We start from the raw sequence: 54287 nt of genomic DNA, 5'->3' as shown, positions 1-54287 counted from the left end.
ATTCACGACCCCGAAGGCCACCAGTTGGGCCTCGGCCTCAGCCGTTACACCGCCGAAGAGGCGCGCACCATCAAGGGCCATCAAAGCCAGGAGATCGAAAACTTGCTGGGCTATCCGGGCCGTGCTGCGCTGATCCACCGCGATGACATGGCGCTGTGATCTTCTTCTGACTATAAATACCACCGCCGGAGGCCTAAAATCCGCGGCGCACCAGATGCAAAGGACACCACGCCATGAAAGATTTCGCTGACATCCCAAGCCTCATGGCCGACATCGGCGCGCGCGCGAAAGCCGCTGCCACAACGCTCGCCACCGCCAACGCCGAGCGCAAACATGCGGCCCTGATCGGGGCGGCTGATCATGTCTGGGCGGGTCGCAAGGCGATCATCGAGGCCAACGCCAAGGACATGGCCTTTGGTGCCGACAAGGGGCTGTCGGACGCAATGCTGGACCGTCTGCGGCTGGACGAGGACCGCATCCGCGGCATCGTCGACGGGTTGCGCGCCGTGGCCGAACAGGCCGATCCGGTGGGCGAAGTGCTGGCCGACTGGACCCAGCCCACGGGGTTGCACATCCAGCGGGTGCGCACGCCCCTTGGCGTGATCGGTGTGATCTATGAGAGCCGCCCCAACGTGACGGCGGATGCGGGCGCGCTGTGCCTCAAAGCGGGCAATGCGGTCGTCCTGCGCGGCGGCTCCGAAAGCTTTCATTCGTCATCTGCGATCCATGCCTGCATGGTGCAGGGCCTGCGCGATGCCAACCTGCCCGAGGATGCGATCCAGCTTGTGCCGACCCGCGACCGGGCTGCTGTGAGCGAAATGCTGACCATGACCGACACGTTTGACGTGATCGTGCCGAGGGGCGGCAAGGGCCTTGTGGGACTTGTGCAGCGCGAGGCCCGCGTGCCCGTCTTTGCCCACCTCGAGGGCATCGTGCACATCTATATCGACAAGGACGCGGACCCTGAAAAGGTGCTCAAGGTTGTGCTGAACGCCAAGACACGGCGCACGGGCATTTGCGGCGCGGCGGAGTGCCTGCTGATCCACGAGGATGTGGCCAGCAGCATCGGGCGCGGTGTGGTGGGCGCGTTGTTGAATGCCGGTGTGCGGGTGCATGCCGATGTGGCACTGCAATCGATCGAAGGCGTACTGGCAGCCAGCGACGCCGATTGGGGGCACGAATACCTCGACATGGATATCGCCGCGCGCGTCGTGCCCGATATCGGGGCAGCGATGGATCATATTCGCACCTATGGGTCAAACCACACCGACTGCATCCTGACCGAAGATGCCGACACGGCGGCCGTGTTCCTCAATGATCTGGACAGCGCCATCCTGATGCACAATGCCTCGACCCAGTTTGCGGATGGCGGTGAGTTCGGGATGGGGGCCGAGATCGGGATCGCGACCGGCAAGATGCATGCGCGCGGCCCTGTGGGTGCGGCACAGTTGACCAGTTTCAAATACCTGGTGCGCGGGGACGGGACGGTGCGGGCCTAGAACCGGATCGTCAGCCGCTCATCCCCGATCTCGCTGGTGATGGAACGTTTGACGTCACCCGCCACCGCCGGAAGCAGCGCAAATTGCACATGCGCAGGCGCAAGCGTTTCCAGCTCGCCGCCCGTCAGCACGGCCCACAGATCACCGTCCACATTGGTCTTGGGCGAATGGCCCGTGATCGTCCATTGACCGGAATCGCAACTGGCCTCGACCCGACCACCATAGGGCATGCAGGTCTCAAGGCACTGGATCGCCAGAAAAGCCATGCGCACGGCCCAACGGGGCTGGTCGTCCATCGGCCCATATGCCACCTTGAGACGCCCGCCACCGGTCATGTCGCGCAGGATGGTGATCACTTCGGACCGGCCCATGGGCTGATCAGAGGCCGCCCCGTAGGCAATGCGAAAGAACCGGATGCGGGCGGATGCGTTTTCAACACTTTCCGTGATCAGGTCGAGTTCCGGCCCCTCACGGTCTTCGGACATGCCAAGCAGTTCTAGCCCGTTGTTGATCGCGCCAATCGGCGATATCAGATCGTGACAGATGCGGCTGCCGATCAGCGCCGCAAGGTTTACATTACTCTGGCCCATACGCGACCCCGCAAAAATACCCGCATGAAAGGCAGGTCATGGAAAATTTGAACGCCATTCTGGCTCCCGGCATGTTGGTGCGCCATCCCGATTTCGCGGAATGGGGAATTGGTCAGGTCCAAAGCAATATCGCAGGTCGCATCACCGTCAACTTCCCCGAAACGGGAAAAGTGGTGATCGACGGCGCGCGCATTGCGCTTGAACCCGTGTTTGATGCCTGAACATCCTTTCTGAAACCTTAACGACACACAACCACAGGTGGCAACACTTGCCTCTCTTTGCCTTTATGCGCGTCGGGCGCTAAACCGCGCGCGATGACATTGACCCACGAGCCTGAATTTCGCGTTTCCGTGGCCCGCAGTTCCGAGGATCTGCGCGCCGCGCAGCGCTTGCGTTATGACGTATTTGTCGCTGAATTGGGCGGCGGCGGGGCGCTGGTCGATCACGATGAACGGCTGGAGCGTGACCGGTTTGATCCGTTCTTTGACCATCTGATCCTGTTTGATGATGCCGCAGAGGGGCGTGTTGTCGGGGTCTACCGGATGTTGCAGGCAGATCAGGCGGCCGCTGCGGGCGGGTATTATTCCGAAGATGAGTACGACCTTGCCCCGCTCAAGGCCACGGGGCGTCGCCTGCTGGAGCTGGGGCGGTCCTGTGTCCATGTCGATTATCGCGGCGGGCCGGCGATGTATCACCTCTGGAACGGGTTGGCGGGCTACGTGGCCGAGCACGGCATCGACATCCTGTTTGGCGTCGCCTCGTTCCACGGCACGGATGTGGATGCGCTGGCCGAACCGCTGTCGCTGCTGCATCACCGCCATCTGGCCCCCGAGGTCCTGCGGGTCACAGCCCGTCCGCCTCATGCCGCAGCGATGGACCTCATCCCCGAACCTGAAATCGACCGCCGTGCTGCGATGCTGCGCATGCCTGCGCTGATCAAGGCCTACCTGCGTCTCGGCGGCGTTGTGGGGCAGGGTGCGTTTGTCGATCATGGCTTTAACACCACGGATGTCTGTCTGGTGATGGACACCGGCGCGATGTCTGACCGGCAACGGCGCATTTACGGGGTCGGTGCATGAGCGTGACCTGGGACGCGGATGAGCCGCCACATGGGCAGCGCCCCGGCCTGCTGGGCTGGCTGCGTGTCCTCGTGCGCGGCTCGGCCATCCTGCTGACCATCACCCTTGGCCTTGCCATCCTCATCCCGCTGCGCCTGATCGAGCGGCCCGTGCATGGCATGTTCCGCCCCTGGACGCCGCATATCACGCGGGTGGTGTGCCGCCTTTCGCTGATCTGGATGGGAATTGGGTATGAGCGGCGCGGCACGCCCATGACCGGGCAGGGGGCCATCGTGGCCAACCATTCGAGTTGGCTTGATATCTTTGCCCTCAACGCCGGGGACCGGGTCTATTTCGTGTCGAAATCCGAAGTGGCGGGCTGGCCCGGGATCGGCTTTCTGGCCCGCGTCACCGGCACCCTGTTCATCGCGCGCGACCGCAAGGAGGCCCGCATCCACACCCAACTGTTCGAAACCCGACTGCTGGCCGGGCAGCGGCTGCTGTTCTTTCCCGAAGGGACCAGCACGGATGGGCTGCGGGTGCTGCCGTTCAAGTCGACGTTGTTTCAGGCGTTTCTGGCCGAAGATTTGCGCGATGTGCTGTCTGTGCAGCCGGTGTCGGTGACCTATCACGCGCCCACAGGCGGGGACGCGCGCGCCTATGGCTGGTGGGGGGATATGGAGTTTGGACCGCACCTGCTGCACACGCTTGCCTTACCGCGGCAGGGGCGGGTTGTGGTGGTCTATCATGATCCCATCCGGGTCTCCGATATCGGTGATCGCAAGGCACTGGCGGCTGCGGCCGAGGCCGCGGTGCGGGGCGGGCATGAGCTGGTCTGAGAGGCCGCCTGCGGCACTGTCCCACGCAGGGATAAAAGCGTGGGTGTGTAAAATCAAAGGGTTACAGAGGCATTTTAACCTTTTGTTCAGACATGCAGCGGTGCTCACGGTCATGGGCTGGCGTCCTGATGGGCCGGTGAGGCAGTCCTTTGTTCCGGCTGAACATGTGCATGGTGGTGCCTTGACGCAAAGGCCGGATGCCGGTCATCCGCGCAAAGGGTCGACGGGCATCGGTTTGGGATAGAGCGCGTGTCCAGCACATGGTGAAGGACGGGGCGTTGCTGTCGCACCTTGACGTGGCGGTGTACCGGATAGGGGGGCGTGGCGTTGCAGTAAAGGGCGGCATGAGGTCAACCGGTCATTGGCAATTTGTGCTGCGCATGCACACAGTATGGTTTCTGGTGCGGACGCAAACTACAAACCAAGTCGGCTCGGTTGAACAAACCGGTGCTTCGGGCGGGCCATTGGTTTATGTCTCAGTTATTTCGTTTGTTTTACTATTCTATTAGGCGAACAACCCGAAAGCCGATCGACGTCGAGCTTACTTTTTCTCCGACCCTTCCCCTAAAGGCAGGGCGCGCATAATCCGCAGAAGCGTTTAGCCACCCGCCTTTCCCAACCCGGTCACAGCTTTCAACAGCGGTAGACGCCGCAAGATACTCAGACGTAGAAACAAGCGGCAGGTGCCGCTCGTAAAAGCATGATGACGTTAGCTCCAAAACATTGCCAGACATATGCCTCAAACCCCATGCGTTTTGAGCAGCGAGGTCGTCAACCGAAACAACATGATACCTGGTGCTCGATGCCGGAACCTGGCGCCCGTCAATTATATCAATAACCGCGATATTTGCAGTCTCTTGTGTTGGAACCTGATCTGCCGGAAAAGTCGTGTCAGACCACGCCCGCGCTGCGTATTCCCACTCGGCTTCAGTGGGTAGTCGATAGGCCTCTGTACCGGTCGCATCGTTCAACCAGTCAATATATTGCAAAGCCTCGTGGTAATTCACTCCAATGATTGGGTGCCTGCGATCGTCCGCTACAAAATACGTTCCGTCGGGTTGCAAAATACGAACATCATCAATTTGCGGACAGCCGCCACCATCGACGCATGCTTGCCATTCTCCGTATGTAACCTCATTGACGCCCATAGCTATTGGGATATCCACGACAACTTTGTGCACTGGCCCTTCATGTGCGAATCCCGGCTCAACATCATCTTCTACTTTGTACCAAAGAGAGTAGATGAAAGCGGATTCACTCAATTCAGCACCCATCAAAAACTGTTCGGTTGGCAGGACGACCATTTCGGGGCAAACAGGACACTCTTTGAAATGCTCAAAGTCATTCAATCCAAGCGAATTCTTCACTTCTTCGGCGTGCGAGCTGTCAACCACAGTTATGGCAATGAGCATCACTCCACAGAAACGAATGCTATTCATGAAATGCAGGCCTCGTCTGTTGCTCGTGAATTCATACTTATCGGTCAGTTTACTTGGATCGGCAACTTGCGGCTCAACAACATGGCTACACAACATAATTAGGCCTGCCGCAATCACGAAAGGATGCCGCATAAGTGAAGTGCCAAAACTCATGATCAGCTTTGTCCTGCAAAGCCGACTGTCACTCGATCCCGCGCCGATCCATTGCCAGTCCGCGGGATGGCGAGGCCACGCACCTTCCCGGGCGCTTTATCGATCAAGGATATCTCTCCGCTGCCCTGTCGCACCAAGACCAGCCAAATCGCCAGCCCGGTCGGGCGGACTGGCCCCTCTCGGCAGATTTGGCTTTGCCAAATCGCCTGCGGGGCAGTGGATGGATCGGCGCCTTCGGCTTGATTCCGATCCGGGTGCTGAGTGGGTGCGATGCAGCAAAAGTCGGCTCCGTCCCACAAAGCCGACCGTCATCCGGTCCCCCGCTGATCCATTGCCACCCGGGGGAGGCGTGCTGGTCCCTCTCGGCAGATTTGGCTGCCGGGCAGTGGATGGATCGGCGCCTTCGGCCCTGCGTTCACACCGGCATCCCTCGTTCTCCGCTTTACCCCCTTGCCATCCCGCGCGCCTTCGCCTAAAGCCCGCCCATCAATCCGCAGTCCGGGGCGGGCATATGGGGGAGACATCCCCATGGGTCCACCGGTTGGCGCATCCGCGCTGCACCCCCGGACGAGGCGAAAACCGGAAAAGGAAATGCACATGGCTCTTCCCGAGTTCACCATGCGCCAGCTGCTTGAGGCAGGCGTTCACTTTGGTCACCAGACACAGCGCTGGAACCCCCGCATGGGCCCGTTCATCTACGGCGCGCGCAACGGCATCCACATCATGGACCTGACGCAGACTGTTCCCATGCTGGACCAGGCCCTGCAGGCGATCCGCGACACTGTCGCAAAGAATGGCCGCGTGCTGTTTGTCGGCACCAAGCGTCAGGCTGCTCAGCCCATCGCCGAAGCCGCTGAAAAATGCGCACAGTACTACATGAACCACCGCTGGCTTGGCGGCACGCTGACCAACTGGCAGACCGTGTCCCAGTCGATCAACCGCCTGAAGTCCATCGACGAGCAGGCCGAGATCGGCTTTGAGGGCCTGACCAAGAAAGAGCGTCTGGGCATGGAACGTGACCAGGGCAAATTGCAGGCCTCGCTTGGCGGCATTCGCGAAATGGGCGGCCGCCCTGACCTGATCTTTGTCATCGACGTGAAAAAAGAAGCCCTCGCCGTGGCCGAAGCCAACAAGCTGGGCATTCCGGTTGTGGCCGTGGTCGACACCAACTGCTCGCCTGATGGTGTGGATTACATCATTCCCGGCAACGACGACGCAGCCCGCGCCATCTCGCTTTATTGCGATCTGGCCTCGCGTGCGGCGCTGGACGGCATGAGCGCCCAACTGGGTGCGGCTGGCGTGGACCTTGGCGCAATGGAAGAGGCCCCAGTGGAAGAGGCTGTCGCCGAAGCCCCGGCTGAAGAGGCCGCTGCCGAAGCTCCTGCTGCGGAAACACCCGCCGCAGGCTGAGGCCCGCGACACCAAGCTGATATGTGCGGCGGTCATGAGCACCGCCGCATCCCCTATCCATTTTGAGGAGAGCCAAAGATGGCAATCACAGCAGCAATGGTCAAAGAACTGCGCGATTCGACGGGCGCAGGCATGATGGACGCCAAGAAGGCGCTGACCGAGAATGATGGCGACATGGAAGCGGCAGTCGACTGGCTGCGCACCAAGGGTCTGGCCAAGGCCGCCAAGAAATCGGGCCGCACCGCCGCCGAGGGCCTAGTGGCCGTCGTCGTGGACGGGGGCACCGGCGTGGCTGTCGAAGTGAACTCGGAAACCGATTTCGTTGGCAAGAACGCTGAATTCCAGCAAATGGTTGCTGGCATCGCCGCTGTCGCGCTGGGTGCGGATGATGTCGACGGTCTGAAAGCGGCTGACATGGGCGGCAAGACTGTCGCGGATGTCGTCACCGACAAGATCGCCACCATCGGCGAAAACATGAGCGTGCGCCGCATGGCCAAGCTGACAGGCGGCACTGTTGTGTCCTACGTCCACAACGCAGCCGCGCCCGGCATGGGCAAGATCGGCGTGCTGGTGGCCATGGATGGCGGTGATGAGGCGTTCGGCAAGCAGGTTGCGATGCACATCGCCGCTGTGAACCCCGCCTCGCTGTCCGAAGCTGATCTGGACGCGGCCGTCGTCGAGAAGGAAAAGCAGGTCCAGATGGACATCGCGCGCGAAAGCGGCAAGCCCGAAGCGGTGATCGAAAAGATGATCGTGGGCCGGATGAAAAAGTACATGTCCGAAGTGACCCTGCTGAACCAGTCCTTTGTGGTGAACCCTGACCTGACCGTGGCCAAGGCCGCCGAAGAAGCCGGTGCCACCATCACAGGCTTTGCCCGTCTCGAAGTGGGCGAAGGCATCGAAGTGGAAAAGGAAGACTTTGCCGCTGAAGTGGCCAAGGTCGGCAAGTCGTAAGACACCCCCTTGCTTTTTGAGTGAAACGGCGTGCCCTTGGGGGTGCGCCGTTTTTCATTTCAGGGAGGTCTTATGCTGGACGTTGGCCACGGGCATCACATCTATACCGAGCAGCGAGGGCAGGGGATCGACGCCCTTGTGCTGCATGGCGGTCCCGGTTCGGGCTGTCTGCCCGGTCATTTCGATCTGTTCGATCTGACCCGTTTTCGTGTGACATGCATGGATCAGCGCGGCTGCGGACGCAGCACGCCGCTGGCCTCTGACACGCTGGCGGGTCTTGATCACAACACGACCGCCGATCTGATTGGCGATATCGAGGCGGTGCGGGTTCATTACGGGGTCGAAGCCTGGGTGCTCTTTGGTGGCTCGTGGGGCTCGACCCTTGCGATGGCCTATGCCCAGACCCATCCGACCCGCGTGCGCGCCATGGTGCTGGCGGGGGTGGCGACAACGGCAGCGCGTGATCTGCAATGGCTGTATGGCGATGTGGGCGCGATGTTTCCCGAAGCCTATGCGGACTTCTGCGCCCATGTGCCGGACGTGGACCCGGATCCGGCCCAGACCCCGAAACGGATCGCGGCCTATCGGGCGCTGTTGCGCGAGGCTGCAACCGCTCAGGCGGCGGCGGATGCGTGGTGTGCGTGGGAGTGCGGGATTTTTGGCGGCTCGATCCATGATCCGGGGTCGCGCTTTGGCGATCCTGCTTTCCGGTTGGGCTTTGCCCGCATTGTCACGCATTATTTCGCCCATGGGGCGTGGTTCGAAGAGGATGAGCTGCTGCGGGTGGTCTATAGAATCGCGCATATCCCCTGTACGATGATTCACAGCCGCTTTGATCCCAGCTGCCCGCTGCGTGGCCCGTGGGAACTGGCGCAGGACTGGCCCGCGGCGAAGGTGCAGATTCTGGGGGGTACAACCCATTCCGCACTGGCAGAAGAAATGCGTCGCCACATTCGGGCGGCGACAGATGCGTTGGAGATGTGACTGGCAGAGAGTCGGGCGGGGTTCAACTTTGGGACAAGAACCCCGCCCTCTCTGTACACGCCCGGTAGCCACGGGGATGAGACATCGGGCGCTTAGAAGTCCGACCCACCTGCGGATCAATACGCAGGTGAGCCGGGTCCGGTCAGACCGGTCGGAAACGAGGGCCTCTGAAATCCCAGAGGATCACTCCCGTTGCTCCCTGGCTAAAGCCACCACTCACGGAACATCTGTAGAATGGCTCATTTACTACTATTTTAGAAAGTCCGGGATTCCTTACCTAAGGGTCAAAAATTACTTTTGACGCTACGGCGGACGAAATTTAGTGTCGAATTTCTCGCATAACGAGTTGATTTCAGGGCGGGACAACTGATGGGTGAGTGTCGCGCTGAATTAATGGGCGGCGTTCAGACCGTGATCTGTACCCTATGCGTGTAGGAGGCTTTCCATCGCTGCCCAGCCACCCTCGGGAATCAGGGTTTTGCGGTCAAAACGGATCACATTGCCCCCGCCGCCGGGGCCCTGATCGTGGCGGCGTGAGATCTTTTGACCGGCCAGATGACAGTAAAGCAGCGTACCCACCGCGCCGTGTCCGACCATCAGCACATCGCCCTGCGGAGCCGTGTTCAAAGCCTCGTGCATACAGGCGGTGATGCGGGCCTGCGCGTCCACGGCGCGTTCCCAGCCACGGGTCGAGACATCGGGCTGGCCAAAGAACGCATCGGCCATCGCCTCGAATGTGGGGCCGGGCAGGTAGCCCGTGGCGCTGCGGTCGTTTTCATGGCTGTTCTCGATCACGGTGCAGGCGCAGTCCAAGGCCTGCGCCAAAGGCGCGGCGGTCTCGCGGGCCTTGCGTTCGGGGCTGGTGAAAACGGATGTGACCCCCGCCAGCGCGCTGTGTGCAATTGCATCGGCCAGCGCGGCCACACGGGCGGCGCCGATCTCGTTCAGGCCCCAATCGGGCACCGGCACGGCCGGGTCGATCCGCACCTGCGGGTGGCTGAGATAGTACAGATGGTGCGCGCGCGTCACGCTTCGAGGATGAACATCTGGTTGGCAAAGGCTGCCTTGAGCACGGCCTGCGCGGTGGTTTCAACCGCCAGCGCCTCGCGGGCAAGGCGCAAATGCTTTTCCACTGTGGCCGAGGTCAGGCCCATGATGATGGCAATATCCTGCATGGTCTTGCCATCGCCCACCCATTCCAGCGCCTCGCGCTGCCGTTTGGTCAGCGAGCGGTTGGGGGCGGTGTAGGGCAGGGTGAGAATCTTGAGATGTGCCACATTGTTGAGCAGGTGGATGTCCGAGCCATGCTCTTTCCAAACCGCGTCGATATCGGCCTGCGTCATGCCCTTGCGCGCGGTCAGCGCAATCGCGCCCTTGGAGCGGGCGGAGACGGATTTGAAGCTGATCGTGTAGCCTGCGGTCACGCCCATCGAATAGTTGAACTCCAGCACGCGCTGCTCGGCCGGAGTCAGCGTTTTGGAGGACTGCATCTGCGCCAGAATCCCCCAGCTGCATGCGCCCTCGTTGTGCAGGGCCCAGTTGACCATGGGAGCGTGGACATAGTGCTGCTCGCCCATGAACACGTCCGAATAGGCGCGGTCATGGTTGGTCAGGATGATGAAATCTTCGGGATCGCCCAGCGAGTTGCCGGAGCGGTAGCGGGTAAAGCCATAGATCAGGCGATCAAAGCCATACTCCTCCATCTTGCGCGTGTGCAGTCCCCACAGCTCTTCGATGGACTGGCAGTTCGACATGCGGTGCAGAAAACTTTTCACGACGGCCCCCCCAGATGTCCGATCATAGCGTCCAGAGCCAGACTATACCCGAGCGCACCAAAGCCGCAAATCATACCCACGGCGACCGGCGCAATGTAGCTGGTGTGGCGAAAGGATTCGCGGGCGTGGATGTTGGACAGATGCAGTTCGATCACCGGCATCTCGGTCCCCGCAATCGCGTCATGCAGCGCAATCGAGCTGTGCGTGTAGGCCCCGGCATTCAGCACCACCCCGTCGAACGTGCCCTTGGCGGCGTGAATCGCATCGACCAGCGCCCCCTCGTGGTTGGACTGGCGGCAGGTCACGTGGATGCCGCGCGCCTCGGCGTGGGCGACGCACATCGCCTCGACATCCGCAAGCGTGGTGTGGCCGTAGATCTCTGGTTGCCGGGTGCCAAGAAGGTTCAGGTTGGGCCCGTTCAGGACAAGGACAGAAGTCATGGGAATTACCTTTGAATTGCCATGGTGTTAGCGGGTCTGCACATGCTCTGTCCAGTCTGCTGGTCAGGCGGGCGGCGCAAAGACGACCAACCCAAGCCAATCTGCCACAAGCGCGGGCCTGTCTTTTCCGTCGATTTCGATGGTCATTTCGGTGCGCCTGAGCAGTTCGGTCGGCTTGCGCATCTGGACATCGCGCAGCACAAACCGCCCCCGCAAGCGCGCGCCGGGACGGACGGGCGACAAAAAGCGCAAGCGTTCGAAGCCGTAATTGATCCCCATCACCTGACCCGGCAGCATCGGGAAACAATCATAGGCAAAGCGGCTGGCAAGGCTGAGCGTCAGAAACCCATGCGCGATGGTGCCGCCAAAAGGGGTGTCCCGCGCGGCCCGGTCCGGGTCGATATGGATCCACTGATCGTCATGGGTGGTTTCAGCAAACTGGTCGATCATCGCCTGATCGACGGTGATCCAGTTCGACACGCCGACCTCTTGATCGATGTCCTTGCGGATGTGGGCAAGGGCCTCGTCGATGCTCATTGCGGATCAGGCCCCACACGGACCATGCGTTTGCCTTTGTTGTCCCCGTTCAAGAGGCCGATGAGGGCAGATGGCGCATTTTCGAGGCCGTCGACCACGTCCTCGAAAACCTTGATCTGGCCTGCCTGCACCCAGGCCTGCAGCGCGCGGGTGGCCTTGGCGTCGTCGCGGGCAAAGTCCATGACGATAAACCCTTCCATCCGCAGCCGCTTGACCACCACGACGCCCGGCAGGTTGCGCGGGCCGGTGGGGGTTTCGGTGTCGTACTGGCTGATCGCGCCGCAGCAGGCGATGCGCCCACGTTCGTTCATCAGGCCCAGCACGGTCTCCAGTACGGCGCCGCCGACATTGTCGAAATAGACGTCGACCCCGTCCGGGCAGGCCGCGCGCAGGGCTTTGAAGAGGCCACCCGCGCGGTAGTCGACGCAGTCATCGAATCCCAATTCATCACGTACAAAGCTGCATTTTTCTGCACCCCCGGCGATGCCGACGACGCGGCAGCCAAGCGCCTTGCCGATCTGGCCCACATATCCCCCGACCGAGCCGGCGGCGGCAGACACAACAATGGTTTCTCCTGCCAAGGGCTTGCCGATTTGCAAAAGACCGTGAAAGGCGGTTTTTCCAGCGATGCCGTAGACACTAAGCAAGTGGGTGAGGGGCCGGACGGGCGGCAGTTTCTGCACCTTGTGGGCGGGGCGCACCACGTGATCGGCCCAGATGGATTCGGCGGCGACGATGTCGCCGGCTTTGAGGCGCGGTGAGCGGCTGTTGATCACTTCGCAGATCGCGTAGGTCGGCATCGCGTCCCCGGCCTGTACGGCATCGCGGTAGGTCGCGCCCTGCATCCACGACCGATTTGCGGCGTCGATGCTCATCAGGATGGTGCGCAGCAGCACGTCGCCCTCGCCGGGCTCTGGCATCGGCGCCTCACCCAGTTCGAAATGCTGCGGGCCAAGCGCCCCTTGGGGCAAGGCGGTGAGGGTGATCTGGCGGTTGGTCACGGGTGGGCTCCGACATATAGAGGGGGTATGAGCACAGAATACCGCCAACCCCGCTATGCGCCACCCCCCGGGGCGGCAGACCTGTTCCTGATCCGCCATGGCGAAAGCGCGCCTGCGCGGCCCGGCATCGATTTCCCGATGAAGGATGGGCATGGCGACCCCGCGCTGCATCCGGCGGGTGAAGCGCAGGCCGTGGCCGTAGGTGAGAGATTGAAAAGAGAAGCGTTTGCAGCGCTTTATGTGACAAAGCTGATACGAACGCAGCAGACCGCCGCACCACTGGCGCGGCATCTGGGTTTGGAGCTGCGTGAAAACCCGGACCTGCACGAGGTGCATCTGGGCGACTGGGATGGCGGGCTATATCGTATCAAGGCAGCCGCGCAGGATCCGGTTTACATGCAAGTTGTTGCCGAACAGGATTGGGCGGCCATTCCCGGCGCCGAGTCGCGTGAGGCGTTCTTTGGCCGGGTACGGCGCGGGCTGATGGACATCGCGCGCGCCCATGCGGACGAATCCGTCGCCGTCTTTGTGCATGGCGGTGTGATCGGCGCGGCCCTTGCCATGGCCACCGGGTCAGAGCCCTTTGCCTTTCTGGGTGCCGCCAACGGGTCGATCAGCCGCCTTGTGATCAAGGACGAACGCATGGTGGTGCGCGGATTCAACGAGGTGCAACACCTTGACCACCTTTAGGGGGCGGTCAGGACCACCTTGCCCAGCACGCGGCGGTCGGACATGAGGGCCAGCGCCTGTGCCGCGTCCTGCATGGGAAAACTAGCCGAGATGCGCGGTTTGACCTGGCCTTTGCTATACATATCAAAGAGCTCTGACATGTTTTTCATGTGCTCTGCAGGTTCGCGGTAGATCGATGCGCCCCAGAATACACCCACAATCTGGCAGGATTTCAGCAGGGCAAGGTTGAGCGGGATGGCTGGGATGCCTGCGGGAAAGCCCACAACCAGAAACCGCCCGCCCCAGGCCATGGAACGGATCACAGGCTCGGCGTAATCCCCGCCCACAGCGTCATAGGCCACATCGACACCGTTCGGACCGGCGGCATTTTTGATCTCAGCCGACAGCGCCTTTTGCGCGGCGCGGTCCATTGTGCGGGGGTAGATGATCGTGGCATCCGCGCCGAGGTCGGTGCAGAAATCTGCCTTGTCCTGCGAACTGACCGCCGCAATCACCCGCGCGCCTGCGGCCTTGCCGAGTTCGATGGCCGCAGCCCCCACGCCGCCAGCCGCCCCGAGGATCAGAAGCGTCTCACCTGATTTCAATTCTGCGCGGTTTTTCAATGCGTAATGGGACGTTCCATAAGTGAAAACGAAACAGGCGGCCTCGTCAAACGGCATGCCTTCGGGCATCTTGAGGCAGGCTGCAGCGGGCACACAGAGATGGGTCGCAAAACCGCCAAAGCCAGTCATGGCGATGACTGGATCGCCGATGCTGAGGTGGGTCACCCCGTCGCCCAACGCATCCACCACACCCGACACTTCGCCGCCCGGCGCAAAGGGGCGGGGCGGTTTGATCTGGTAGAGATCATTGATGATCAGCGTGTCGGGAAAGTTCACACCTGCCGCCTTGACCGCGATCCGCACCTCGCCCTTTTTCGGCTCTGGATCGGGCAGCGTGCTCCATTCCAATGTGTCGGGGCCGCCGGGTGACTTGCTGAGCATTGCGTGCATGTGCTGATCTCTTTCGTGACGTGACGGCAAGGGTACACTACACCTGCCTTTGCGGGCAGCGTGGCCGCAGCCAGCGCAACTGTAAAGCGGTGCGCGGGGCGACGTTGCGACAAGACCAAAGCCAGAGGAGACACGACATGGACCCTAACACACTGTTTTCATTGTCAGGAAAGGTGGCCTTGGTCACGGGCGGTGCCACCGGAATCGGGCGGATGGCCGCCACGGGGCTGATGATGGCAGGTGCGCGTGTGCTGATCGCGAGCCGTAAGGGTGATGCCTGCGTCGCCGTGGCGGAGGAGTTGAATGCCATGGACGGGCCCGGCAGTGTCGAGGGCTTTGCCGGTGATGTCGGATCAGAAGCGGGGATTGACGCGCTGGTCAAAGAGGTGACGGGCCGCGCGGACGCCCTGCACATCCTGATGAACAATTCGGGCGTCACATGGGGCGCGCCCATGGGCCAGTTCCCGCATGCGGCCTGGGAAAAAGTGATGAATGTGAACGTGGCGGGCCTGTTTCATCTGACCCAGTTGCTGCTGCCTATGCTCATCAAGTCCAGCACCGCCGACGATCCGGCGCGCGTGGTCAATGTCGGTTCGGTCATGGGTGACGCACCGCTTGGGGACGGCGCCTATTCCTATGCGGCCTCGAAGGCGGCAGTGCTGCATATGACCAAGATCATGGCCAAGGAACTGGCCGGACATCATGTCACCGTGAACGCGCTGGCGCCGGGCCCGTTTGTGAGCAAGATGACCGCTTTTGCCACGGCCGATGAGGGCATGCGCGCCAAGGTGGGCGAAGATGTGCCGCTGGGCCGTGTGGGTCGGGACGAGGACATCGCGGGTTGCCTGCAGTTCCTGTGCGGCAAGGGCGGGTCCTACATCACCGGTGCGGTGTTGCCGGTCTCGGGTGGCATTCAGGTGATGAGCGGGCCGAACCTGTTTCGCGCCGCCCTTGAGGGCTAGGGCGTGATCTCGTTTCAGGATCGTGTGGCCATCGTGACGGGCGCCGGGGCTGGCCTTGGGCGCTGTCATGCACTGGGGCTGGCGGCGCGTGGGGCGCGGGTTGTCGTCAATGACTTGGGGCAGGGGGCCGGGGCCGTGGTGGCCGAGATCGAGGCCGCAGGTGGGCAGGCCATGACCCACAATGCCGATGTGTCTGACGGTGCGGCAGTGGCCGATATGGTTGCCCAAACCATGGCGCGCTGGGGACGCATCGACGTGCTGATCAACAATGCAGGCATTCTGCGCGACAAGACATTTGCCAAGATGGATATGGCCGATTTTCGCAAAGTCATCGACGTCCATCTGATGGGCAGCGCCGAATGCTGCCACGCGGTCTGGCCGATCATGCGGGCGCAGGGCTATGGGCGGATTGTGCTGACGGCATCGGGGTCGGGGCTGTACGGGAACTTCGGCCAGGCGAATTATGGGGCCGCCAAGGCGGCGATGGTGGGGTTGATGAATGTGCTGCACCTCGAAGGGGCGCGGGACGATATCCGCGTGAACACTTTGGCCCCAACGGCTGCGACGGCCATGACCGAAGGGTTGTTGCCCGAAGCCGCCCTTGCCCTGTTGGCCCCGGAGACCATCACGCCGGGTGTGCTGTTTCTGGCGAGCGACGACGCGCCCAGCCGCACAATCCTGTCGGCGGGGGGTGGCACCTTTGCCGTCACTCAAATCCGCGAGACCATTGGCACGCTGATCGAGGGAGAGATCACTCCCGAATCGGTGGCTGCAAATTGGAGTGCGATCACGGACGCAGAAGGGGCCGAGGCCCTTGAAAACGCCTTTGCCCAGACCCGCAAATATGCCCTGCGTGCCGCCAAGGCCAAGGGGGTCGCCCTTGACTGGTAGGCTGCGTTTCCCGTTCACTTCGCAAGACATTCCGCGTGGTCCGGGGCAGCGCCCGGGCCGTGCATCCTCAACCCAAAAGGACACCTGATCCATGCGCGACGCCGTCATCGTCTCTACCGCCCGCACCCCTATCGGCAAGGCCTATCGCGGGGCGTTCAACGCCACGCCGCCGCAGACGCTGGCCGGTCACGCCATATCGCAAGCCGTTGCGCGGGCAGGGCTTGAGGGCGGAGAGGTGCAGGACGTGGTGCTGGGGGCAGCACTGCAACAGGGCCATCAGGCGGGCAATATCGCGCGTCAGGCGGCGATCCGGGCAGGGCTGCCCGTGAGTGTTGCGGGTATGTCGCTGGACCGGCAATGCGCCAGCGGGATGATGGCGATCGCGGCGGCCAGCAAACAGGTCGCGCAGGACGGTATGGACGTGGTGGTCGGCGGCGGCGTTGAATCGGTGTCGATGGTGCAAACGCATGAGATGCGCGCCCATGGTGATCCTTGGCTGAAGGCGAACAAGCCCGAAATCTACATGACCATGCTGGAAACCGCCGAGACGGTGGCCGCGCGCTACGGCGTCACCCGCGAGGCGCAGGATCACTATGCGGTGCAATCGCAAGACCGCACGGCCGCAGCGCAAGACGCGAACAAGTTCGACGACGAGATTGTGCCACTGACCACTGTGATGAAAGTGCAGGACCGCGAGACCAAGGAGATTTCGGATCACGAGGTGACGCTGGCCAAGGACGAGGGCAATCGACCCGGCACGGCTTATGAAAACGTCGCGGGTCTGAAGCCTGTGTTCCGGGACGGCATTCACATCAAGGAGGGCGGTTTCATCACCGCAGGCAACGCCTCGCAACTCAGCGACGGGGCCTCGGCCGCCGTGGTAATGGAGGCGACGCTGGCCGAGAAAAAGGGGCTGACACCTCTGGGACGTTGCATGGGTGTCTGGGCGGCGGGGTGTGAACCGGATGAGATGGGCATTGGCCCTGTCTTTGCCGTGCCACCCTTGCTGGCGGCCCACGGGCTGAAGATGGATGACATCGGCCTTTGGGAACTCAATGAGGCCTTTGCGGTGCAGGTGATCTATTCCCGCGACAGGCTCGGCATTCCCGATGAGTTATTGAACGTGAACGGTGGCGCGATATCCATTGGCCACCCTTATGGCATGTCCGGCGCGCGCATGGCCGGGCACGCGTTGATCGAGGGCAAACGGCGCGGGGTGCGATACGTGGTTTGCACCATGTGTGTGGGTGGCGGCATGGGCGCGGCTGGCCTGTTCGAGGTGCTGTGAGCGTGGTGCCTGTGGCGGATGTCGGAGCCTCCGGCGGGGATTTTTTCAAATCAGAGAAGGATGGACTGTGGCACGAGACATGACGGAACAGAGCCACTTGCCTGCCGCATTGCAGGGCCTGCGCATTCCGATGATCGCAGCGCCTTTGTTCATCATTTCGGTGCCGGAACTGGTCATTGCCCAATGCAAGGCGGGGATTGTGGGCTCGTTTCCGGCCCTCAATGCGCGCGAGGGCGAAGGCGAGCCGCCGTTGCTGGAGGCGTGGCTGACGCAGATAACCGATGAACTGGACCGCCACAATCAGGACCATCCGGATCGCCCGGCGGCCCCTTTTGCGGTGAACCAGATCGTGCATCGGTCCAACACGCGGCTGGAGCGTGATCTGGAGATTTGTGCCCGCCACAAGGTGCCGATCTGGATTACTTCACTAGGGGCGCGCGTCGAGGTGAACGAGGCCGCCCATTCCTGTGGCGGCGTTGTGCTGCATGACATTATCAACAACACATTTGCCAGGAAGGCGATTGCCAAAGGGGCCGACGGGTTGGTGGCGGTGGCTGCGGGCGCTGGCGGCCATGCGGGCCAGCAATCGCCTTTTGCGTTGGTTGCGGAGATACGCGAGTGGTTTGACGGGCCTGTGGCCTTGTCAGGCGCCATTGCCACGGGGCAGGCCCTGCTGGCCGCGCGGACGATGGGGGCGGATTTCGGCTATGTCGGATCACCCTTTATTGCCACGGACGAGGCCAATGCCCAAGTAGGCTACAAAGAGATGATCGTGGAGTCGGGGGCGGAGGATATCGTCTATTCCTCATTGTTTACGGGCGTTTGGGGGAACTACCTGCGCGGCTCGGTTGAAAACGCAGGGATGGATCCGGACAACCTGCCTGAGGCAGACAGCAGTTCCATGAATTTTGCATCCGGGTCCTCAAAGCCCAAGGCGTGGAAGACGATCTGGGGATCGGGGCAGGGGATCGGGGCGGTCAAGTCTGTCGGTCCGGCGGGCGCCATTGTGGACCGTATGGCAGAAGAATACGCGGCCGCAGGGGCGCTGCTGGTACGCGATTTCGGAGGTGCCGATGACTGAGACACAGACCCTCGATACCGGGGCCGTTGCCACCTATCTGCGTGACCATTTGCCGGGGTTTGACGGCCCCATCACGGCGCAAAAGTTCGAAGGGGGGCAGTCCAATCCCACGTTCCTGCTGAAAACCGGCGCGGGCAATTACGTGCTGCGACGCAAGCCGCCGGGGCAGTTGCTCAAATCCGCCCATGCGGTGGATCGCGAGTTTCGCGTGCAGCGCGCCCTCTTTGGCAGCGAAGTGCCGGTCGCGCGGGTACATGTGCTGTGTGAAGATGCGGACGTGATCGGCTCGGATTTCTACGTGATGGACCACGTGGAGGGGCGCAATTTCAACGAACCGCTGATGCAAGGGGTCGCAGCACCCGAGCGGACGGCTGTGATCGACGACATGAACCGGGTGCTCGCGGCGCTGCACGATGTGGATATCGACGCAGTGGGCCTGTCTGATTACGGATCGCCCGGGCACTATCTGGAACGCCAGGTCGGGCGCTGGTCCAAGCAATACCGCGCCTCGGAAACGCAGGACCTGCCGGACATGAACACCCTGATGGACCGCCTTGTCGACGAGATGCCGGACGACGACGGGCAGCGCACGCTGGTGCATGGTGACTACCGGATCGACAACATGATTTTCGAGGCTGAAGGCACGCGCTGTCTGGCCGTGCTCGATTGGGAGCTGAGCACCATCGGCCACCCGTTTGCTGATCTGGCGTCCGTCATAATGCAATGGCAACTGCCGCCGGGCAATCAGGGGCGCGGGTTGATGGGCGTTGATCGTGAGCCTCTTGGTCTACCGTCGGATGCCGAATTTATCGCCGCCTATTGTGAGCGGCGCGGGCTGCCGCGCATCGACAATTTTGGCTATTACCTCGGCTTTTGCTTTTTCCGCATGGCGGCGATCATTCAGGGGGTGCTGCGCCGGGCGCAGGACGGCAATGCCTCCAACCCCGCCAAGGCGCGGCAGTTGGGTACGCTGGTGCCGGTCTTTGCGGCCAACGGGCTGAAGGCGCTGGACCGGGGGTGAGGCGATGAAACTCGAACCTGCGCGGCTGGAGCGTATCCGGACATGGGCGGCGCGTTACGTGGACGCGCGCATCTTTGCCGGGCTGTCGGTGCTGATCCTTCAGGACGGGCGCGAGGTGTTCTTTGACGCGCAGGGCCTGCGCGATATCGACAGCGGTGCGCCCTTTGTGCGCGATACGGTGGCGCGGATTTACTCGATGACGAAACCGGTGACCTCGCTTGCGCTCATGACGCTGGTGGAAGAAGGCGCGCTGCATCTGGATGCGCCTCTTTCGCGGTTTCTGCCGGAGTTCGGCGATGCGCATGCCTTGATCGACGGGGCCAGCCGCCTTGATCAGGTCACACCTTGCGCGCCGCCAACGCTGCACCAGTTGCTGACGCACCGGTCGGGGTTGAGCTATGCGTTCAATCCCGGTCTGGTCCCGGTGGCAATGGCGGAACGCGATCTGACCTTTGCGCCGCGCGCAGGCACGCTGGCGCAAAGCTGCGCCGCGCTGGCAGCGCTGCCGCTGGCCTTTGAGCCCGGCGCGCGGTGGGAGTACTCGGTGGGCATCGACGTGATCGGGCGGGTGATCGAAGTGGTGACCGGGCAGTCGCTGAACACGGTGTTGCGTCAGCGCATCCTTGAACCGCTGGGCATGAGCGAGACCGGGTTCGCGGTCGCCGCGTCCCAAGCGGACCGCTTTGCCACACTTTACACCCGCCTGTCGGGCGATGCGATGGATCTGGGGGCCGGGGCGCAGGCCGAGGGCGATTTGCGGGTTGTCGATGATGCGAATGGCTCGCCCTTTTTCGCGCCCACTTGCCTCAGCGGCGGCGGCGGTCTGGTGGGCACAATCGACGACTACGCGAGCTTTGCCGAAGCGATGCGCACAGGCGGGCAGGGGATTGTTTCGCCAGCAACTGCGGCGTTCATGATGCGCAACCATCTGACAGCCGATATCGCAAGCCTTGGTCCTGCGAGTTTTGCCGAACAGCCCATGCGCGGCATGGGATTTGGCATCGGCGGGGCGGTGGTGCTGGACCCGGCGCAAAGCGGTGTGCCGGGCTCGGTGGGTGATTTCAGCTGGGGCGGTATGGCCTCGACGTTTTTCTGGATCGACCCGGTGCACGACATCACCGCGGTGCTGTTCACGCAACTCAGCCCCTCGTCAGCAACACCTGCGCGCGCCGAACTCAAGGCGCTGGTGCAGGGCGCGCTGATGTGACAGGCAAGGGGCAGACCCGAACGAACGAGGCCACGCCATGACCGACGCCCATGACACATTGCTGGATCTTTTGCGGGTTGAGCCACTGGAGGTTGACCTGTTTCGCGGCACCGGGCAGGGGGGTGAGACCTCGACCCGCATCTTTGGCGGGCAGGTGATCGGGCAGGCACTGGCCTCGGCCTATCAAACGGTGACGGACCGGTTGTGCCATTCGCTGCACGCCTATTTCATCCGTCCGGGTGATCCGGAAATTCCGGTGATTTATCAGGTGGATCGCGCACGGGACGGGGGCAGCTTTACCACCCGCCGCGTGGTGGCGATCCAGCACGGGCGGCAGATTTTGAACATGTCCGCCTCGTTTCACGTGGACGAAGAGGGGTGGGGCCACCAGCACCCGATGCCCGATGTGCCGGGACCCGATGGGCTGGCGGATCGCGACACGCTGCGCGCCGCCGTGGTCGACCAGATCCCCGAAAAACACCACCAAGAATTCCTGCGCCCGCGCCCGATTGACATCCGCGAGGTGGCGCCGCGCGATTTTTTCGCGCCCGAACCGGCAGATGACGTGAATCACCTGTGGTTCCGCATGGCTGCAGCACAAGGGATCAGCCCGGCGCTGCAACACTGCCTGCTGGCCTATGCGTCCGACATGAACCTGCTGGGCTCGTCCCTGCGCCCGCATGGGCAGACCTGGTTCACCGGAAAAGTGATGTCGGCGAGCCTTGATCACGCGATCTGGTTTCACGGCCCCGCCCAGTTCAGCGACTGGCATCTCTACACCATGGACAGCCCATGGTCGGGTGGCGGGCGCGGGTTCAACCGGGGCATGATCTACAACCGGGATGGCACCCTGATCGCCTCGGTCGCGCAAGAAGGGCTGATCCGCCCGATCAGGCCCAAGGCCTAGCGTTTCTTCTGACCAAAAATACCACGGGGTCTGGGGCAGCGCCCCAGTGTCACGACCCTTTGGCCCCGTATACCCGGTTCAACTTGCGCATGCCGCCGATCCAGCGATCATAGTCAGCGGTCTTGTGGCGCATGTAATCCAGCACGCCGGCATGGGGCAACACGAGGAACGTCTCGTCGTGAATGGCAGTGACGCAAGCGGCGGCAATATCCTCGGGTTCAAGCAGACCGTCGATAGCCGCGACGCCGTCCTCGAACCCGTCGATCATCGCGGTGCGCACGGCCTGGGGGCAAAGCACGGACACCTTGATCCCGTCATCGCCATGGGTCATCGCAAGCCACTCGGCCAGACCGACGGCGGCGTGTTTGGTGACGCCATAAGGGGCCGATCCGATCTGGTTAAGCAGCCCGGCCGCCGACGCCGTATTGAGCAGATATCCACCACCCCGCGCGATCATGCGCGGCACCACGTGACGGGCGGCCCAGACATGGGCCATGACGTTGATGTCCCACAGGCGCTGCCAGTCGTCATTCGGGGCCTCCGCACCGCCGGGCACAAAGACACCCGCGTTTGAACAGAACAGATCGATGGGGCCAATGCGCTCTTCGACCTCGGCGATCATTGCGGCGATTTGGTCCTCGGAAGATACATCAACTGTGAATGGTAAACCATTGACTTCGCTCGCAACCAGTTGAGCACCTTCTGTGTCGCGATCGACACAGGCGATGGCCTTGGCGCCTTGCGCTGTAAAGGCATGACACAAGGCGCGCCCAATTCCATGTGCGGCGCCGGTGACGATGATGATCTTGCCTGCGAGGTCCATCCGGCCCCTCCGAAATGAGTGCTGCGCGATTGTAGCCTCGCAATAAAGAGACGCAAAGGATACATCTCGAAATGACTCGCACTGCGGCCAGAAAACGAGGAACGCGATGACCGGCACGGCCTATGATCCCGAACGCGACGGGGCGAAGATGCACTTCAAGGACGCGATGTCTTACGGGGATTATCTGTCGCTGGATGGTTTGTTGGACAAGCAGCATCCGATCAGCACGGCCCATGACGAGCTGCTGTTTATCATTCAGCACCAGACCAGCGAATTGTGGATGAAGCTGGCGATCCACGAAATGAACGCGGCGCGCTCTGCGCTGATCGCGGGCGACATGAGCCACATGTTCAAGATGCTGGCGCGGGTGGCGCGCATTTTCGAGCAGCTCAACAGCGCATGGGACGTGCTGCGCACCATGACGCCCGCCGATTACACCACCTTTCGCGAGACGTTGGGGCCGTCTTCGGGCTTTCAATCGCACCAGTACCGGATGATCGAATACATCCTCGGAAACCGGAACCCCAACATGCTCAAACCTCATGCGCATGTTCCCGAATTTCATGATCTGCTGGCGCAGGAACTGGCCCGGCCGAGCCTTTATGACGAGGTGGTGCGCCATCTCTTTGTCACCATCGACGGGACCGGGGCGGGGGCCCCCGAGGCGCAGCTGAACACGCCACACGCCACCAATCCGGACATTCAGGCCAAATGGAAGCTGGTTTACGAGAACGTGGACACCTATTGGTCGCTGTATGAGTTGGGGGAAAAGCTGGTGGATCTTGAGGATTATTTTCGCCGCTGGCGGTTCAATCACGTAACCACGGTTGAACGGATCATCGGGTTCAAGCGCGGCACGGGCGGCACATCGGGCGTGAGTTACCTGCGCCGCATGCTAGAGGTCGAGCTGTTTCCGGAGTTGTGGCATGTGCGAGGGGAGTTGTGAGCATGGGTGTATCGCTGCCGAGAAAAGAGATGTTCGACATCCCCGAAGGGGTCATTTACCTCGACGGAAATTCGCTGGGCGTGTTGCCCAAGGGCGCGGCAGAACGCGCCACCGAAGTGATCCGGGACGAGTGGGGCGGCCAGCTGATCAAGGCGTGGAACACCGCCGGATGGATGGCGCTGCCTGCCGAGGTTGGGGATACGATTGCCGGTCTGATCGGTGCGTCCGCAGGTTCTGTCGCCACAGGCGATACGTTGTCGATCAAGGTCTATCAGGCCCTGGCTGCGGCGCTTAAAATGCGCCCGGATCGCCGGGTGATCCTGTCCGACAGCGGCAATTTCCCCAGCGATCTCTACATGGCCGAGGGTCTGATCAAGACGATCGACAAGGACTATGCGCTGCGCACGCCGGCGGCTGAGGATGTGTTGGGAGCGATCAGTGAGGAGGTCGCCGTCGTGATGCTGACCCAGGTCGATTACCGCACGGGCCGCATGCACGATATGGAGACGATCACCAAGGCGGCCCATGCGGCGGGTGCAGTGATGATCTGGGATCTGGCCCACAGTGCCGGTGCGGTGCCGGTCGATGTGACGGCCTGCAACGCCGAATTTGCCGTGGGCTGCACCTATAAATACCTGAACGGTGGACCCGGCGCGCCTGCCTTCATCTATGCGCGCCCCGATATCACGCTTGGTCTGGAACCGGCCTTGTCCGGCTGGCTCGGTCATGCCGCGCCCTTTGCAATGGAACAGGCCTATCGGCCCGCCATGTCCACCGAACGCCTGCGCGTCGGCACGCCGTCCGTGGTGCAACTGTCGATTCTGCAGGAAGCGCTGAAGGTGTGGGAGGGGGTTGATATGGCTGATTTGCGCGCAGCCTCGATCGCGCTGTCCGAAACGTTCATCGCCGAGGTTGAAAAACGCTGTCCGGCGCTGACGCTGGCCTCACCACGTGATGCCGAGGTGCGCGGCTCGCAAGTGTCGTTTGCCTTTGAAAACGGATACCCCGCGATGCAAGCACTGATTGAGCGCGGCGTGATCGGCGATTTTCGCGCACCGAACATCATGCGGTTCGGGTTCACGCCGCTGTATCTGGATCAGGCAGAGATCGTGCGTGCCGCCGAGATTATCGAAGAGGTGATCAACACGGACGTCTGGCGCGAACCGAAATATCAAACGAAGTCGCGCGTGACATGAAGAGCGACCAGTAGAGTGTTGATATTAAATGGAGAAGACAGTTTTAACGTTGTTTTACTTTGGGGGCTCTGACCGGGTAAGCAACCAGTGGCGCGGTGAAAACCTTGAAAACAAGGCATCTGTAGTGGCCAGAATCCTGTGCAAAAAAATCCTATAATCCACATTATGTTCAAATTACTTTACGCTGCATTGCTTGCTGAGGCAGCGCGCTCCGACACTTGAAAGCGGCGTGTAAGGTCCCTGAGCACTTCGGCGGCCTGCGCCAGGTTCGAGCATGCGGCGTTGGTTTCTTCGAACATGCTGGCATTGCGTTGTGTGACCGTGCCGATCTCGGCGACCGAGGCGTTGATCCGAGAAATGCCTTCGCTTTGCGTCTGAGTGCTTTCCGACACCATCGCCATCTTTGAACTGATCGCGACAATACCTGTTTCCACGGTCTCTAGGGATTTCACGGTCTCGGAAATCTTTTCGGAGCCGTTGTTCACCAGCTGCTTTGAGCGCTCGATCAGTTCGCGGATGCTGGTGACGCTGTCAGAGGATCGTTGCGCCAGGGCGCGGACTTCTGATGCAACAACCGCAAACCCACGACCTGCTTCACCGGCGCGCGCCGCTTCGACGCCGGCGTTCAGTGCCAGCAGATTTGTCTGGAACGAAATATCCTCGATCAGTCCGACGATCGTCGTGATCTCTTCTGCGCCGGTCTGGATCGCTGTCATGGCCGTTGAGGCTTCGGAAACAACTGTTCCGCTTTGCAATGCGTTGGATCTGGCATCACGCGATGACATATTGGCGTGATCCACGTTTTTGGAATTCTGCATTACGCTATTGGTAAGCTCACTCAAAAACTGCGAGGCCTCGCGCAGGTCGCCCGCCTGCCCTTCGGACCGGCGCGCCAGATCATCTGTTGCGGCGGAAATTTCGCGGATCTCGGTGTCCATTTGCACGCAATGGCGAGAGACGTCAGACACCAGATCATCCAGCGTTTGAATGGCCGTGTTGAACACGGTTCGGACCTCGTCATACTCATCCGGCAGTTTCTGTTCGATGCGGGTGGTCAAATCGCCACCTTCGAGGCGCATGAGGGCTTCGCGCAGCACGTTCATCACTTGTGATTTTTCATGGCTACGCGCGGCTTCCTTGTCGTTTTGCTCCTGGGACAGCCTTTTTTGCTCTATTTCGGCGTCTTCCTGCATACGTGCGGCCTGTTGGGCTTGCTCCAGAGCCGCTTCGGCCTGTTGTTTTGCAGCTTCCGCCTCTTCTTTTGAGGATTCGGCCATCGCCGTGAGTTGCATCGCGTTCTGGCGTGCGTCTTCGGCTTCGGCCAGATTGGCTTGTAATTCCTCGGTCTGTGCCTCTGTTTGTCTGTCCAGACGATTGAGTTGATGGACCATCAGCACAAGCGCTGCCGTTTCAATGATGACAATCGCTGCATGCAGCGCTGTACGTCCAAAATTATAGGAGAAATCACCGCTTGGGTAAATCAACGACGGCATCAGGAACGACAGCGCCAAATGATGAACGGCAATGAGAGCCGCACAAACCAGCAGTGCCACAATGCTGCGCAAACCCACCACGCAGGCCAGCAGCGCAAAGAACAGCATGTGACTGTCGATTTGCCACGGATGGCCCTGAAATGCGGCGGTAAATGCCATGGCCTGCCCGATCAGCGCGACGGCTGCGCCGATGGGGGCAAGCGTTCGATTGGTCATGGACATCAGCGCGCCGGTCACAATGAAGGCCAGCGATGCGCCGATGGGACCAAGAAGGATGCCACCGGTCAGAAACGCCGCAATGGCAACCATCGGGAACAAGGCAATGGCGAGCGCAAAGGCGCTTCGTTGTCGGGATGAGGTAATAAATGTAATCATATCAGAGACGTGCCACGCGTTTTTTTGTCTGGGATGGTTCAAAGCCGCACAGGGCCGCCAAGGCGCCGCCGGGCAAAACGACATAGCCTGCCGCCTCTAGCCGGTCCTTGGTGTTGGGGGACGCTTCCATCATGTCTGCGAGGATGCCGCGTTGTGGTCCGACAGCACGCGCCCCGAGCGCAACCGGGTCTGCAAAGGCGCGTGATTTGCCGCCGAGATCAAGGACAAGGTAGAGGTGATTTGGATCGGGTTTTCCAGAATGCGACACAATATATGTGACCGGCCCGGCAAGACCTGCCAAAGAGAACACGAACACCATCCAAAGCGCAGATTTACACATGCACGAGGGCTAGCGCGAAACCTCTTTCTTTTTTGATAACGTCGAAAAGCCGCCGACGAACACTTCGTTCAAATTTTTCAGAAAGCGCGCGATGACGAGTGACCCGTTGATATGAAGGGACGGCGGAAGTTCAACCAAACGGTTGCATTTGTGTCTGGACAATAAAGTTAAATGTCAGATGGATGCAGGTTATATTAAATGTACACTTACCCTACCCTTATCCCAGCGCATATCCCGCACCACGCACCGTGCGCACCGGATCGCTGCCGCCATGTTGAGTGAGCGCCTTGCGCAGGCGTCCGATATGCACATCGACGGTGCGCGTGTCGACGTAAATGTCGCGCCCCCAGACCCGGTCTAGCAATTGCTCGCGGCTCCACACCCTGCCCGGCTTTTCCATGAAGGTGCTGAGCAGGCGGAACTCGGTTGGTCCCAGTTTCAGCTCGTCCGGACCGCGGGTGACCTTGTGGCTTTCAGCGTCCAGAACGATGTCATCGAAATCTAGCCGCTGCCCTACGGTCGAGGGGCGCACGCGGCGCAACTGGCTGCGCACACGGGCCATTAATTCGACCACCGAATAGGGTTTGACCACATAGTCATCGGCCCCCGTTTCGAGCCCGCGCACCTTGTCCACCTCTTCAGCGCGGGCGGATAGCATGATCACCGGGATCACGCGGGTTTCGGGCCGGATCTTGATGCGGCGGCAGACCTCGATGCCCGACAGGTTCGGCATCATCCAGTCCAGCACGATGATGTCAGGCGCGTCCTCGTCGATCAGCAACAGCGCCTCTTCGCCGTTCGCGGCGCGGGACACGGCAAAGCCCTCGGCCTCGAGGTTATAGGCCAGCACTTCACGTTGCGCCGGTTCGTCCTCAACGACCAGAACGCGGGGCTGATCTGCTGACATGCTCTTGCCCTCCTCAGGCTGGCAGCGACGTCTTGTCGGCTTTGGTGCGCGCCTCGTCCGGGATCGTGCCGGTCACCAGATAGACCACCTGTTCGGCGATGGAGGTGACGTGATCGCCCATGCGCTCGATGTTCTTGGCGATGAAATGCAGGTGCATGCAGGCGGTGATGTTGCGCGGGTCTTCCATCATGAAGGTCAGGAATTCGCGGAACAGGGCGTTGTACATCTGGTCGACTTCGGTGTCGCGGTCGATCACGTCCTGAGCCAATTCCGCGTCGCGATTGACATAGGCATCCAGCGCATCCTTGAGCATGCGTTCGACCTCTTTTGCCATGCGCCGGAGCGCACCTGCACTGTCATCCACCGGAGCCATCTGGGACAGGACACTGGTCCGCTTGGCGAGGTTTTTGGCATAATCTCCAATGCGTTCAAGGTTGGCGCTCACCTTGATCACCGACAGAACGAGGCGCAGATCAACAGCGATGGGCGCGCGCAATGCGATGACGCGCGCGGCCTCTTCGTTGATCAGCTCTTCGAGGTTGTCGATGGCCTTGTCGGCGCTGCGCACAGCCTCGGCGCGTTCCTCGTCGCGGGTCTCGAGGCTGATGGCAGCCTCCATGATTGCGTTCTCAACCAGCCCGCCCATTTTCATGATCTGGGCCTGGATCGCTTCGAGATCGCGGTCAAAGGCCGATGCGATGTGTTGGTCTTGCATGTCTGCTCTCCTTAGCCGATCCGGCCGGTGATGTAGCTTTCGGTGCGCGGATCGACCGGGTTGGTAAAGATGGTGCCGGTTTCGCCGTATTCGACCAGGTTGCCGAGGTGGAAAAAGGCGGTTTTCTGGCTCACCCTTGCGGCCTGCTGCATCGAGTGGGTGACGATCACGACCGAATAGCTTTGGCGCAGCTCATCAATCAGTTCCTCGATCTGTGCGGTGGCAATCGGGTCCAGCGCCGAGCATGGTTCGTCCATCAACAGCACTTCGGGCTCGGTTGCCACGGCGCGTGCGATGCACAGGCGCTGTTGCTGGCCTCCGGACAGGCCAGTACCGGGGGCATTCAGGCGGTCCTTGACCTCGTCCCAGATGGCGCCCCTGCGCAGGGATTTTTCAACGATATCATCAAGATCAGCTTTGTTCCTGGCCAATCCGTGGATGCGGGGCCCGTAAGCCACATTGTCATAAATCGACTTGGGAAACGGGTTTGGTTTTTGAAACACCATGCCCACTTTGGCGCGCAACTGCACGGGATCAACACGTGGATCATAGATGTCCTGATTGTCGATGCGGATGTCGCCGGTCACGCGGCACACATCAATTGTGTCGTTCATCCTGTTGATACAACGCAAGAATGTGGACTTTCCGCAGCCCGAGGGCCCGATAAAGGCGGTCACGGTCTTGTCTTCGATGTCGACACTCACATCCTTGATGGCGTGGTTCGTGCCGTAATAGACCTGCACGTCGCGGGCCGCGATCTTGACCTCTTTTGTGTCCACGTCTCTCTCCAGAATTCTCATATCGTTCATGGGCTTGCCCCCTACCATCTGCGTTCAAAGCGGCGGCGCAGGACCACGGCGATTGCGTTCATTGTGATCAGGAATAGCAGCAAAATGATGATGCCGCCCCAGGCTTTTTCGTAAAACCCCGGATCGGCGCGGCTGGCCCAGGTGTAGATCTGGGCGGGCATGGCCGAGTTGGCGTCGGTGAAGCCGGACAGGAACCCTTCGGGGTATTCACGCGCCACAAAGCCGACCATGCCGATCAGCAAAAGCGGTGCGGTTTCCCCCAGTGCTTGTGCCAGACCGATAATCGTACCAGTCAGGATACCGGGCATCGCCAGTGGCAACACGTGGTGGAAAACCGATTGCATTTTCGAGGCCCCTACCCCCAGCGCCGCGTCCCGGATCGACGGCGGCACAGCCGCCAGTGAGGCGCGGGTCGAAATAATGATCGTGGGCAGCGTCATCAGTGTCAGCACAAGTCCACCGACCAGTGGTGCCGATTGCGGCAGGCCAGCAAACTGGATGAAAACGGCCAGACCAAGGATACCAAACACGATGGAGGGCACAGCGGCGAGGTTCGAAATGTTCACCTCGATCAGGTCGGTCCAGCGGTTTTTCGGCGCAAATTCTTCAAGATAGATCGATGCGGCGACCCCGATGGGCAGCGACAGGAACAGCACCACCAGCATCATAAAGAACGAGCCGATCACCGAGGCGCCAAGGCCCGCGCCCCCGGGGTTGTCGACGCCGGAATCGGTGCCGGTGATAAAGTTCCAGTTGAACGCGCCCTTGATGATATCGGCCTGTTGCAGAGCGTCGATCAGATCAAGGTCGCTGGCTTGCAGGAACCGGCTGTCCACAAGGCTGTCGCGAGTGATGCGCCCGTTTAGGTATCCGTCTACCCGCGAAGCGGCGGCGAGCTCAAAGCTGATCGGCGCGCCCAGACGGTCGGGATTGGCCTGCAGATAGCTGCGGATCGTGCCGCCGGGCTTGCCCACCAGCCGCTGGATCGCCTTGCCGTCAAAAGCAACCTCAAGCCCGCGTTCCTGCAATTGCCCCTCAAGGGCGGCGATGAACAGTTTTTCATACTCTTTGGTCTTGAGCATCTTGCCTTCGGCGGTGTCGAACTGTTCCTGCGTGACGGTGAATTCGATGTCGATGACGGTCTGCGTAAATGCAGGCAGACCCGAGCGCAGGATCGACGTGAACAGGAACACCAGAAACAGCAGGCCGACGCCGATGGCGCATATGCCATAGGCCCGGAACCGCTTTTCCGCGGCATTGCGTTTGCGGGTGCGCGCGTCCGTGGCGATCAGCCCGGCTCTGGGGGCTGCGGCGGGGGAAAGGCTGGCGTCAGTCATCAGTCATACTGCTCCCGGTATTTGCGCACGATATAAAGGGCGAACACGTTGAGCCCGAGGGTCAGCACAAACAGCGTCATACCCAGGGCAAAGGCCACCAGCGCCTCGGGCGAGGCGAAATCGGCATCCCCCGTAAGCTGGCTCACGATCTTGGCGGTGATGGTGGTCATCGCCTCGAACGGGTTGAGCGACAGGCGCGCCGCCGCCCCTGCCCCAAGCACCACGATCATCGTCTCGCCAATGGCGCGGCTGGCGGCCAGCAGGATCGCGCCCACGATGCCCGGCAGGGCGGCGGGCAGGATCACGTGCCGGATGGTTTCGGATTGCGTCGCTCCCAGCCCGTATGAGCCGTCGCGCATTGCCTGCGGCACCGCGTTGATGATGTCATCCGAAAGTGAGGACACGAAAGGGATCAGCATGATGCCCATCACGAGGCCTGCGGTCATCACCGCCGTGCCCCCCGACATCCAGCCCAGCGTGTCCTTGCCAAACATCGTGACCAGCAGCGGTCCGACCGTCAGTAGTGCGAACAGCCCGTAAACGATTGTGGGAATACCCGCGAGGATCTCGATCAGCGGCTTGGCGATGCTGCGCAGGCGCGGGCTGGCATATTCCGACAGGTAAATCGCAGCGAACAGGCCAATGGGCACCGCCACCAGCAGCGCGATGAGCGAGATGTAGAACGTCCCCCACAAGAGTGGCAGAATCCCGAGGTCGGAGGCCCCCCCGCGCCCGGAAAAGCTGGGCGCCCAGTTGGTGCCGAAAAAGAAGTCCGCCGCCGGGTAGAGTTTGAAGAATTCAATTGTGTTGAACAGCAGCGCAAAGACGATGCCGATGGTGGTCAACACGGCGAGCGACGCGGCGGCGATCAGCAGGGCCAGCACACCACGTTCGACCGCATTGCGTGCCCGAAATTCGGCATGGGAACGCGACAGGGCAAAGCCCGCGCCGCCAAGCGTGATCAGCAATACGACGACCGCCATCATCAACGCGCCGGTTGCATTCATGGCACGATAGGCTTGTGCGGCCCCAAGCACTTCGGCGCTGACGGCAGAACCGAGTGCGACGCCCATATCACCAAGCGTTTCGCGCACATCGGTGTCTTCGGTGCTGAGGGAGGCCGCCGCCTCGCGGCTCATAGCACCTGTGCTGACAGCCACATCAAGGCCATCGGCCACCCGGCGCACATCGCTCATCACAAGGCTGAAAGAGCTGCCTTCGGCGACCATCGTGTCGGGCAGCGTGGACAGGACGCTGGAATTGACGATGTAGGGCTGCACCAGCAGCCAGATGATCAGGACACCTGCCGCCGGGACCACCGCCCACATCGCGACAATTGCGCCGTAATAGCTGGGCAGGGAATGCAGAACGCGCCGGTCACCGCCCGCGCTGTTCAGCGCGCGGCGTCGGCCAAGCACGTAGCCCGCAAACGCGATGGCGAGGATCAGAAGGATGAGCCAGGTCAGCGGCATATCGGCTCCAGTCGTCAAATCTGCCCCAGCAGCGGGGCATGGTGGTCAGGGTGGGGATGGCACAGGCGCGCCACCCCCTTTGTCATTTGGGGGGCGATCAGCTGCCGCCGCCGATGGTGGCTTCGGCCTCAACCGCGGCCTGGGTTGCGCCCAGTTCCGGGTCGGCCACAAGGCCGTATTCGGCCAGTGGACCTTCGCCGCCTGCGATCTCGTCCGCGACAAAGAAGGATGCGAATTCCTTGAGGCCGGGGATCACGCCGATATGGGCCTTTTTCATGTAGAAGAACAGCGGACGCGAGACGGGGTATTCGCCGGTCGAGATGGTCTCGGTCGAGGGGGATACACCGCCCATGGTCGCGACTTTCAGCTTGTCGGTGTTGTTCTCGTAGAACGCCAGACCGAAGATGCCGATACCGTTGGGGTTGGCGTCGATGCGAGCGAGCGTTTCGGTGTAGTCGCCGTCGATGTCCACCGATACGCCGTCCTGACGGACGTCGATGCAGGCGTCTTCGGCGTCATCTTCGGACATGCCGGCCTCGATCATCGCGGCCATGGCGCCGGTGTCTTCGCAGCCTTTCAGCAGGACCTTGTCTTCGAACACTTCACGGGTGCCGTGCTTGGTGCCGGGGATGAAGGCGACGATATCGGCGGCAGGCAGGTCACCGTTGAAATCGGCCCACTGCTTATGCGGGTTGTCAACGATGGCGCCGTCCACGAGGACCTTGGCACCAAGGGCGTTGAAGATGTCGGAGGCCTCGAACGCGTCATAGGCGGGGCCATTTGTCTGGCTGGCAAAGACGATGCCGTCATAGCCGATGCGCACTTCTATGATGTCGGTCACACCGGCGTCGGCGCAGGCCTTGATTTCCTTGTCGCGGATCTGGCGCGACGCGTTCGCGATGTCGATGGTGTTTTCACCCACGCCTTCGCAGAACCGCTTGAGGCCCGACGACGATCCGCCTGATTCCACGACCGGTGTCGGGAAATCGAAGTTTTCGCCAAAGGCTTCGGCGACAATCGATGCATAAGGCAGAACGGTGGACGATCCGGCAATCTGGACCTGATCGCGTGCCATGGCGGCAGTGGCCGCGACAGCAGAGATCGCAAGCGCCGAGGTGGTGAGTTTCACAAAGGACATAACTGTCTCCTGTTTGAACGTTTTGGTGATCCCCCCCATGGGAATCTCGAGACCCGTCTAGGGTCGCCCCGCTATGCTTTTGTGACAGTTGCGTAACAGTTTTATGACAGCCGCAGTGTTAACGGCGCGTCAGGTCGATTTTTCCTGCGTGGGCAGGATCACGGTAAAGGTGGCACCCTGCCCCAGCGTGCTTTCCACCCGCAACCGGCCGCGATGGCGGTTGATGATATGTTTGACGATGGCCAGCCCCAGGCCGGTTCCGCCAAGGGCCCGGCTGCGGTGATCATCGGCGCGGTAGAACCGCTCGGTCAGGCGTGGCAGGTGACGTGCGTCGATGCCGGGCCCGTAATCCACGATCTGCACCCGTGCGCCGGGCGCGCGCAGTGCCGCCTCGCGCGGGCTGGTGGTCAGCCGGACCGTGACCCGCCCGCCTGCGCCGCCATATTTGATCGCGTTTTCAATCAGATTGGTGAACACCTGCTTGAGCTGATCTGCATCGCCGGTCATATGCACGGGCCGATCCGGCACTTCCGCTTCAAAGGTCACGCCGGCCTCATCGGCAAGGTGGCGCAGGGTGCGCAGGGTCGACTCGAGCACATCGTTGAGCACCACCGACCCCGTGGGCCGCACCCGCTCGTCCCCTTCGACCCGATTGAGCGACATGAGATCCCCGACCAGACGGTTCATGCGCGCGGCCTCGTCCTGCATGATGTCCAGAAACCGCGCCGAAGCCGCCTTGTCATCGCGCGCAGGCCCGCGCAGGGTTTCAATAAAGCCCATGAGGGCCGTCAGGGGCGTGCGCAGCTCGTGGCTGACATTGGCCACGAAATCGCGGCGCATCTGGCTGGCCTGTTCGACATGGGTCATGTCTTCAAACGTGCACATGACCGCCCCGACCGCACCTTGGCCCAGCCCGTCCACAGCCCGGCAGGTGACCTGAAACGTGGTGTCCTGCGCCCCATCATTGCCCAGATAGCGCGTGGTGCGCGGCGTACCGTCACCGAGTGTGGCCTCGATTGCATCAAGCAGCGCTGGCTGGCGCAGCATGGTGACGTAATTGCGCCCGCGCGCCTGTTGCCCGATCAAGGTCAGCGCCTCGGTATTGGCGGCGATGATGTGGTCTGTGGAATCTATGGCCAGCGCAGGCAGCGGGATCGCGGACAGGATGGCATCAAGGATATCGTCACCCATGCCTGCCCTGCCCCTTAGCCTGTGGCGGCCTGAATGGCGGAGGTGAACACGTCACACAGCGCGTCCGGGTCCTCAAGACCGACCGAGACGCGAAAGAACCCTTCGGACATGCCCAACTCGGCCCGTTTTTCCGCCGTCAGTGCCCGGTGCGAGGATGAGGCGGGGTGCGAGATCGTGGTGCCCACATCGCCCAGCGTCGGGGCAAAGTTGAGCCCCTCGGCCCCGCGCGCCAGCGCATTGGCCGCCGCCCGGTCGCCGTCAATCTCGAAGCTGACCATGTTGCAATACTGACCCTTGAGCAGGGTCTCGGCCCGCGCGTGATCAGGATGATCCCGGCGCGCGGGGTATATCACCCGTTTGACGCCCTTGAGCGTCGCCAGATGCGTGGCGAGGATTGCTGCACTGGCTTGCGCGCGATCATAGCGTAAGGGAAAGGACAGCATGCCCCGCTCGGCCAGCCAGCAGTCAAACGGGCTGGGCGACATGCCTGCGGTCACAGTGAACACGCGCAGCCTGTCGTTGAGTTCCGCGTCAGTTGCCGCCACATAACCCAGCATCACATCCGAATGCCCCGCCAGCAGCTTGGTCACGGAATGGATCACGATGTCCGCGCCGTGATCAAAGGCGCGGAACGCGCGGGGCGTGGTGAACGTGTTGTCGACAACCAGCAGCACACCGACCTCGCGCGCCAGTGCAGACAGGCCCAGAATGTCAGCGACGCGCAATGTGGGGTTGGATACCACCTCGACCAGGATCATCCGCGTTTCGGGACGGATGGCGGCGCGTACCGCCTCGACATCCCCGGGATCGACCATCGAGGTGGCGATGCCCAGACGCGGCAGGTCTTCGGACATCATCCGCAAGGACCGCCCATAGAGCTGGTTGCCCCCGATCACGTGATCCCCGGCCTTGGTCAGACCCAGCAGCACCGCCGACACGGCAGCCATGCCGCTTGCGGTCACAACGCCCATATGCGGCGCACCCTCCATCGCGTCGATGGTGCGGGCCACAACGTCGGCGTTGGGATGACCCTCGCGGCTGTAGGTATAGCCATGCAGGTCGCCTTCGTACTGTGCATCCAGCATGTCCGGCGTGTCCGAGGCATAGACAACCGAGGGAGACAGCGGTGTGGCCACAGGGCGCGACGCACTTTCTGGCAGAGGTACGGGGCGCATGATCGATCCGCGGTCATTCTTCATGTGGGCACAACCGTCATCGTGTCGCGAAAGCGGCGCATGTTGTCCTGATAGTGCAGCGCCGAGGCGCGCAGACCATGAATGGCGGTCTCATCCAGTTGACGCACCACCTTGCCCGGCATGCCCATCACCAGCGATCCGTCCGGGATTTCCTTGCCTTCGGTGATCAGCGCCCCTGCCCCGATCAGGCAATTCTTACCGATCTTTGCGCCGTTGAGGACGGTTGCGCCCATCCCGATCAGAGTGTTGTCACCGATGGTACAGCCATGCAGCATGACCTTGTGGCCAATGGTGCAGCCCGCGCCGATCGTCAGCGGATAGCCGAGATCGATATGCATCACGCAGTTTTCCTGCACGTTGGAGCCTTCACCGATACGAATTTCCTCGTGATCTGCGCGGATTGTGCAGCCAAACCAGACACTTGCGGCGCGTTCCAGAACCACTTTTCCGATCAGGTTGGCGTCTGGCGCCACCCATGTGTCATCCGCAATCTCGGGCGCATCATCGCCAAGGGCATAGAGTGTCATTTCAACTCCTCGAACTGGGTTTGCAGGGCGCGCACATGGTCGGTGAGGTCGGGCTGTTGCAGACGGCGCAGGCGCGTCGCCTCGATGATGGTCTTGAGTTGCGTTTCGGTCTGGTCCAGATCGTCGTTGACCAGCACGAAATCATATGAATCCCAGCGGCTGATCTCGTCCCAGCTTTTGCGCATGCGTTTCTTGATCACATCGTCGCTGTCCTGATTGCGCGCCACAAGGCGGCGGTGCAATTCGGTGATCGACGGGGGCAGCAGGAATATCGAAAGCGTGTGTGCGCCCAGATCCGAGTTGCGGATTTGTTGGGCGCCCTGCCAGTCGATGTCGAAGAGCACGTCATGGCCGCCGTTGATCGCGGTCGACACCGGCCCCTTGGGCGAGCCGTAGAAATTGCCAAAGACATGGGCGTGTTCCAGCATCTCGCCGCGCTTGACCGCCTTTTTGAAGTCGGGAACGGAGATAAAGCTGTAATGCTCGCCATCCACCTCGCCCGGGCGCGCGTCGCGGGTGGTGGAGGACACCGAAAACACGATGTCACTGTCCCAGGCCCGCAGGCGGTGGGCCAATGTGCTTTTGCCCGCACCCGAGGGCGAGGACAGGATGATCAGCAGCCCGCGGCGCTTGGTCTGGTCGGTCGTCATGGGCTATTCCACGTTCTGCACTTGCTCGCGCATCTGGTCGATCAGCGCCTTGAGGGCGAGGCCGACGCGGGTGAGATCGGCGTTTTGCGCCTTGGAACACAAGGTGTTGGCCTCGCGGTTGAACTCCTGCATCAGGAAATCGAGCTTGCGCCCGATCGCGCCGCCCTCGCCCAGCAGCGTGCGCGCGGCATCCACATGGGTGTGCAGGCGGTCGATTTCCTCGGTCACGTCCGCCTTGACGGCCAGTAGGGCGAGTTCCTGCGCCACCCGGTCAGGATCGGCGCCATCAGTGTTTTCCAGCACGCGTGCGAGGTTGTCGCGCAAGGTGGCTGCAACCTCTTCCTTGCGGGCCTCGGCGAGCGTGGCGGCCTCTTGCGTGAGGCTGGCCACGGTGTCGAGCTGGCCCATCAGCACGCCATGCATGGCAGTGCCCTCGCTTTGGCGCATCTCGTCAAAGGCATCGAGCAGCGTGGGCAATTCGGCCACAAGGGCGGCACGCAGAGGGGCCGGGTCATCCTGGCTGGTCCCCTGTTCCAGCACGCCGCGCATCATTGCGATGTCACTGGCGCGCGAAGGCGCAAGCGACAGACCCTGCTCCATCGCCTCGGCCTCGATGGCGAGCAGCGATTGCACGGTCGCTTTCATCTGCACCGTGTTGAGGGTGATGGCCGCCACCGCATCATCGCGCGACACCCGCAGCGACAGGGTCACATTGCCACGATGCGCACGCGCCAGCACCAGCGGGCGAATTGCGGCCTCAAGCCCGTCGATCCAGTCCGGCACACGCAGCCGTACATCCAGCCCCTTGCCATTGACGGAACGGATATCCCAGGACCAGCGAAACGGGTCCATCGCGCCGGTCGCGGCCGCAAAGCCGGTCATGGACCGCACAGTGTTTGCAGCAGCGTTTTCCTTGGGGCTCTTTTGATTTTTCTGGCTGTTCATGCAGTTGCGTTTAGGGGCTCTGCCGGACTGGGGCAAGCCAAAGACTCAAGCCCAATTCCCCTCAGGTCGGTTAACCAGTTGTTAACATTGCCCGCCATATTTTGCCGCGTTTTGATACATATTCGCCTCAAGGACGGCAAACCGCCGTTGGTTTGCACCCAAAATGAGACCCAGAGACGCATATGATGGACAAATCGGACCATAACCCTCACAATATCCTCAACATGACAGAGTTTCGAGCAGACGTTGGATATTCAGCCATTTCCCAGGTCGAGGCCTATTGGGAAGGCCTGCGCGGTGCGCGCCTTATGCCAAAGCGCTCCGAGATCGATCCCCGTGGAATCGAATCCGCGCTTGAACACACATTCGTGCTCGAACGGATTGCCCCCGGAATGGCCCGCATTCGCATTGCCGGAAGCCATCTGAGCGACCTGATGGGGATGGAAGTGCGCGGAATGCCGCTGACGTCGCTGATCACCCCGCCCTGCCGCCGTCAAATTAACGATTTGCTCGAAGATGTGTGCCAGCGCCCCGCCGTGTGCGAGATGCGCCTGAACGCGGAAATCAGCGTGACCAAGCCGCAACTGGACGGTCGCCTGCTGCTGATGCCGCTGAAAAGTGACCTCGGTGATGTGAGCCGGATCCTGGGTTGTCTGGTCGCACAAGGTGACATTGGCCACACGCCGCGCCGCTTTGACGTGGTAGGTGCCAAGATACGCACGATCACCGCGCCCTCGACCCTGCCGATTGCACAAAAGCAGCCAGCCAAGACGCCGGATGCGCCCGCACAGGCCCAGGGGTTCGCTGAACCGGCCCGTGCGTTCAAATCCCATGCGCCGCGCCCGGATGTGCCCTATCTGCGGGTTGTCAAATCAGACGACTGACGGCGCGGACCTTCCCCACGTAGAAAAAGCGCGAGTGGCGGTCTGCCCCTCGCGCTTCTTTGTCTTTTTGTCTGCCTTAGCTGGCGGCGCGGGCTGCGTTGCGCGCGCTGCGCAGGTTTGACAGCTCTTCTGCCACCAGAAACGCCAGTTCCAGCGATTGCGAGGCGTTGAGGCGCGGATCGCAGGCGGTGTGGTAACGATCGCTCAGGTCCTCGTCCGTCACGGCCCGCACGCCGCCTGTGCATTCGGTCACATCCTGGCCGGTCATCTCGAAATGGACACCGCCGGGGATTGTCCCTTCGGAGGCGTGCACGCCAAAGAACTCGCGCACTTCGCGCAGGACTGACTCGAATGGCCGCGTCTTGTAGCCCGAGGACGACTTGATCGTGTTGCCATGCATCGGATCACAGACCCATGTGACATTGGCCCCCTCCTCACGCACGGTGTTGATCAGGCGCGGCAGGTGCTCGCCCACTGATCCGGCGCCAAAGCGTGCGATCAGGGTCAGACGACCCGCCTCGTTGTCGGGGTTCAGCTTGGCCATCAGCGCCTTGAGGTCTTCGGCTGTCATGGTCGGCCCGCATTTGAGCCCGATGGGGTTTTGCACGCCGCTTGCGAAATGCACATGGGCGCCGTCGGGCTGGCGGGTGCGATCCCCGATCCAGATCATGTGGCCCGACCCCGCCAGCCATTTGCCAGAAGTGGAATCGATGCGCGTCAGCGCCTCTTCATATTCCAGCAGCAGGGATTCGTGGCTGGTGTAGAACTCGACACTCGAAAATTCATGCGTGGTGTCCCCGTCGATCCCGGCGGCGGCCATGAAATCGATGGTGTCCTGAATGCGATTGGCGATTTCGAGGTATTTCTCGGCCTCACCCCCTTCGGCAAAGCCAAGCGTCCAGGAATGCACCCGGTGCATGTCGGCAAAACCACCCGTGGAAAAGGCGCGCAGCAGGTTCAGCGTTGCGGCGGCCTGCGTGTAGGCCTGCAGCATGCGGGACGGGTCGGGAATGCGCGAGCCGGGTGTAAAGGCCAGATCGTTGATGATGTCACCGCGGTAGCTTGGCAGTTCCACGCCATCGACGGTCTCGGTCGGGGCCGAGCGCGGCTTGGCGAATTGCCCGGCCATGCGCCCCAGCTTGATCACCGGCACCTTGGCGCCAAAGGTCAGCACCATCGCCATCTGCAACATCACCTTGAACGTGTCGCGGATGCCATCGGCGCTGAACTGATCGAAGGCCTCGGCGCAATCGCCGCCCTGAAGCAGGAACGCATCCCCGCGCGAGGCATCGGCAAGATGCTTTTGCAACCGGCGGGCTTCGCCTGCGAAAACCAGTGGCGGATATTTGGACAGCTGTGCCTCGACCGCCTGCAGGGCCGCCGCGTCAGTATAATCGGGCATCTGTACCCGGGGCAGTGTGCGCCAGTCAGATTTTGTCCAATTGCTCATCGTCTCTCTCCGCAAAACATGTTGGCGGTAACGCCGCCGCCGCCTTCTATACAAAAGCCAGTCACCAGTGACCATATCACAAATGCGGCCTCTTGACGTCGCGTTTGGCCCATGCACAAGGTGCGCGTCATACACACGCGCGGACTACGTCACAGGACATACCCGCCAGCTTAGGATCCCGACGCGATGTCGATCACGCGCTCCGCCACCCGTACCCGGCCCGAGGGTGATCAACCCAAACACTTCGTCTTTGTTTTGCTCAACAATTTCACCCTGCTGTGTTTTTCCGCAGCCCTCGAAAGCCTGCGCATCGCCAACCGTATGGCCGAGGCCGAGATTTACAGCTGGCGCATTATCGGTGAGGGCGGCGATGTCGCTTATTGCTCGGCCGGAACCGGGTTCAAGCTGGATGGGGATCTGGACGAGGTCAGCCGCGACGACACGATCATGATCTGCGGTGGCATCGACGTGCAGGCCGCCACAACCAAACGCCTTTTGGGCTGGCTGCGCCGCGAGGCGCGCAAGGGTCCGCATGTGGCTGGCCTGTGCACGGCGGCCTTTACGCTGGCCAAGGCCGGGCTGCTCGACGGCAAGCGCGCCACGATCCACTGGGAAAATCAGGACAGCTTTACCGAAGAGTTCCCAGAGGTCGAGTTGACCAAGTCCGTCTTTGTCGTCGATGACAAGCGGCTGACTACCGCCGGGGGCACGTCCTCGATCGATCTGATGCTGAAACTCATTGCGGATGAAAATGGCGAGCAACTGGCCAATGCAGTGGCCGATCAGCTGATCTATTCCTCGATCCGCACGGATCAGGACACGCAGCGCCTGTCCGTGCCCACCCGCATCGGCGTGCGTCATCCCAAGCTGAGCCAGGTCATCCAGATCATGGAACAGAATATCGAAGAGCCGATCAGCCCTTCGATCCTGGCAAAGGACGTGGGCATGTCCACGCGGCAGCTCGAGCGGCTGTTCCGCCGCTACCTCAACCGCTCACCCAAGCGCTATTACATGGAGTTGCGCCTGCAAAAGGCCCGCAACCTGTTGATGCAAACCGATATGAGTGTGATCAACGTCGCGCTTGCCTGCGGTTTTGCCTCGCCATCGCATTTTTCCAAATGCTACCGCGCCCATTACGACACGACACCCTATCGTGAACGCGGCACGCATGCTGCGCGTCTTTCGATCTAATTTTCAACATATTGCGGCCTGATTTGGTTGGTATCCCGTGGCCATGATGCTGCCTGATACCCCCACCCCGACCCCGTCCCGCCAACGCGTGTTCGAACTGATGCGCCAAAGCGATGCCGCCATCGAGCGCGCCGATGAAATCAAGCCCAAGAAGGTCCGCCGCCTCAGCCCGGCAGAGTTGGAAAAGCTGCAGATGATTGCCCTGCGGTCCTTCCAGCGTGATGATCTTATGGTGCCGGGTCAGCCCTGAACCCGGTTGCGACCACGAATTTTTCCGAACTGTCGGCCCGTGAGGCTGGGGGTTTGACGTTCGCGACCTTGGCAAAGCGTTGCTTGAGCAGCTTTTGCAAGCCCCCCTCTGCCCCGCCCGCCAATGTCTTGGCGACAAAGGTGCCGCCATCCTCGAGCACGTCGAAGGCGAAATAGGCCGCCGCCTCGCACAGCGCAATGATGCGCAGATGGTCGGTCTGCTTGTGCCCCGAGGATGAGGCCGCCATGTCCGACATCACCACATCCGCCTTGCCGCCCAGCCATTCCTTGACCTTGAGGTCGGCGTCATCTTCCATGAAATCAAGCTGATGCAGCTCGCAGCCCGCGATGGGCTCCATTTCCTGCAGATCGATGCCCAGAATGGTGCCAACCGCCTTGCCTGACCTTTCGCCCAGCACATTGCAGCGTTTCACTGCCACCTGACACCAGCCCCCCGGGGCCGCGCCCAGATCAACGATCCGTGCGCCGGGCACGAGAAAGCGAAACTTTTCATCCAGTTCGAGGATCTTGTAGGCCGCGCGCCCGCGATAGCCTTCGGCCTGCGCGCGTTTGACATACGGGTCGTTCAACTGCCGCTGCAGCCAGCGGGTCGAGGACAGCTTGCGCCCGCGCGCGGACTTGACCTTGACCTTGAGCTCGCGCTGCCCGCGTCCGGATGTGTTCTTGCCTGTGGGGGTCTTGGCCACGTCAGCCACCTTTTGTCTCGTGTTCTCACGCCATGTAAGCGATCCGTCTCCGAATTGCACGGGGGCTCAGACCGACTGATCCTCAAGTACACCATCGGCACTCATCTGCGCATAAAGCAGCCCCTCGCGCAGGCCGCGATCCGCGACCGACAGGCGGTCTGTTGGCCAGCAGCGCATCAGCGCCTGCAGGATCGCCGCCCCCGACATGATCAGCGCATGCCGGTCCGAGCCAATACGCGGATCGGCACGTCGTCCGCCGGGACCCATGTTGAGGTATGAGCGGATGACGGTGTCGATCTGCTCGGAACTCATGCGCAAGCCATCGACCTTGGTGCGGTCATAGCGCTTGAGGCCCAGATGCGAGGCCGCCACGGTTGTCACGGTGCCTGAGGTGCCCACGATCTGGAACCGCTCGGTGGGTTCGGTCGCATGATAGGGCGAAAAGCTGGACAGGTTTTCCTCGAAAAACCAGCTCATCAGGGCAAAGCGGGCGGCGTCGTCGTCCACATCGTTGAACTGTTCGCGCAAGGTGGCGACGCCCAGGGGCACGCTGATCCAGTCCACCACGCGGGCTTCGGGCACGTCGCTCACGGCCTTGATGAAGCCTGAATGCAACCGCATGATGGCTTGGGGCCGGTCCTTGTTCGGCACGCTGGCAAGGTCGATCCAGACCAGCTCGGTCGACCCGCCGCCGATGTCGACCACCAGCAGGTTTTCCGTCTTGGGGCTGACCAGCGGCGCGCAGGAAATCACCGCCAGCCGCGCCTCTTCTTCAGGTTCGATGATGTCCAGCCGCAGACCGGTCTCGCGGTGCACCCGTTCGATGAATTCCGTGGCGTTGACGGCCCGCCTGCAGGCTTCGGTCGCAACAAGGCGCATGCGGCGCACATTGTGACGTTTGAGCTTTTGCTGACAGATGCGCAGGGCCTGCACGGTACGCGTCATCGACCCGCGCGACAGCTTGCCCGAACGTTCAAGGCCAAGGCCCAGTTGCACGGATTTTGAAAAACTGTCGACGACGTGAAACCCCGCGCCCCGCGGCTCGGCGATCAACATGCGACAGCTGTTCGTGCCCAGATCCAGCGCGGCATAAAGCTCGGGCGATCCAGGGGCACGCGGCACGGGCTTGGACCCCTGTGCAGGGGGCCGGTTGTCTATCGCGCCCGCACCTTGGGGACGCTTTGGCGCCATCTTTCGCGCCTTTCAAATCGAGTTGCGTTGACGATATGTCCAATGATGCATTCGCGCAAGTGGCTTGCAGGAGGCGCGGGCCTGCCCGCACTGGCGGTGAACGTCATCAAGAATATGAATTATTTGACGTTTACCGCGCGCCCGCTTTGCGCGAAGACCACAGCGGGCGATGTCGCCACCGGGCCGTCAAGTCGCAACAGTCTTCGGTTTTGTCGAAAACAAGCCGCGATGCGGGGGCGCCGTGCCTTATCAGAGGTCAACTGGAACGGAGGAATCAGATGCCTGATGTCACAATCGTCTACTGGCGCGATATCCCGGCGCAGGTGATCGTGGGCAAGGGCCGTCGCGGCTCCAAACGTCAATTGGCCGAACGGTTTGAACAGGCCATTGATCGTGCCGCGATGAAGGTGAACGCCAAGGACGCGGACGCCTATCTTGCCGAGTGGCGCAAGGCTGATCCCTACCCGATGGAGGGCGACCCGGCTGAACTGGCCGAGGCCGAGGCCGTCCGTCTTGAGACCGAATATGACAGTGCCCGGATCAAGGCGCTGATCGACAATGAAGGTTGGGCCTGAGGCCCTTTGGCAGGAGACGTGACATGGCATTGCTGAACTTCAAGAAAGACACCGGTCCCGTGCCCGGCAGCCTCAGCCCCGAGGTCGAGGCGTTCTTGCAAGGTTATTCCATCGAGGTGATGCCGCGCACCGCCGAAAAGGTCGAGGATTTCCGCGCTCTGCTGCCCACAGGCACCCGCGTCTACATCGCCCATATCGAAGGCACACCGATCGAGGACATGGTCGCCACCGCCAAGCGTCTGAACGCCGAGGGGTTCCCGGTCATGCCGCACTTTCCCGCGCGCATCATCGAGGACGCAGCCACGCTCAAGGACTGGATCGCCCGCTATCAGGGCGAAGCGAATGTTGATCAGGCCCTGCTGCTCGCCGGCGGTGTTGACACACCTTACGGCAATTTTCACAGCTCGATGCAACTGCTCGAAACCGGTGCCTTTGATGCGGCCGGATTCAAACGTCTGCACGTGGCTGGCCATCCCGAGGGGAACAAGGATATCGACCCTGACGGTGGCTTGAAGAACGTCGAAGAAGCCGTTGCATGGAAACAGAAATTCTCTGAAACAACAGATGCCAAGATGGCGCTTGCCACCCAGTTTGCGTTTGAGGCTGATCCGATCATCGCCTGGGCGGACAGCCTCAAGGCTGCGGGCATCGACCTGCCTATCCATATCGGCATTGCAGGCCCTGCCAAACTGCAGACCATGATCAAATTCGCCATTGCCTGCGGTGTCGGCGCCTCTTTGCGGGTGCTGCAGCGCCGGGCCAAGGATGTCACGAAGCTGCTGATGCCCTTCGAGCCGACCGAAGTGATTGCGGGCCTGGCCGCGCACAAGGCCAAGAACCCCGACTTCAACATCGCCCAGGTCCACTTCTTCCCCCTTGGCGGGATCAAGACCAACGCCCATTGGGCCATCGAAAACGGCGGCGCCTCTGCCGTCCCAGCCTCTGCATAAAAGGACCTTTGCCCGCATGGTACGCACCATTGTCGAATCCAAGACCAAGACCGCCATCATCGGCTTTGACCAGCCGTTCTGCGTCATTGGTGAACGTATCAACCCTACGGGCCGCAAGATCCTGAACGAAGAGCTGGAGCGCGGCGATTTTTCCCGGGTCGAGGCCGATGCGCGTGCGCAGGTCGCGGCTGGTGCCAATATTCTCGACATCAACTCGGGCGCTGTGTTCTCCAACAAGATGGCCGAAGATCCGCGCTATGCCGACAACAACTTTGTTGAGCCCACGCTGATGCAGGAACTGGTCGAGCGGGTGCAGGCCATAGTCGATGTGCCCCTGTGTATCGACAGCTCGGTCCCCGGCGCGCTGGAAAACGGGCTGGCGGCTGCCGAAGGGCGCCCCCTGCTCAACTCGGTCACGGGCGAGGAAGAGCGTCTGGATCTCGTCCTGCCGCTGGTCAAGAAATACAACGTGCCGGTCGTGGCGATTTCCAACGATGACACCGGCATTTCCGAAGACCCCGATGTGCGCTTTGCCGTGGCCAAAAAGATCGTCGAACGCGCCGCTGATTTCGGCATTCCGGCCCATGATATCGTCGTTGATCCGCTGGTCATGCCCATCGGGGCCATGGGCACTGCCGGTTTGCAGGTGTTTACGCTGGTGCGCCGTCTGCGCGAGGAACTGGGGGTCAACACGACCTGTGGGGCCTCCAACATTTCCTTTGGTCTGCCCAACCGACACGGCATCAACAACGCGTTTCTGCCGATGGCGATGGGGGCTGGCATGACCTCCGCCATCATGAACCCGGTCGCGTTGCCCGTTGGTGTGACAAAAATCGCTGAAAAACGCGCCGAAGTGGAGGCTGCAGGCATCATTCTGCCCGAGGGCATGGATGATGAGGCCTTTGTGCAGATGTTCGGTCTTGGCTCTACCCTGCCCCGCGCAGGCAAGGAGATGGAAGCGATCCGCGCGGCCAACTTTTTGACCAATAATGACGAGGGCGGCGGCGAGTGGATCAGGTTCAATCGCGCGCCCCCCAAGGCAGGCCAGGAAGGGCGCGGACGCGCCGGTCGCACAGGGGGTCGCCGTCGCGCCTGACTGACGCCCCATATCCCGATCCAAACCCGCGCTTTAACCAGCGCGGGTTTTTTTGTGCGCGGCATACAGCGTGATCGGGCCGGATATGCAAATCCGGTAACGCTGTCTTAACGGAGCGTCCGCTACACAAACTTCGAAACGATCAGCCACGAGGTTTATCATGACAGGACAAGCCGTCGATACGTGCGTTGGTGCGCGATGACAGAACCGATCCAATTGCCCGCGCGTCTGGACGCCACGGAACTCAGCGCCTTTGCCCCACGCCTGACCGAGGCCTGTACAGGCGGAACGGTGCAGATCGACGCCGGTGAGGTGACCCATATGGGTGCCCTTGGTGTGCAGTTGATCCTTGCGGCGGCGCGCGATCAGCGCAGCCTTGGCGGCACGTTGGAAATCTGTGCGATCAGTGAGCGCGCGACCAGCCAATTGGCCATGATGGGCCTTTCACCACAACAGCTTTCGGAGGGTGCACCATGAGCCTCGAAGTCCTTGCCGTCGATGACAGCCGCACAATGCGCGACATGATCCGGTTTGCGTTGGAACCTGCCGGATTCACGGTGCACACCGCTGATGATGGCGTGCACGGCACCGAAGTGCTGAGCGAGATCGCGCCCGACGTGATCATCACGGACATCAACATGCCCCGCATGGACGGCTTCGGCTTTATCGATGCGGTGCGGGAGCGCGACAAGTACCGCTCGACCCCCATCCTTGTCCTCACCACCGAGGCGGCGCCTGAGTTGAAACAACGCGCCCGCGCGGCCGGGGCGACCGGCTGGATCGTCAAACCCTTTGACCCGATCAAGCTGGTCAAGGCGTTGCAAATGGTTGCCGGATAGGATCTCAGGATGACCAAACCCGATCCAATGGAAGAGATCAGAGCTTCGTTTTTCATCGAATGCGAAGAGCTGCTTGAAGCGACACAGGACGGTCTGCAACAGCTGGATGAGGGGTGTGCGGACAGCGAAACGATCCACGTGGTGTTCCGCGCCGTCCATTCGATCAAGGGCGGCGCCGGTGCCTTTGGGCTCAAATCGCTGGTACGGTTTGCCCACACCTATGAGACCACACTCGAGGCGGTGCGCAATGGCTCGCTTGAGGCTGATCCGCCACTGATCAACCTGTTTTTCCGTGCAACCGACCACCTGTCTGATCTTGTGCGCGCGTCTCGGGACAATGAGGACGTCCCGGCAGAAAACGGTGAAAAACTTCTACAGGAACTCGAACAGTATATCGGTGGCGGCGAAGAGGATGAGGATGAACCTGAGCCAGATATCGATTTTCAACCTCTTGGCCTGAGCCTCGATCTTGATCTGGGCGAAGCCGAGGAAGAGACGCAAACCACGCCCAGGTTTGAGGTCAAGTTCAGCCCCGAAGCAGAAATGTTCGAAGGCGGCAATGACGCCTATCCGATCCTTGGGGCTATCGCCGGGCTTGGCGAGGCGCGCGTGCAATGTGACATGTCCCGCTTGCCGGATTTGAAGAACCTTGCGCCCGAAACCCCCTATCTGTCCTGGGTGGTGGAATTGACGGCCGATGTCGACGAGGCGGAAATCGCCTCGATGTTCGAATTTGTCGAAGGTCTGTGTGCCTACAGCATTACCCGATTGGACGGGGCCAATGAAGCGACCGCACAAGATGCGCCTGTTGTGCTTGATCTTCCAATGGACCTGCCGCCTTTGCCCACACCCGAAACGGACGAACCCGCGATGAGCATTGAGCCCGAGCCGGAGGAGGCGGCGGCCCCCGCCCCACCTCCCGAGCCGGACGTGCCTGCACCCAGCGCCAAAGAGGCACGACCCACGGAACGGGCGGCAACCAGCGGTCAGACGGCCCCAAAATCAGTGGTGCGCGTTGATCTGGACCGTATCGAACGGCTGGTGAATCTCGTGGGTGAATTGGTCATCAACCAGGCCATGCTCGCGCAAAGTCTCAAAAGCTCGGGCCTGTCTCCGCATTCAGACGCCATGAACGGGCTCGAAGAATTCCAAAGGCTGACCCGGGACATTCAAGACAGCGTGATGATGATCCGCGCGCAGCCGGTGAAGTCCTTGTTCCAGCGCATGTCACGTATCGTCCGCGAGGCATCAGCCGCAGTGGACAAGGATGTGCGGCTGGTCTGCGAAGGCGAAAACACCGAAGTTGACAAGACGGTGATCGAACGGCTTGCCGACCCGCTGACCCATATGATCCGCAACGCGGTCGATCATGGTCTGGAAAGTACCGCAGATCGCGTGGCTGCGGGCAAATCACCCGGCGGCATCGTACGTCTCAGCGCGGCGCACAGGTCAGGCCGGGTCGTCATCGACGTGTCCGACGATGGCGCCGGCATCAACCGCCCGCGCGTGCAACAAATCGCCACGGAAAAAGGGCTGATAGCGCCAGACGCCGTTCTGTCTGACAGCGAAATCGACAACCTTCTGTTCTTGCCGGGCTTTTCTACCGCAAGCACCGTGTCTGACCTGTCCGGACGGGGTGTCGGAATGGACGTGGTGCGCACTTCCATTCAGGCTTTGGGCGGGCGCATTTCCATCACGTCCGTTCCGACAAAAGGCACTGTGTTCTCCATATCCCTGCCTCTGACACTGGCCGTGCTTGACGGCATGGTCGTCGATGTTGCTGGTGAAACGCTTGTTATCCCGCTCAACATGGTGGCGGAAACGATGACATTGACCGAGGAAACCCTGAACACGATCCAGCCGGGCGTTGATGTCGTACGGGTGCGTACGGGTTTTGTTCCGCTGTTCGATCTCGGTCATCTGTTGGGCTACCGCGACAAGCAGGACAGCTATGTGGAATCCGTCGCGCTTCTGATTTCCCACGAAGACGGCAGTCTTGGTGCCTTGATTGTCGATGACATCCAAGACCAGCGCCAGGTGGTGATCAAGGGGCTGGACGACACGTTCTACCGCGCACCAGGGATTGCTGCGGCAACCATCCTAGGTGACGGCCAGATCGCCCTCATCCTCGATCCATCTGACATCATTTCGAAAGCTCACGACGTGAATGCAACTGCTCCTCTAAAACTGGAAGCCTGACATGACCCAAGACAAATCAACTGACGCCGACACAATCGAGCTGCTGACGTTTCGTTTGAGCGATCAGGAATATTCACTGGACATCATGTGTGTGCGCGAAATCAGAAGCTGGACCAAGGCAACACCGATGCCGCATGCGCCGAGCTTCATGCGCGGCGTGATCAATCTGCGGGGCACCGTTTTGCCGGTCATGGACCTCGCCGAGCGTTTGGGCCTGCCGCGCCGTGAGTATTCAGATCGCAACGTCATTATCGTTGTAAAACAGGGCGAGACCATGACCGGCCTTCTTGTGGATGCCGTGTCTGACATCATCACTGTAAACCAGGCCGATCTGCAGCCGCCACCGGACGCAACCAGCCAAACGGCACCAACCGTTATTCGGTCACTGACACTGATTGACGACCGGATGATCCGGGTTCTCGACCTGCCCAATGTGGTGGCCTTTGCACAAAGCGAAGCTGCTTGATGGGGTTGTCTGGTACCGAACTAACGCTTGAAAAGGCGGCGTTTGATGCGATTGCCGGATTGGCGCATCGCGAATTCGGACTGCACATCACCTCGGAAAAGCTGAAGATGGTGCAATCAAGACTGCGTCATCGCTTGAACGCGCTCAATTTGCGCAACTTCGACGCCTATTCGGATCTGGTTTGTTCCGACCAAGGTGCGGAGGAACGGCGCTACATGATTTCGGCCCTGACAACGAACGTATCCCATTTCTTTCGCGAACCGCATCATTTTGATCTGCTGTCGGAAGCGATCCGGCCCGGGCTTCAACAGCGAATTGCCGCGGGTGATCGCATCCGCGTCTGGTCTGCAGGTTGTTCCAATGGCCAGGAACCTTACTCGATCGCAATGCACTTGCTACGGGAAGAACCGTCGATCGCGCAGGCCGACTTCAAGATTCTTGCAACAGACATCGATCCCAAGGTCGTCTCGTTTGCCCAAAATGGAGTGTACGCAGAAAGTTTGGTGAACGGCGTGTCCGCTCAAGACAAGGCCAAGTTCATGCGCTCCGAAGGTGACGAGGTCCGTGTTGCGGATGAGGTCAGTCGGCACATTTCGTTTCGTGAGTTGAACCTGTTGTCGGACTGGCCGATGCGACATCAGTTCGACGTCATTTTCTGCCGAAATGTTGTGATCTACTTCGATCAGGAAACCCAGGAACGGCTTTGGCCACGCTTTCACAAGATGCTGAGACCTGGTGGCCTTTTGTGTCTGGGTCATTCCGAACGGATTTCTGCACCTGCGCAATTCGGTTTCAAAACAATAGGCACAACCGCTTACAAGAAAGACGATGCCTCGAAGTCGTCGACATCACTCTTGTCTGGAGGACAAAATGGCACTTCGTGATCAGATTCGCATTATGGTTGTGGATGACATGTCGACGAGCCGCGGCATCATTACGCAGACCCTGGACGCATTTGGCGTGCGCCACGTCTCGACGGCAGAAGACGGGGCGAATGCACTTCAAGTTCTCGCGCGCGCGCCGGTACACCTGGTCATTTCGGACTACAACATGCCCAACATGGACGGTCTGAAATTGCTGCACAACTTGCGGAACGGGGCCAAAACAAAAGGTATAGGTTTTATTCTGATCACAGGGCGTGCAGAGCAGCAGATCATTGATTACGGCCGGAAACTGGGCATGAATAACTATCTCAAGAAACCGTTTGAGGCCAATGATCTGCGCAAATGTATCGAAACGGTTGTGGGACCTTTGTAATGCAGGCCGAACCGGTTGCGGACCTCAACGACGCGCACATCATGGAAAATCTGGCGACGCGATTGCTGGATTTGGCAGAGGACACTGCGCAGGTTGGCAAAAGTGTTTCAGCACTGACGGCCAATATGACAACTCCGATGGACTCCGGAGTGATCCAGGATCTCCAAAAACTGGATAGCTTGCAGCAATCGCTGCGCGATCTCGCCCACCTCAGTGCTGCGCTGGCAGGACCGGGCGCGCTGCGCGCGCAAGCGCTTGATCAACTGAAACTCAAAGCCACGCGCACGCTGCTGGATACGTCAGCAAGCGAGCGGCCGACTGCGCAAGGCACTGTCGACCTTTTCTGATCCCCATCGAAGGCCTTGCGGCGCATCTAACACTTTCAAAAAAGCTCGACGCCTTGACCGGTCGGCAGTGGTGGTTCCACCTCGACCAGTTTCACCTGAGCATGGGTGACCTTTTGCAACGCGCGGCCCGTCGCGGGCCAGAACCGCACGTTGCGCGCATGTGTGCCGCCAAAGGACGATGTGGTCAGAGGGATGCGTTCTTGTGCGAGGAAATGTTCGGTAAACTCTACGTTGTCTTGTCCAATGTCGGACAGCCCGTCAACCATGCGGGCACCACCAAAGGCCTTGGCTTGCAGGCGGTCACGCGCGGCGCCCATTTTGAGAAGGTCATTTATCAACACTTCCATGGCTTGAAGGCCGGACAAGGTATGCGCCTGGCTTCCGGAGCTTGAGCGCGCGAGTAACATGTGGTTCATGCCGCCGATCCCCTTGTCCTCGTCCCACAGACAAACCGAAACGCAGGAGCCGAGCAACGTGCTGATCACGACATCGTGGCCGGCACCGGTTGCAAATTGTCCTTGTGTGATATGAATGCGCTTTTCACTCATGACGTGGTCACACCGGCATTGGTCTGGCGCATTCGCGTCAAGATTTCGCCCCCGATGTCCTCGATTTCCGCTTCCGCTTCGGACGCGTTCAGAGACAGAGCGACGCCGGGCATGCCGTAGACAACACAACTGCTTTTGGATTGCCCCAGCGTCCGCGCGCCTTTGCGGCGCAGCGCCAGCATGCCCTTGGCGCCATCATTGCCCAGACCCGTCAATAGAACAGCACCAACGTGTTGCGCCCACGGAACGGCGGAGGCGAACAACACATCGACCGACGGGCAGTAGGGTTGGTCATATTGCCGCGCGATTTCCTGTATGTGCCAGGCTCCGCTGTGCCAGACGACACAGGTTTGCCGGTCCTGAGACGGTGCCAGCCGGATGCTGCCGGGTTTCAACCGCATGCCGTCACTGGACAGGTCGACATCGTGCGAACCGAGCCGATCCAAACGTTGCACGAAGCTTTTCAAGTATCGGTGCGGCATGTGCTGTGCGATCACGACAGGTGGAATTTCCTGTTTGTCGATGCTGCCCAGCATGGACTCGATCGCGGCCACCCCTCCGGTCGAGGCCCCCACAAGCAGGATCTTTTCGGCATATTCGGACGTTTTCGGATCAGGTGCGCGTGGCGCGAGTTTCTGACCGGTCGCGGCTGCAAAGATGTTGTCACAGATTTCCGCCATCGTATCTTTGGTCGGGAACTGGGGTTTTGAAAGGCACGCCACCGCACCCAGTTCCATGGCCCGCTCCGCCATGGCGTTTCCGTTCAACAACCCACCGGACAGCATCACCACGGGCATGGGACGCAACCGCATCAAATGGGCGAGGAATTCGACCCCGTTCATGCCGGGCATCTCGATATCGAGCGTCAGGACATCCGGTTCCGTTGCCTTGATGGTTTCGCGGGCCTCTTGCGCTGATCCGGCCATTCCGACGAGGTCCAATCGCGGATCCTGCGCGATGATGCTGCTCAACCAGCGGCGCATGGTGAGTGAATCATCGACAACGACGACCCGCTTGGGGGCAGTGGAGGAAGATGAGGTCACGTGCGCCACCAGAACTCGGGCGTTCGATCGGGGACTCCAACTGGAATTCTGGCTGCCGTATGGTGGAACTGCCGCGATGCGGTGTCACGTTTGGTCAGCTCGAAAATGCAAAGGCGACGTGAGCGCCACGCAAACCGCCGACACGCAATTGTCCCGTTAACAGTTGTCAAAGGGTAATCCCCACAGACAATCCGACAGACGGGTACGCAGATGCAATGGAGGGAAGGATGCCATCATTGTGGAAAGTCGACCTGTCTGCGCAAAACTCTTTGCGACACTACCCAAGCAAGGGTGAAGACCAGATTAATGTGCCTGGTTCCCAGCACCCCTGCCCCAGGCCTTTGCCATGGATCAATCAACAGCGGAGTATTGTTACAGGGGAGAAGCGATCTGAAGACACATCCCCTGCGCGTCCCGTCAAAACTTGATGCACCCAATCGCGATGTCCACGCGGAACACGCACGCGTCGCCAAATCGGTCGGGTAAGAAAGGTATGGCGGACAGACAGGGATTCGAACCCTGGAGACGGTCTCCCGCCTACACACTTTCCAGGCGTGCGCCTTCGACCACTCGGCCACCTGTCCGTGCGCGCGGTCTACCCAAATTTACCCCCCGAAGGCAAGCGGGTAGATGAAAGAATGTGAGGGTGGCGCCAATTGCGCGTCCGGACACGACCGATCTCGACACCAGCCGGGTCATCCGAGCGGGCCCGAACGCCGCGTTACGCCTCCAGATGCAGATAAATGCGACGGTTCATCCGCCCCTTCTTTTCGATCTTGCCGATGCGCAGCGGGCCGATTTCACCGGTGCGGTCCACATGGGTGCCGCCGCAAGGTTGCAGATCGATCGTGTCTGTCCCGGTGCCGATCCGCACAAGCCGGATCCGGCCAGCGCCGCGCGGAGGCTGGACGGACAGCGTCTTGACCATGCCGGGATTGGCGTCGAGCTCTTCCGAGGTGATCCATTCTTCGCTCACGGCGTGATCTGCGGTGACTAGGGCATTCAAATTGGCCTGCAAGGCGTCGCGGTCTTCGGGCGCGTCGGCCATGTCGAAATCCAGTCGGCCCCGCTCGGCCCCGATTGAACCGCCCGTCACCCCAAAAGGCACAACGACGGACAGCAGGTGAAGGCCCGTGTGCATGCGCATGTGCCCATAGCGGCGGTCCCAGTCGAGCGCCTGTTCCACGCTTGTGCCTACGGGCGGCAAGGCGCGTGGTTCCGCCGGGACAAGGATAATGGCCTCTCCCTCGCCCTTGATCGCGGTGGCGATCGTGAGGCTGTGATCATCCCAGCGCAACACGCCGTTGTCGCCTGGCTGACCGCCGCCGGTTGGATAAAACAGCGACGTATCCAGCACGATCCCACCCTCGGGCGTGTGGGCCACGACCTGAGCCTCGGCGCGGCGCAGGTATGGGTCCCTGCGAAACAGGGGCGTGCTCATCTGCCGTCTCCATCGCCGTCCGCATCCGGGTCGATGTCGGGGTCCTCGAACTCGGGTTGTTCCGGCGCGGCTGCGG

The 54287-nt window shown here is 61.2% G+C and carries 61 protein-coding genes and 1 tRNA gene (2 of these 62 running past the window's edge); 32 read left to right on the top strand and 30 right to left on the bottom strand.

What is annotated here, in order from left to right; translation table 11 throughout:
* Window positions 1–159, top strand: the 3' portion of a protein-coding gene (gene proB, locus Q1A89_RS18510; protein WP_299731832.1) for a glutamate 5-kinase. Its footprint begins 948 nt before the window's first position; the window shows 159 of its 1107 coding nt (coding positions 949–1107); its start codon lies off the left edge, out of view; the stop codon is at window positions 157–159.
* A 74-nt stretch (window positions 160–233) separates the two neighbouring features.
* Entirely contained in the window at window positions 234–1499 is a 1266-nt protein-coding gene (locus Q1A89_RS18505; RefSeq protein ID WP_299731829.1) for a glutamate-5-semialdehyde dehydrogenase, read from the top strand.
* On the opposite strand, the gene Q1A89_RS18500 is transcribed toward Q1A89_RS18505, so the two are convergent.
* A complete protein-coding gene (locus tag Q1A89_RS18500) occupies window positions 1496–2089 on the bottom strand; it encodes a histidine phosphotransferase family protein (RefSeq protein WP_299731827.1) in 594 nt (197 codons plus the stop codon). The genes Q1A89_RS18505 and Q1A89_RS18500 overlap by 4 nt on opposite strands.
* 38 nt (window positions 2090–2127) lie before the next feature.
* Here Q1A89_RS18500 and Q1A89_RS18495 point away from each other — a divergent pair, with 38 nt between their 5' ends.
* The 3 genes from Q1A89_RS18495 (at window position 2128) to Q1A89_RS18485 (ending at window position 3986) form a co-directional block, all read left to right on the top strand.
* Entirely contained in the window at window positions 2128–2310 is a 183-nt protein-coding gene (locus Q1A89_RS18495) for a DUF3553 domain-containing protein (RefSeq protein ID WP_299731824.1), read from the top strand.
* Window positions 2311–2403: 93 nt separating this feature from the next.
* Window positions 2404–3168 (top strand): GNAT family N-acyltransferase, encoded by a 765-nt coding sequence (locus Q1A89_RS18490; RefSeq protein WP_299731821.1) that lies wholly within the window; start codon window positions 2404–2406, stop codon window positions 3166–3168.
* Window positions 3165–3986 (top strand): lysophospholipid acyltransferase family protein, encoded by an 822-nt coding sequence (locus Q1A89_RS18485; RefSeq protein WP_299731818.1) that lies wholly within the window; start codon window positions 3165–3167, stop codon window positions 3984–3986. The genes Q1A89_RS18490 and Q1A89_RS18485 overlap by 4 nt, the downstream gene beginning before the upstream one ends.
* 497 nt (window positions 3987–4483) lie before the next feature.
* Here Q1A89_RS18485 and Q1A89_RS18480 read toward each other — a convergent pair whose 3' ends face one another.
* Window positions 4484–5578 carry a formylglycine-generating enzyme family protein gene (locus tag Q1A89_RS18480; RefSeq protein ID WP_299731815.1) on the bottom strand — a complete coding sequence of 365 codons (1095 nt, stop codon included), beginning with the start codon at window positions 5576–5578 and terminating at the stop codon, window positions 4484–4486.
* Between the two features lie 597 nt (window positions 5579–6175).
* On the opposite strand from Q1A89_RS18480, the gene rpsB reads away from it, so the two are divergent.
* From rpsB to Q1A89_RS18465, 3 genes are all read left to right on the top strand, one after another.
* Window positions 6176–6988 carry a 30S ribosomal protein S2 gene (gene rpsB / locus Q1A89_RS18475; RefSeq protein ID WP_299731812.1) on the top strand — a complete coding sequence of 271 codons (813 nt, stop codon included), beginning with the start codon at window positions 6176–6178 and terminating at the stop codon, window positions 6986–6988.
* Window positions 6989–7066: 78 nt separating this feature from the next.
* Complete coding sequence (gene tsf / locus Q1A89_RS18470) at window positions 7067–7942, top strand: translation elongation factor Ts (protein ID WP_299731809.1); 876 nt, start codon at window positions 7067–7069, stop codon at window positions 7940–7942.
* Window positions 7943–8014: 72 nt separating this feature from the next.
* The gene (locus Q1A89_RS18465; RefSeq protein WP_299731807.1) at window positions 8015–8926 is read left to right on the top strand and encodes an alpha/beta fold hydrolase; all 912 of its coding nucleotides are present in this window, start codon (window positions 8015–8017) and stop codon (window positions 8924–8926) included.
* Window positions 8927–9349: 423 nt separating this feature from the next.
* Here the strand turns inward: Q1A89_RS18465 and Q1A89_RS18460 are convergent, their stop codons facing one another.
* From Q1A89_RS18460 to Q1A89_RS18440, 5 genes are all read right to left on the bottom strand, one after another.
* Window positions 9350–9955: a histidine phosphatase family protein gene (locus tag Q1A89_RS18460; RefSeq protein WP_299731805.1), complete on the bottom strand. Its 606-nt coding sequence runs from the start codon at window positions 9953–9955 to the stop codon at window positions 9350–9352.
* On the bottom strand, window positions 9952–10680 hold the full coding sequence (locus tag Q1A89_RS18455) for a LuxR family transcriptional regulator (protein ID WP_299731983.1): 729 nt from the start codon (window positions 10678–10680) through the stop codon (window positions 9952–9954). Before Q1A89_RS18455 ends, Q1A89_RS18460 begins: the two co-directional genes overlap by 4 nt.
* Window positions 10681–10697: 17 nt before the next feature.
* Window positions 10698–11141: a type II 3-dehydroquinate dehydratase gene (gene aroQ / locus Q1A89_RS18450; RefSeq protein ID WP_299731803.1), complete on the bottom strand. Its 444-nt coding sequence runs from the start codon at window positions 11139–11141 to the stop codon at window positions 10698–10700.
* A 63-nt stretch (window positions 11142–11204) separates the two neighbouring features.
* Complete coding sequence (locus Q1A89_RS18445) at window positions 11205–11678, bottom strand: MaoC family dehydratase (RefSeq protein WP_299731800.1); 474 nt, start codon at window positions 11676–11678, stop codon at window positions 11205–11207.
* A complete protein-coding gene (locus tag Q1A89_RS18440) occupies window positions 11675–12679 on the bottom strand; it encodes an NADP-dependent oxidoreductase (protein WP_299731797.1) in 1005 nt (334 codons plus the stop codon). Before Q1A89_RS18440 ends, Q1A89_RS18445 begins: the two co-directional genes overlap by 4 nt.
* 27 nt (window positions 12680–12706) lie before the next feature.
* Between Q1A89_RS18440 and Q1A89_RS18435 the strand changes: the two genes are divergently transcribed.
* Complete coding sequence (locus Q1A89_RS18435) at window positions 12707–13369, top strand: histidine phosphatase family protein (RefSeq protein ID WP_299731794.1); 663 nt, start codon at window positions 12707–12709, stop codon at window positions 13367–13369.
* On the opposite strand, the gene Q1A89_RS18430 is transcribed toward Q1A89_RS18435, so the two are convergent.
* Entirely contained in the window at window positions 13366–14361 is a 996-nt protein-coding gene (locus Q1A89_RS18430) for an NADPH:quinone oxidoreductase family protein (RefSeq protein WP_299731791.1), read from the bottom strand. The two genes, Q1A89_RS18435 and Q1A89_RS18430, sit on opposite strands and share 4 nt — an antisense overlap.
* 137 nt (window positions 14362–14498) lie before the next feature.
* Between Q1A89_RS18430 and Q1A89_RS18425 the strand changes: the two genes are divergently transcribed.
* The 7 genes from Q1A89_RS18425 (at window position 14499) to Q1A89_RS18395 (ending at window position 21718) form a co-directional block, all read left to right on the top strand.
* Window positions 14499–15323 carry an SDR family NAD(P)-dependent oxidoreductase gene (locus Q1A89_RS18425; protein ID WP_299731788.1) on the top strand — a complete coding sequence of 275 codons (825 nt, stop codon included), beginning with the start codon at window positions 14499–14501 and terminating at the stop codon, window positions 15321–15323.
* Between the two features lie 3 nt (window positions 15324–15326).
* Window positions 15327–16214, top strand: a complete 888-nt coding sequence (locus Q1A89_RS18420; protein ID WP_299731785.1) for an SDR family NAD(P)-dependent oxidoreductase — start codon at window positions 15327–15329, stop codon at window positions 16212–16214.
* Between the two features lie 91 nt (window positions 16215–16305).
* Window positions 16306–17502, top strand: coding sequence for an acetyl-CoA C-acyltransferase (locus Q1A89_RS18415; protein WP_299731782.1), 1197 nt, complete (start codon window positions 16306–16308; stop codon window positions 17500–17502).
* A 79-nt stretch (window positions 17503–17581) separates the two neighbouring features.
* Window positions 17582–18583: a nitronate monooxygenase family protein gene (locus Q1A89_RS18410; RefSeq protein ID WP_299731779.1), complete on the top strand. Its 1002-nt coding sequence runs from the start codon at window positions 17582–17584 to the stop codon at window positions 18581–18583.
* Window positions 18576–19604 carry a phosphotransferase family protein gene (locus Q1A89_RS18405; protein ID WP_299731776.1) on the top strand — a complete coding sequence of 343 codons (1029 nt, stop codon included), beginning with the start codon at window positions 18576–18578 and terminating at the stop codon, window positions 19602–19604. The genes Q1A89_RS18410 and Q1A89_RS18405 overlap by 8 nt, the downstream gene beginning before the upstream one ends.
* 4 nt (window positions 19605–19608) lie before the next feature.
* Window positions 19609–20811, top strand: coding sequence for a serine hydrolase domain-containing protein (locus Q1A89_RS18400; RefSeq protein ID WP_299731773.1), 1203 nt, complete (start codon window positions 19609–19611; stop codon window positions 20809–20811).
* 37 nt (window positions 20812–20848) lie between these two features.
* Window positions 20849–21718 (top strand): acyl-CoA thioesterase II, encoded by an 870-nt coding sequence (locus tag Q1A89_RS18395; protein ID WP_299731770.1) that lies wholly within the window; start codon window positions 20849–20851, stop codon window positions 21716–21718.
* Window positions 21719–21767: 49 nt separating this feature from the next.
* Here Q1A89_RS18395 and Q1A89_RS18390 read toward each other — a convergent pair whose 3' ends face one another.
* The gene (locus Q1A89_RS18390; protein WP_299731767.1) at window positions 21768–22541 is read right to left on the bottom strand and encodes an SDR family oxidoreductase; all 774 of its coding nucleotides are present in this window, start codon (window positions 22539–22541) and stop codon (window positions 21768–21770) included.
* Window positions 22542–22647: 106 nt separating this feature from the next.
* Here Q1A89_RS18390 and Q1A89_RS18385 point away from each other — a divergent pair, with 106 nt between their 5' ends.
* Window positions 22648–23487, top strand: coding sequence for a tryptophan 2,3-dioxygenase family protein (locus Q1A89_RS18385; RefSeq protein ID WP_299731764.1), 840 nt, complete (start codon window positions 22648–22650; stop codon window positions 23485–23487).
* A gap of 2 nt (window positions 23488–23489) precedes the next feature.
* Window positions 23490–24683: a kynureninase gene (gene kynU, locus Q1A89_RS18380; protein WP_299731761.1), complete on the top strand. Its 1194-nt coding sequence runs from the start codon at window positions 23490–23492 to the stop codon at window positions 24681–24683.
* A gap of 179 nt (window positions 24684–24862) precedes the next feature.
* Here kynU and Q1A89_RS18375 read toward each other — a convergent pair whose 3' ends face one another.
* Window positions 24863–26284: a methyl-accepting chemotaxis protein gene (locus Q1A89_RS18375; RefSeq protein ID WP_299731758.1), complete on the bottom strand. Its 1422-nt coding sequence runs from the start codon at window positions 26282–26284 to the stop codon at window positions 24863–24865.
* On the opposite strand from Q1A89_RS18375, the gene Q1A89_RS18370 reads away from it, so the two are divergent.
* Window positions 26285–26533 carry a hypothetical protein gene (locus tag Q1A89_RS18370; protein ID WP_299731755.1) on the top strand — a complete coding sequence of 83 codons (249 nt, stop codon included), beginning with the start codon at window positions 26285–26287 and terminating at the stop codon, window positions 26531–26533.
* A gap of 19 nt (window positions 26534–26552) precedes the next feature.
* Here Q1A89_RS18370 and Q1A89_RS18365 read toward each other — a convergent pair whose 3' ends face one another.
* From Q1A89_RS18365 to Q1A89_RS18310, 12 genes are all read right to left on the bottom strand, one after another.
* Window positions 26553–26891 (bottom strand): hypothetical protein, encoded by a 339-nt coding sequence (locus tag Q1A89_RS18365; protein ID WP_299731752.1) that lies wholly within the window; start codon window positions 26889–26891, stop codon window positions 26553–26555.
* Between the two features lie 217 nt (window positions 26892–27108).
* Window positions 27109–27798 carry a phosphate regulon transcriptional regulator PhoB gene (phoB, locus tag Q1A89_RS18360; protein WP_299731749.1) on the bottom strand — a complete coding sequence of 230 codons (690 nt, stop codon included), beginning with the start codon at window positions 27796–27798 and terminating at the stop codon, window positions 27109–27111.
* Window positions 27799–27811: 13 nt separating this feature from the next.
* Entirely contained in the window at window positions 27812–28513 is a 702-nt protein-coding gene (gene phoU / locus Q1A89_RS18355) for a phosphate signaling complex protein PhoU (protein ID WP_299731746.1), read from the bottom strand.
* An 11-nt stretch (window positions 28514–28524) separates the two neighbouring features.
* The gene (gene pstB, locus Q1A89_RS18350) at window positions 28525–29322 is read right to left on the bottom strand and encodes a phosphate ABC transporter ATP-binding protein PstB (protein ID WP_299731743.1); all 798 of its coding nucleotides are present in this window, start codon (window positions 29320–29322) and stop codon (window positions 28525–28527) included.
* 11 nt (window positions 29323–29333) lie between these two features.
* The gene (gene pstA, locus Q1A89_RS18345; RefSeq protein ID WP_299731740.1) at window positions 29334–30659 is read right to left on the bottom strand and encodes a phosphate ABC transporter permease PstA; all 1326 of its coding nucleotides are present in this window, start codon (window positions 30657–30659) and stop codon (window positions 29334–29336) included.
* Window positions 30659–32131, bottom strand: coding sequence for a phosphate ABC transporter permease subunit PstC (gene pstC, locus Q1A89_RS18340; RefSeq protein WP_299731737.1), 1473 nt, complete (start codon window positions 32129–32131; stop codon window positions 30659–30661). The genes pstA and pstC overlap by 1 nt, the downstream gene beginning before the upstream one ends.
* Before the next feature lie 97 nt (window positions 32132–32228).
* The gene (locus Q1A89_RS18335; RefSeq protein WP_299731734.1) at window positions 32229–33269 is read right to left on the bottom strand and encodes a substrate-binding domain-containing protein; all 1041 of its coding nucleotides are present in this window, start codon (window positions 33267–33269) and stop codon (window positions 32229–32231) included.
* A gap of 129 nt (window positions 33270–33398) precedes the next feature.
* Entirely contained in the window at window positions 33399–34460 is a 1062-nt protein-coding gene (locus Q1A89_RS18330) for an ATP-binding protein (RefSeq protein WP_299731733.1), read from the bottom strand.
* Between the two features lie 14 nt (window positions 34461–34474).
* Complete coding sequence (locus Q1A89_RS18325; protein ID WP_299731730.1) at window positions 34475–35659, bottom strand: aminotransferase class I/II-fold pyridoxal phosphate-dependent enzyme; 1185 nt, start codon at window positions 35657–35659, stop codon at window positions 34475–34477.
* Window positions 35656–36183: a gamma carbonic anhydrase family protein gene (locus Q1A89_RS18320; RefSeq protein ID WP_299731728.1), complete on the bottom strand. Its 528-nt coding sequence runs from the start codon at window positions 36181–36183 to the stop codon at window positions 35656–35658. Before Q1A89_RS18320 ends, Q1A89_RS18325 begins: the two co-directional genes overlap by 4 nt.
* Window positions 36180–36833, bottom strand: a complete 654-nt coding sequence (gmk, locus tag Q1A89_RS18315) for a guanylate kinase (RefSeq protein WP_299731726.1) — start codon at window positions 36831–36833, stop codon at window positions 36180–36182. Before gmk ends, Q1A89_RS18320 begins: the two co-directional genes overlap by 4 nt.
* Window positions 36834–36836: 3 nt before the next feature.
* Window positions 36837–37715, bottom strand: a complete 879-nt coding sequence (locus Q1A89_RS18310; protein ID WP_299731980.1) for a YicC/YloC family endoribonuclease — start codon at window positions 37713–37715, stop codon at window positions 36837–36839.
* A 287-nt stretch (window positions 37716–38002) separates the two neighbouring features.
* Between Q1A89_RS18310 and Q1A89_RS18305 the strand changes: the two genes are divergently transcribed.
* Window positions 38003–38662 (top strand): PAS domain-containing protein, encoded by a 660-nt coding sequence (locus tag Q1A89_RS18305; RefSeq protein WP_299731724.1) that lies wholly within the window; start codon window positions 38003–38005, stop codon window positions 38660–38662.
* Window positions 38663–38738: 76 nt separating this feature from the next.
* Here Q1A89_RS18305 and Q1A89_RS18300 read toward each other — a convergent pair whose 3' ends face one another.
* Window positions 38739–40112 carry a class II 3-deoxy-7-phosphoheptulonate synthase gene (locus tag Q1A89_RS18300; protein ID WP_299731722.1) on the bottom strand — a complete coding sequence of 458 codons (1374 nt, stop codon included), beginning with the start codon at window positions 40110–40112 and terminating at the stop codon, window positions 38739–38741.
* A 186-nt stretch (window positions 40113–40298) separates the two neighbouring features.
* Between Q1A89_RS18300 and Q1A89_RS18295 the strand changes: the two genes are divergently transcribed.
* Both Q1A89_RS18295 and Q1A89_RS18290 read left to right on the top strand, forming a co-directional pair.
* Window positions 40299–41303 carry a GlxA family transcriptional regulator gene (locus tag Q1A89_RS18295; RefSeq protein ID WP_299731720.1) on the top strand — a complete coding sequence of 335 codons (1005 nt, stop codon included), beginning with the start codon at window positions 40299–40301 and terminating at the stop codon, window positions 41301–41303.
* Between the two features lie 43 nt (window positions 41304–41346).
* Window positions 41347–41553, top strand: coding sequence for a hypothetical protein (locus Q1A89_RS18290; RefSeq protein ID WP_299731717.1), 207 nt, complete (start codon window positions 41347–41349; stop codon window positions 41551–41553).
* Here the strand turns inward: Q1A89_RS18290 and Q1A89_RS18285 are convergent.
* Window positions 41531–42259, bottom strand: a complete 729-nt coding sequence (locus tag Q1A89_RS18285; protein ID WP_299731715.1) for an RlmE family RNA methyltransferase — start codon at window positions 42257–42259, stop codon at window positions 41531–41533. The two genes, Q1A89_RS18290 and Q1A89_RS18285, sit on opposite strands and share 23 nt — an antisense overlap.
* Window positions 42260–42325: 66 nt before the next feature.
* The gene (locus Q1A89_RS18280; RefSeq protein WP_299731713.1) at window positions 42326–43450 is read right to left on the bottom strand and encodes a Ppx/GppA phosphatase family protein; all 1125 of its coding nucleotides are present in this window, start codon (window positions 43448–43450) and stop codon (window positions 42326–42328) included.
* Window positions 43451–43728: 278 nt separating this feature from the next.
* On the opposite strand from Q1A89_RS18280, the gene Q1A89_RS18275 reads away from it, so the two are divergent.
* The 10 genes from Q1A89_RS18275 to Q1A89_RS18230 all read left to right on the top strand — a co-directional run bounded on the left by Q1A89_RS18275 (window position 43729) and on the right by Q1A89_RS18230 (window position 51179).
* Window positions 43729–44025 (top strand): virulence factor, encoded by a 297-nt coding sequence (locus Q1A89_RS18275; protein WP_299731710.1) that lies wholly within the window; start codon window positions 43729–43731, stop codon window positions 44023–44025.
* A 23-nt stretch (window positions 44026–44048) separates the two neighbouring features.
* Entirely contained in the window at window positions 44049–44975 is a 927-nt protein-coding gene (locus Q1A89_RS18270; RefSeq protein WP_299731707.1) for a methylenetetrahydrofolate reductase, read from the top strand.
* A gap of 16 nt (window positions 44976–44991) precedes the next feature.
* Entirely contained in the window at window positions 44992–46071 is a 1080-nt protein-coding gene (locus Q1A89_RS18265; protein WP_299731704.1) for a methyltetrahydrofolate cobalamin methyltransferase, read from the top strand.
* Between the two features lie 198 nt (window positions 46072–46269).
* A complete protein-coding gene (locus Q1A89_RS18260; RefSeq protein ID WP_299731701.1) occupies window positions 46270–46548 on the top strand; it encodes an STAS domain-containing protein in 279 nt (92 codons plus the stop codon).
* Window positions 46545–46910 (top strand): response regulator, encoded by a 366-nt coding sequence (locus tag Q1A89_RS18255; protein WP_299731698.1) that lies wholly within the window; start codon window positions 46545–46547, stop codon window positions 46908–46910. Before Q1A89_RS18260 ends, Q1A89_RS18255 begins: the two co-directional genes overlap by 4 nt.
* Before the next feature lie 9 nt (window positions 46911–46919).
* Entirely contained in the window at window positions 46920–49109 is a 2190-nt protein-coding gene (locus tag Q1A89_RS18250; RefSeq protein WP_299731696.1) for a chemotaxis protein CheA, read from the top strand.
* Window position 49110: 1 nt separating this feature from the next.
* Window positions 49111–49575: a chemotaxis protein CheW gene (locus Q1A89_RS18245; protein WP_299731694.1), complete on the top strand. Its 465-nt coding sequence runs from the start codon at window positions 49111–49113 to the stop codon at window positions 49573–49575.
* The gene (locus Q1A89_RS18240) at window positions 49575–50459 is read left to right on the top strand and encodes a protein-glutamate O-methyltransferase (RefSeq protein WP_299731692.1); all 885 of its coding nucleotides are present in this window, start codon (window positions 49575–49577) and stop codon (window positions 50457–50459) included. The genes Q1A89_RS18245 and Q1A89_RS18240 overlap by 1 nt, the downstream gene beginning before the upstream one ends.
* Window positions 50446–50832 carry a response regulator gene (locus Q1A89_RS18235; protein ID WP_299731689.1) on the top strand — a complete coding sequence of 129 codons (387 nt, stop codon included), beginning with the start codon at window positions 50446–50448 and terminating at the stop codon, window positions 50830–50832. Before Q1A89_RS18240 ends, Q1A89_RS18235 begins: the two co-directional genes overlap by 14 nt.
* A complete protein-coding gene (locus tag Q1A89_RS18230) occupies window positions 50832–51179 on the top strand; it encodes a hypothetical protein (RefSeq protein ID WP_299731686.1) in 348 nt (115 codons plus the stop codon). The genes Q1A89_RS18235 and Q1A89_RS18230 overlap by 1 nt, the downstream gene beginning before the upstream one ends.
* Window positions 51180–51214: 35 nt before the next feature.
* Here the strand turns inward: Q1A89_RS18230 and Q1A89_RS18225 are convergent, their stop codons facing one another.
* The 5 genes from Q1A89_RS18225 to Q1A89_RS18205 all read right to left on the bottom strand — a co-directional run.
* Window positions 51215–51727, bottom strand: coding sequence for a chemotaxis protein CheD (locus Q1A89_RS18225; RefSeq protein WP_299731683.1), 513 nt, complete (start codon window positions 51725–51727; stop codon window positions 51215–51217).
* The gene (gene cheB, locus Q1A89_RS18220; protein ID WP_299731681.1) at window positions 51724–52770 is read right to left on the bottom strand and encodes a chemotaxis-specific protein-glutamate methyltransferase CheB; all 1047 of its coding nucleotides are present in this window, start codon (window positions 52768–52770) and stop codon (window positions 51724–51726) included. The genes Q1A89_RS18225 and cheB overlap by 4 nt, the downstream gene beginning before the upstream one ends.
* A 494-nt stretch (window positions 52771–53264) precedes the next feature.
* Window positions 53265–53354 (bottom strand) — tRNA-Ser (locus tag Q1A89_RS18215).
* A 137-nt stretch (window positions 53355–53491) separates the two neighbouring features.
* On the bottom strand, window positions 53492–54211 hold the full coding sequence (locus Q1A89_RS18210; RefSeq protein ID WP_299731678.1) for an alanyl-tRNA editing protein: 720 nt from the start codon (window positions 54209–54211) through the stop codon (window positions 53492–53494).
* Window positions 54208–54287, bottom strand: partial view of a DUF3772 domain-containing protein gene (locus tag Q1A89_RS18205; RefSeq protein WP_299731675.1) — the final stretch only. The gene runs 2320 nt beyond the window's last position; only the last 80 of its 2400 coding nucleotides appear in the window; its start codon lies beyond the right edge, outside the window; its stop codon occupies window positions 54208–54210. The genes Q1A89_RS18210 and Q1A89_RS18205 overlap by 4 nt, the downstream gene beginning before the upstream one ends.

The organism is uncultured Tateyamaria sp. (assembly GCF_947503045.1).
Classification (GTDB): Bacteria; Pseudomonadota; Alphaproteobacteria; order Rhodobacterales; family Rhodobacteraceae; genus Tateyamaria.
Note: the sequence above shows the minus strand (reverse complement) of the source record. Positions and strands in the feature narration are given on the sequence as shown.

What these genes read in the sequence shown, in the direction of transcription:
- Q1A89_RS18505 (WP_299731829.1), top strand. Translation starts at nt 234, where the DNA reads ATGAAAGATTTCGCTGACATCCCAAGCCTCATGGCCGACATCGGCGCG.
- Q1A89_RS18500 (WP_299731827.1), bottom strand. Translation starts at nt 2,089, where the DNA reads ATGGGCCAGAGTAATGTAAACCTTGCGGCGCTGATCGGCAGCCGCATC.
- Q1A89_RS18495 (WP_299731824.1), top strand. Translation starts at nt 2,128, where the DNA reads ATGGAAAATTTGAACGCCATTCTGGCTCCCGGCATGTTGGTGCGCCAT.
- Q1A89_RS18490 (WP_299731821.1), top strand. Translation starts at nt 2,404, where the DNA reads ATGACATTGACCCACGAGCCTGAATTTCGCGTTTCCGTGGCCCGCAGT.
- Q1A89_RS18485 (WP_299731818.1), top strand. Translation starts at nt 3,165, where the DNA reads ATGAGCGTGACCTGGGACGCGGATGAGCCGCCACATGGGCAGCGCCCC.
- Q1A89_RS18480 (WP_299731815.1), bottom strand. Translation starts at nt 5,578, where the DNA reads ATGAGTTTTGGCACTTCACTTATGCGGCATCCTTTCGTGATTGCGGCA.
- rpsB (WP_299731812.1), top strand. Translation starts at nt 6,176, where the DNA reads ATGGCTCTTCCCGAGTTCACCATGCGCCAGCTGCTTGAGGCAGGCGTT.
- tsf (WP_299731809.1), top strand. Translation starts at nt 7,067, where the DNA reads ATGGCAATCACAGCAGCAATGGTCAAAGAACTGCGCGATTCGACGGGC.
- Q1A89_RS18465 (WP_299731807.1), top strand. Translation starts at nt 8,015, where the DNA reads ATGCTGGACGTTGGCCACGGGCATCACATCTATACCGAGCAGCGAGGG.
- Q1A89_RS18455 (WP_299731983.1), bottom strand. Translation starts at nt 10,680, where the DNA reads ATGTCGAACTGCCAGTCCATCGAAGAGCTGTGGGGACTGCACACGCGC.
- aroQ (WP_299731803.1), bottom strand. Translation starts at nt 11,141, where the DNA reads ATGACTTCTGTCCTTGTCCTGAACGGGCCCAACCTGAACCTTCTTGGC.
- Q1A89_RS18445 (WP_299731800.1), bottom strand. Translation starts at nt 11,678, where the DNA reads ATGAGCATCGACGAGGCCCTTGCCCACATCCGCAAGGACATCGATCAA.
- Q1A89_RS18435 (WP_299731794.1), top strand. Translation starts at nt 12,707, where the DNA reads ATGAGCACAGAATACCGCCAACCCCGCTATGCGCCACCCCCCGGGGCG.
- Q1A89_RS18430 (WP_299731791.1), bottom strand. Translation starts at nt 14,361, where the DNA reads ATGCACGCAATGCTCAGCAAGTCACCCGGCGGCCCCGACACATTGGAA.
- Q1A89_RS18425 (WP_299731788.1), top strand. Translation starts at nt 14,499, where the DNA reads ATGGACCCTAACACACTGTTTTCATTGTCAGGAAAGGTGGCCTTGGTC.
- Q1A89_RS18415 (WP_299731782.1), top strand. Translation starts at nt 16,306, where the DNA reads ATGCGCGACGCCGTCATCGTCTCTACCGCCCGCACCCCTATCGGCAAG.
- Q1A89_RS18410 (WP_299731779.1), top strand. Translation starts at nt 17,582, where the DNA reads ATGACGGAACAGAGCCACTTGCCTGCCGCATTGCAGGGCCTGCGCATT.
- Q1A89_RS18405 (WP_299731776.1), top strand. Translation starts at nt 18,576, where the DNA reads ATGACTGAGACACAGACCCTCGATACCGGGGCCGTTGCCACCTATCTG.
- Q1A89_RS18400 (WP_299731773.1), top strand. Translation starts at nt 19,609, where the DNA reads ATGAAACTCGAACCTGCGCGGCTGGAGCGTATCCGGACATGGGCGGCG.
- Q1A89_RS18395 (WP_299731770.1), top strand. Translation starts at nt 20,849, where the DNA reads ATGACCGACGCCCATGACACATTGCTGGATCTTTTGCGGGTTGAGCCA.
- Q1A89_RS18390 (WP_299731767.1), bottom strand. Translation starts at nt 22,541, where the DNA reads ATGGACCTCGCAGGCAAGATCATCATCGTCACCGGCGCCGCACATGGA.
- Q1A89_RS18385 (WP_299731764.1), top strand. Translation starts at nt 22,648, where the DNA reads ATGACCGGCACGGCCTATGATCCCGAACGCGACGGGGCGAAGATGCAC.
- kynU (WP_299731761.1), top strand. Translation starts at nt 23,490, where the DNA reads ATGGGTGTATCGCTGCCGAGAAAAGAGATGTTCGACATCCCCGAAGGG.
- Q1A89_RS18375 (WP_299731758.1), bottom strand. Translation starts at nt 26,284, where the DNA reads ATGCTGTTCTTTGCGCTGCTGGCCTGCGTGGTGGGTTTGCGCAGCATT.
- Q1A89_RS18365 (WP_299731752.1), bottom strand. Translation starts at nt 26,891, where the DNA reads ATGTGTAAATCTGCGCTTTGGATGGTGTTCGTGTTCTCTTTGGCAGGT.
- phoB (WP_299731749.1), bottom strand. Translation starts at nt 27,798, where the DNA reads ATGTCAGCAGATCAGCCCCGCGTTCTGGTCGTTGAGGACGAACCGGCG.
- phoU (WP_299731746.1), bottom strand. Translation starts at nt 28,513, where the DNA reads ATGCAAGACCAACACATCGCATCGGCCTTTGACCGCGATCTCGAAGCG.
- pstB (WP_299731743.1), bottom strand. Translation starts at nt 29,322, where the DNA reads ATGAACGATATGAGAATTCTGGAGAGAGACGTGGACACAAAAGAGGTC.
- pstA (WP_299731740.1), bottom strand. Translation starts at nt 30,659, where the DNA reads ATGACTGACGCCAGCCTTTCCCCCGCCGCAGCCCCCAGAGCCGGGCTG.
- pstC (WP_299731737.1), bottom strand. Translation starts at nt 32,131, where the DNA reads ATGCCGCTGACCTGGCTCATCCTTCTGATCCTCGCCATCGCGTTTGCG.
- Q1A89_RS18335 (WP_299731734.1), bottom strand. Translation starts at nt 33,269, where the DNA reads ATGTCCTTTGTGAAACTCACCACCTCGGCGCTTGCGATCTCTGCTGTC.
- Q1A89_RS18330 (WP_299731733.1), bottom strand. Translation starts at nt 34,460, where the DNA reads ATGGGTGACGATATCCTTGATGCCATCCTGTCCGCGATCCCGCTGCCT.
- Q1A89_RS18325 (WP_299731730.1), bottom strand. Translation starts at nt 35,659, where the DNA reads ATGAAGAATGACCGCGGATCGATCATGCGCCCCGTACCTCTGCCAGAA.
- Q1A89_RS18320 (WP_299731728.1), bottom strand. Translation starts at nt 36,183, where the DNA reads ATGACACTCTATGCCCTTGGCGATGATGCGCCCGAGATTGCGGATGAC.
- gmk (WP_299731726.1), bottom strand. Translation starts at nt 36,833, where the DNA reads ATGACGACCGACCAGACCAAGCGCCGCGGGCTGCTGATCATCCTGTCC.
- Q1A89_RS18310 (WP_299731980.1), bottom strand. Translation starts at nt 37,715, where the DNA reads ATGACCGGCTTTGCGGCCGCGACCGGCGCGATGGACCCGTTTCGCTGG.
- Q1A89_RS18305 (WP_299731724.1), top strand. Translation starts at nt 38,003, where the DNA reads ATGACAGAGTTTCGAGCAGACGTTGGATATTCAGCCATTTCCCAGGTC.
- Q1A89_RS18300 (WP_299731722.1), bottom strand. Translation starts at nt 40,112, where the DNA reads ATGAGCAATTGGACAAAATCTGACTGGCGCACACTGCCCCGGGTACAG.
- Q1A89_RS18295 (WP_299731720.1), top strand. Translation starts at nt 40,299, where the DNA reads ATGTCGATCACGCGCTCCGCCACCCGTACCCGGCCCGAGGGTGATCAA.
- Q1A89_RS18290 (WP_299731717.1), top strand. Translation starts at nt 41,347, where the DNA reads ATGATGCTGCCTGATACCCCCACCCCGACCCCGTCCCGCCAACGCGTG.
- Q1A89_RS18280 (WP_299731713.1), bottom strand. Translation starts at nt 43,450, where the DNA reads ATGGCGCCAAAGCGTCCCCAAGGTGCGGGCGCGATAGACAACCGGCCC.
- Q1A89_RS18275 (WP_299731710.1), top strand. Translation starts at nt 43,729, where the DNA reads ATGCCTGATGTCACAATCGTCTACTGGCGCGATATCCCGGCGCAGGTG.
- Q1A89_RS18270 (WP_299731707.1), top strand. Translation starts at nt 44,049, where the DNA reads ATGGCATTGCTGAACTTCAAGAAAGACACCGGTCCCGTGCCCGGCAGC.
- Q1A89_RS18265 (WP_299731704.1), top strand. Translation starts at nt 44,992, where the DNA reads ATGGTACGCACCATTGTCGAATCCAAGACCAAGACCGCCATCATCGGC.
- Q1A89_RS18260 (WP_299731701.1), top strand. Translation starts at nt 46,270, where the DNA reads ATGACAGAACCGATCCAATTGCCCGCGCGTCTGGACGCCACGGAACTC.
- Q1A89_RS18255 (WP_299731698.1), top strand. Translation starts at nt 46,545, where the DNA reads ATGAGCCTCGAAGTCCTTGCCGTCGATGACAGCCGCACAATGCGCGAC.
- Q1A89_RS18250 (WP_299731696.1), top strand. Translation starts at nt 46,920, where the DNA reads ATGACCAAACCCGATCCAATGGAAGAGATCAGAGCTTCGTTTTTCATC.
- Q1A89_RS18245 (WP_299731694.1), top strand. Translation starts at nt 49,111, where the DNA reads ATGACCCAAGACAAATCAACTGACGCCGACACAATCGAGCTGCTGACG.
- Q1A89_RS18240 (WP_299731692.1), top strand. Translation starts at nt 49,575, where the DNA reads ATGGGGTTGTCTGGTACCGAACTAACGCTTGAAAAGGCGGCGTTTGAT.
- Q1A89_RS18235 (WP_299731689.1), top strand. Translation starts at nt 50,446, where the DNA reads ATGGCACTTCGTGATCAGATTCGCATTATGGTTGTGGATGACATGTCG.
- Q1A89_RS18230 (WP_299731686.1), top strand. Translation starts at nt 50,832, where the DNA reads ATGCAGGCCGAACCGGTTGCGGACCTCAACGACGCGCACATCATGGAA.
- Q1A89_RS18225 (WP_299731683.1), bottom strand. Translation starts at nt 51,727, where the DNA reads ATGAGTGAAAAGCGCATTCATATCACACAAGGACAATTTGCAACCGGT.
- Q1A89_RS18210 (WP_299731678.1), bottom strand. Translation starts at nt 54,211, where the DNA reads ATGAGCACGCCCCTGTTTCGCAGGGACCCATACCTGCGCCGCGCCGAG.